Annotated in this window: 55 protein-coding genes and 1 riboswitch; of the genes, 30 read left to right on the forward strand and 25 right to left on the reverse strand. The window is 72.5% G+C overall.

From position 1 onward, the window contains the following. Nucleotides 1-2,374 (forward strand): dihydropteroate synthase (locus VFZ92_RS00565; RefSeq protein ID WP_330873631.1); only part of this gene is annotated, 2,374 nt, incomplete at its 5' end. Continuing rightward, nucleotides 2,367-3,029 (forward strand): HAD family phosphatase, encoded by a 663-nt coding sequence (locus tag VFZ92_RS00570; protein WP_330873632.1) that lies wholly within the window; start codon nt 2,367-2,369, stop codon nt 3,027-3,029. The genes VFZ92_RS00565 and VFZ92_RS00570, both read left to right, overlap by 8 nt. A gap of 54 nt (nt 3,030-3,083) precedes the next feature. On the opposite strand, the gene VFZ92_RS00575 is transcribed toward VFZ92_RS00570, so the two are convergent. From VFZ92_RS00575 to VFZ92_RS00595, 5 genes are all read right to left on the reverse strand, one after another. Further along, on the reverse strand, nt 3,084-3,839 hold the full coding sequence (locus VFZ92_RS00575; protein ID WP_330873633.1) for a CbtA family protein: 756 nt from the start codon (nt 3,837-3,839) through the stop codon (nt 3,084-3,086). Between the two features lie 11 nt (nt 3,840-3,850). Then, the gene (locus VFZ92_RS00580; RefSeq protein ID WP_330873634.1) at nt 3,851-4,036 is read right to left on the reverse strand and encodes a CbtB domain-containing protein; all 186 of its coding nucleotides are present in this window, start codon (nt 4,034-4,036) and stop codon (nt 3,851-3,853) included. 33 nt (nt 4,037-4,069) lie between these two features. Further along, nucleotides 4,070-4,244, reverse strand: a riboswitch (cobalamin riboswitch). An 86-nt stretch (nt 4,245-4,330) separates the two neighbouring features. Further along, nucleotides 4,331-4,999 (reverse strand): (2Fe-2S)-binding protein, encoded by a 669-nt coding sequence (locus tag VFZ92_RS00585; RefSeq protein WP_330873635.1) that lies wholly within the window; start codon nt 4,997-4,999, stop codon nt 4,331-4,333. Between the two features lie 53 nt (nt 5,000-5,052). Continuing rightward, nucleotides 5,053-5,814 (reverse strand): alpha/beta hydrolase, encoded by a 762-nt coding sequence (locus VFZ92_RS00590; protein ID WP_330873636.1) that lies wholly within the window; start codon nt 5,812-5,814, stop codon nt 5,053-5,055. Nucleotide 5,815: 1 nt separating this feature from the next. After that, nucleotides 5,816-6,778 carry a GlxA family transcriptional regulator gene (locus VFZ92_RS00595; protein WP_330873637.1) on the reverse strand — a complete coding sequence of 321 codons (963 nt, stop codon included), beginning with the start codon at nt 6,776-6,778 and terminating at the stop codon, nt 5,816-5,818. 86 nt (nt 6,779-6,864) lie between these two features. Here VFZ92_RS00595 and VFZ92_RS00600 point away from each other — a divergent pair, with 86 nt between their 5' ends. After that, the gene (locus VFZ92_RS00600; protein WP_330873638.1) at nt 6,865-7,098 is read left to right on the forward strand and encodes a hypothetical protein; all 234 of its coding nucleotides are present in this window, start codon (nt 6,865-6,867) and stop codon (nt 7,096-7,098) included. Between the two features lie 41 nt (nt 7,099-7,139). On the opposite strand, the gene VFZ92_RS00605 is transcribed toward VFZ92_RS00600, so the two are convergent. Continuing rightward, the gene (locus tag VFZ92_RS00605; protein WP_330873639.1) at nt 7,140-7,754 is read right to left on the reverse strand and encodes a TetR/AcrR family transcriptional regulator; all 615 of its coding nucleotides are present in this window, start codon (nt 7,752-7,754) and stop codon (nt 7,140-7,142) included. A 158-nt stretch (nt 7,755-7,912) separates the two neighbouring features. On the opposite strand from VFZ92_RS00605, the gene VFZ92_RS00610 reads away from it, so the two are divergent. From VFZ92_RS00610 to VFZ92_RS00620, 3 genes are all read left to right on the forward strand, one after another. Beyond that, the gene (locus VFZ92_RS00610) at nt 7,913-8,176 is read left to right on the forward strand and encodes a phosphoribosyl-ATP diphosphatase (protein WP_106191219.1); all 264 of its coding nucleotides are present in this window, start codon (nt 7,913-7,915) and stop codon (nt 8,174-8,176) included. A 12-nt stretch (nt 8,177-8,188) separates the two neighbouring features. Next, nucleotides 8,189-9,034 (forward strand): ATP phosphoribosyltransferase, encoded by an 846-nt coding sequence (gene hisG / locus VFZ92_RS00615; protein ID WP_330873640.1) that lies wholly within the window; start codon nt 8,189-8,191, stop codon nt 9,032-9,034. A gap of 280 nt (nt 9,035-9,314) precedes the next feature. After that, nucleotides 9,315-9,968, forward strand: coding sequence for a lytic polysaccharide monooxygenase (locus tag VFZ92_RS00620; RefSeq protein WP_330873641.1), 654 nt, complete (start codon nt 9,315-9,317; stop codon nt 9,966-9,968). A 45-nt stretch (nt 9,969-10,013) separates the two neighbouring features. On the opposite strand, the gene VFZ92_RS00625 is transcribed toward VFZ92_RS00620, so the two are convergent. From VFZ92_RS00625 to VFZ92_RS00635, 3 genes are all read right to left on the reverse strand, one after another. Further along, the gene (locus tag VFZ92_RS00625; RefSeq protein WP_330873642.1) at nt 10,014-10,853 is read right to left on the reverse strand and encodes a glycoside hydrolase family 16 protein; all 840 of its coding nucleotides are present in this window, start codon (nt 10,851-10,853) and stop codon (nt 10,014-10,016) included. Between the two features lie 106 nt (nt 10,854-10,959). Beyond that, nucleotides 10,960-11,733 carry a thioesterase family protein gene (locus VFZ92_RS00630; RefSeq protein WP_330873643.1) on the reverse strand — a complete coding sequence of 258 codons (774 nt, stop codon included), beginning with the start codon at nt 11,731-11,733 and terminating at the stop codon, nt 10,960-10,962. After that, a complete protein-coding gene (locus VFZ92_RS00635; RefSeq protein WP_330873644.1) occupies nt 11,733-12,620 on the reverse strand; it encodes a RecB family exonuclease in 888 nt (295 codons plus the stop codon). The genes VFZ92_RS00630 and VFZ92_RS00635 overlap by 1 nt, the downstream gene beginning before the upstream one ends. A 178-nt stretch (nt 12,621-12,798) precedes the next feature. Between VFZ92_RS00635 and VFZ92_RS00640 the strand changes: the two genes are divergently transcribed. Next, the gene (locus VFZ92_RS00640) at nt 12,799-13,929 is read left to right on the forward strand and encodes a site-2 protease family protein (protein WP_330873645.1); all 1,131 of its coding nucleotides are present in this window, start codon (nt 12,799-12,801) and stop codon (nt 13,927-13,929) included. On the opposite strand, the gene VFZ92_RS00645 is transcribed toward VFZ92_RS00640, so the two are convergent. Together VFZ92_RS00645 and VFZ92_RS00650 are read right to left on the reverse strand one after the other, a co-directional pair. Beyond that, nucleotides 13,904-14,566: a response regulator transcription factor gene (locus VFZ92_RS00645; protein ID WP_330873646.1), complete on the reverse strand. Its 663-nt coding sequence runs from the start codon at nt 14,564-14,566 to the stop codon at nt 13,904-13,906. The two genes, VFZ92_RS00640 and VFZ92_RS00645, sit on opposite strands and share 26 nt — an antisense overlap. After that, nucleotides 14,563-15,696 (reverse strand): sensor histidine kinase, encoded by a 1,134-nt coding sequence (locus VFZ92_RS00650; protein ID WP_330873647.1) that lies wholly within the window; start codon nt 15,694-15,696, stop codon nt 14,563-14,565. Before VFZ92_RS00650 ends, VFZ92_RS00645 begins: the two co-directional genes overlap by 4 nt. A gap of 146 nt (nt 15,697-15,842) precedes the next feature. Between VFZ92_RS00650 and VFZ92_RS00655 the strand changes: the two genes are divergently transcribed. Beyond that, nucleotides 15,843-16,058, forward strand: a complete 216-nt coding sequence (locus VFZ92_RS00655; protein WP_330873648.1) for a hypothetical protein — start codon at nt 15,843-15,845, stop codon at nt 16,056-16,058. A gap of 82 nt (nt 16,059-16,140) precedes the next feature. After that, entirely contained in the window at nt 16,141-16,968 is an 828-nt protein-coding gene (locus VFZ92_RS00660) for a tRNA (adenine-N1)-methyltransferase (protein WP_330873649.1), read from the forward strand. A gap of 42 nt (nt 16,969-17,010) precedes the next feature. Here VFZ92_RS00660 and VFZ92_RS00665 read toward each other — a convergent pair whose 3' ends face one another. Next, nucleotides 17,011-17,778, reverse strand: a complete 768-nt coding sequence (locus VFZ92_RS00665; RefSeq protein WP_330873650.1) for a hypothetical protein — start codon at nt 17,776-17,778, stop codon at nt 17,011-17,013. Between the two features lie 239 nt (nt 17,779-18,017). On the opposite strand from VFZ92_RS00665, the gene arc reads away from it, so the two are divergent. Continuing rightward, nucleotides 18,018-19,817 carry a proteasome ATPase gene (arc, locus tag VFZ92_RS00670; RefSeq protein WP_330873651.1) on the forward strand — a complete coding sequence of 600 codons (1,800 nt, stop codon included), beginning with the start codon at nt 18,018-18,020 and terminating at the stop codon, nt 19,815-19,817. 55 nt (nt 19,818-19,872) lie between these two features. Here arc and VFZ92_RS00675 read toward each other — a convergent pair whose 3' ends face one another. Together VFZ92_RS00675 and VFZ92_RS00680 are read right to left on the reverse strand one after the other, a co-directional pair. Next, nucleotides 19,873-20,514 carry a response regulator transcription factor gene (locus VFZ92_RS00675; protein WP_330873652.1) on the reverse strand — a complete coding sequence of 214 codons (642 nt, stop codon included), beginning with the start codon at nt 20,512-20,514 and terminating at the stop codon, nt 19,873-19,875. Then, nucleotides 20,511-21,623, reverse strand: coding sequence for a sensor histidine kinase (locus VFZ92_RS00680; protein ID WP_330873653.1), 1,113 nt, complete (start codon nt 21,621-21,623; stop codon nt 20,511-20,513). The genes VFZ92_RS00675 and VFZ92_RS00680 overlap by 4 nt, the downstream gene beginning before the upstream one ends. Nucleotides 21,624-21,733: 110 nt before the next feature. Here VFZ92_RS00680 and VFZ92_RS00685 point away from each other — a divergent pair, with 110 nt between their 5' ends. The 3 genes from VFZ92_RS00685 (at nt 21,734) to VFZ92_RS00695 (ending at nt 24,140) form a co-directional block, all read left to right on the forward strand. Continuing rightward, on the forward strand, nt 21,734-22,642 hold the full coding sequence (locus tag VFZ92_RS00685) for an ABC transporter ATP-binding protein (RefSeq protein ID WP_330873682.1): 909 nt from the start codon (nt 21,734-21,736) through the stop codon (nt 22,640-22,642). Further along, nucleotides 22,642-23,400 carry an ABC transporter permease gene (locus VFZ92_RS00690; protein WP_330873654.1) on the forward strand — a complete coding sequence of 253 codons (759 nt, stop codon included), beginning with the start codon at nt 22,642-22,644 and terminating at the stop codon, nt 23,398-23,400. The genes VFZ92_RS00685 and VFZ92_RS00690 overlap by 1 nt, the downstream gene beginning before the upstream one ends. A 71-nt stretch (nt 23,401-23,471) precedes the next feature. Further along, the gene (locus VFZ92_RS00695; RefSeq protein ID WP_330873655.1) at nt 23,472-24,140 is read left to right on the forward strand and encodes a hypothetical protein; all 669 of its coding nucleotides are present in this window, start codon (nt 23,472-23,474) and stop codon (nt 24,138-24,140) included. Here the strand turns inward: VFZ92_RS00695 and VFZ92_RS00700 are convergent. Beyond that, nucleotides 24,094-24,432, reverse strand: coding sequence for a DUF6191 domain-containing protein (locus tag VFZ92_RS00700; RefSeq protein WP_330873656.1), 339 nt, complete (start codon nt 24,430-24,432; stop codon nt 24,094-24,096). The two genes, VFZ92_RS00695 and VFZ92_RS00700, sit on opposite strands and share 47 nt — an antisense overlap. Then, nucleotides 24,408-24,923 (reverse strand): NUDIX hydrolase, encoded by a 516-nt coding sequence (locus VFZ92_RS00705; protein ID WP_330873657.1) that lies wholly within the window; start codon nt 24,921-24,923, stop codon nt 24,408-24,410. Before VFZ92_RS00705 ends, VFZ92_RS00700 begins: the two co-directional genes overlap by 25 nt. A gap of 105 nt (nt 24,924-25,028) precedes the next feature. On the opposite strand from VFZ92_RS00705, the gene VFZ92_RS00710 reads away from it, so the two are divergent. Then, the gene (locus VFZ92_RS00710; RefSeq protein ID WP_330873658.1) at nt 25,029-27,530 is read left to right on the forward strand and encodes an FtsX-like permease family protein; all 2,502 of its coding nucleotides are present in this window, start codon (nt 25,029-25,031) and stop codon (nt 27,528-27,530) included. Between the two features lie 55 nt (nt 27,531-27,585). Continuing rightward, entirely contained in the window at nt 27,586-30,699 is a 3,114-nt protein-coding gene (locus VFZ92_RS00715) for a S8 family serine peptidase (protein WP_330873659.1), read from the forward strand. Nucleotides 30,700-30,702: 3 nt separating this feature from the next. Here VFZ92_RS00715 and VFZ92_RS00720 read toward each other — a convergent pair whose 3' ends face one another. Continuing rightward, a complete protein-coding gene (locus VFZ92_RS00720; RefSeq protein ID WP_330873660.1) occupies nt 30,703-31,863 on the reverse strand; it encodes an FAD-dependent monooxygenase in 1,161 nt (386 codons plus the stop codon). A gap of 85 nt (nt 31,864-31,948) precedes the next feature. On the opposite strand from VFZ92_RS00720, the gene dop reads away from it, so the two are divergent. The 4 genes from dop to prcA all read left to right on the forward strand — a co-directional run bounded on the left by dop (nt 31,949) and on the right by prcA (nt 35,517). Continuing rightward, nucleotides 31,949-33,454 carry a depupylase/deamidase Dop gene (dop, locus tag VFZ92_RS00725; RefSeq protein WP_330873661.1) on the forward strand — a complete coding sequence of 502 codons (1,506 nt, stop codon included), beginning with the start codon at nt 31,949-31,951 and terminating at the stop codon, nt 33,452-33,454. Nucleotides 33,455-33,588: 134 nt separating this feature from the next. Then, entirely contained in the window at nt 33,589-33,780 is a 192-nt protein-coding gene (locus tag VFZ92_RS00730) for a ubiquitin-like protein Pup (RefSeq protein ID WP_330873662.1), read from the forward strand. 50 nt (nt 33,781-33,830) lie between these two features. Continuing rightward, nucleotides 33,831-34,670 (forward strand): proteasome subunit beta, encoded by an 840-nt coding sequence (gene prcB / locus VFZ92_RS00735; protein ID WP_330873663.1) that lies wholly within the window; start codon nt 33,831-33,833, stop codon nt 34,668-34,670. 40 nt (nt 34,671-34,710) lie between these two features. Further along, the gene (gene prcA, locus VFZ92_RS00740; protein WP_330873664.1) at nt 34,711-35,517 is read left to right on the forward strand and encodes a proteasome subunit alpha; all 807 of its coding nucleotides are present in this window, start codon (nt 34,711-34,713) and stop codon (nt 35,515-35,517) included. Between the two features lie 66 nt (nt 35,518-35,583). Here the strand turns inward: prcA and VFZ92_RS00745 are convergent, their stop codons facing one another. Next, the gene (locus VFZ92_RS00745) at nt 35,584-36,138 is read right to left on the reverse strand and encodes a hypothetical protein (RefSeq protein ID WP_330873665.1); all 555 of its coding nucleotides are present in this window, start codon (nt 36,136-36,138) and stop codon (nt 35,584-35,586) included. Between the two features lie 129 nt (nt 36,139-36,267). Here VFZ92_RS00745 and VFZ92_RS00750 point away from each other — a divergent pair, with 129 nt between their 5' ends. Beyond that, nucleotides 36,268-36,744 carry a GNAT family N-acetyltransferase gene (locus VFZ92_RS00750; RefSeq protein ID WP_330873666.1) on the forward strand — a complete coding sequence of 159 codons (477 nt, stop codon included), beginning with the start codon at nt 36,268-36,270 and terminating at the stop codon, nt 36,742-36,744. A 107-nt stretch (nt 36,745-36,851) separates the two neighbouring features. On the opposite strand, the gene VFZ92_RS00755 is transcribed toward VFZ92_RS00750, so the two are convergent. The 4 genes from VFZ92_RS00755 to VFZ92_RS00770 are packed head-to-tail and all read right to left on the reverse strand — an operon-like array spanning nt 36,852 to nt 40,929. Beyond that, complete coding sequence (locus VFZ92_RS00755) at nt 36,852-37,763, reverse strand: helix-turn-helix domain-containing GNAT family N-acetyltransferase (protein WP_330873667.1); 912 nt, start codon at nt 37,761-37,763, stop codon at nt 36,852-36,854. Nucleotides 37,764-37,822: 59 nt separating this feature from the next. Continuing rightward, nucleotides 37,823-38,680, reverse strand: coding sequence for a transglutaminase domain-containing protein (locus tag VFZ92_RS00760; RefSeq protein WP_330873668.1), 858 nt, complete (start codon nt 38,678-38,680; stop codon nt 37,823-37,825). After that, nucleotides 38,677-39,438, reverse strand: coding sequence for a MerR family transcriptional regulator (locus VFZ92_RS00765; protein WP_330873669.1), 762 nt, complete (start codon nt 39,436-39,438; stop codon nt 38,677-38,679). The genes VFZ92_RS00760 and VFZ92_RS00765 overlap by 4 nt, the downstream gene beginning before the upstream one ends. A gap of 42 nt (nt 39,439-39,480) precedes the next feature. Further along, complete coding sequence (locus VFZ92_RS00770; RefSeq protein WP_330873670.1) at nt 39,481-40,929, reverse strand: bifunctional phosphatase PAP2/diacylglycerol kinase family protein; 1,449 nt, start codon at nt 40,927-40,929, stop codon at nt 39,481-39,483. Nucleotides 40,930-41,008: 79 nt separating this feature from the next. Here VFZ92_RS00770 and pafA point away from each other — a divergent pair, with 79 nt between their 5' ends. From pafA to VFZ92_RS00815, 9 genes are all read left to right on the forward strand, one after another. Next, entirely contained in the window at nt 41,009-42,367 is a 1,359-nt protein-coding gene (gene pafA, locus VFZ92_RS00775) for a Pup--protein ligase (RefSeq protein WP_259629963.1), read from the forward strand. Between the two features lie 242 nt (nt 42,368-42,609). Beyond that, nucleotides 42,610-42,786: a hypothetical protein gene (locus VFZ92_RS00780; RefSeq protein ID WP_330873671.1), complete on the forward strand. Its 177-nt coding sequence runs from the start codon at nt 42,610-42,612 to the stop codon at nt 42,784-42,786. A gap of 72 nt (nt 42,787-42,858) precedes the next feature. Continuing rightward, a complete protein-coding gene (locus VFZ92_RS00785) occupies nt 42,859-43,851 on the forward strand; it encodes a helix-turn-helix transcriptional regulator (RefSeq protein ID WP_330873672.1) in 993 nt (330 codons plus the stop codon). After that, on the forward strand, nt 43,848-44,819 hold the full coding sequence (locus VFZ92_RS00790) for a YafY family protein (protein ID WP_330873673.1): 972 nt from the start codon (nt 43,848-43,850) through the stop codon (nt 44,817-44,819). The genes VFZ92_RS00785 and VFZ92_RS00790 overlap by 4 nt, the downstream gene beginning before the upstream one ends. A gap of 18 nt (nt 44,820-44,837) precedes the next feature. Further along, complete coding sequence (locus VFZ92_RS00795) at nt 44,838-45,089, forward strand: bacteriophage holin (RefSeq protein WP_330873674.1); 252 nt, start codon at nt 44,838-44,840, stop codon at nt 45,087-45,089. Beyond that, entirely contained in the window at nt 45,082-45,393 is a 312-nt protein-coding gene (tatA, locus tag VFZ92_RS00800; RefSeq protein WP_330873675.1) for a Sec-independent protein translocase subunit TatA, read from the forward strand. Before VFZ92_RS00795 ends, tatA begins: the two co-directional genes overlap by 8 nt. A 20-nt stretch (nt 45,394-45,413) precedes the next feature. Beyond that, a complete protein-coding gene (tatC, locus tag VFZ92_RS00805) occupies nt 45,414-46,391 on the forward strand; it encodes a twin-arginine translocase subunit TatC (RefSeq protein WP_414719773.1) in 978 nt (325 codons plus the stop codon). A gap of 129 nt (nt 46,392-46,520) precedes the next feature. Next, a complete protein-coding gene (locus VFZ92_RS00810) occupies nt 46,521-47,393 on the forward strand; it encodes a diacylglycerol/lipid kinase family protein (RefSeq protein WP_330873676.1) in 873 nt (290 codons plus the stop codon). Between the two features lie 81 nt (nt 47,394-47,474). Further along, nucleotides 47,475-48,617, forward strand: coding sequence for a cellulose-binding domain-containing protein (locus VFZ92_RS00815; protein WP_330873677.1), 1,143 nt, complete (start codon nt 47,475-47,477; stop codon nt 48,615-48,617). A gap of 6 nt (nt 48,618-48,623) precedes the next feature. On the opposite strand, the gene VFZ92_RS00820 is transcribed toward VFZ92_RS00815, so the two are convergent. Further along, a complete protein-coding gene (locus tag VFZ92_RS00820) occupies nt 48,624-49,187 on the reverse strand; it encodes a TetR/AcrR family transcriptional regulator (protein WP_330873678.1) in 564 nt (187 codons plus the stop codon). A 77-nt stretch (nt 49,188-49,264) separates the two neighbouring features. On the opposite strand from VFZ92_RS00820, the gene VFZ92_RS00825 reads away from it, so the two are divergent. Then, nucleotides 49,265-49,966 carry an alpha/beta fold hydrolase gene (locus tag VFZ92_RS00825; RefSeq protein ID WP_330873679.1) on the forward strand — a complete coding sequence of 234 codons (702 nt, stop codon included), beginning with the start codon at nt 49,265-49,267 and terminating at the stop codon, nt 49,964-49,966. Nucleotides 49,967-50,024: 58 nt separating this feature from the next. On the opposite strand, the gene VFZ92_RS00830 is transcribed toward VFZ92_RS00825, so the two are convergent. Together VFZ92_RS00830 and VFZ92_RS00835 are read right to left on the reverse strand one after the other, a co-directional pair. Then, on the reverse strand, nt 50,025-51,476 hold the full coding sequence (locus VFZ92_RS00830) for a glutamate synthase subunit beta (protein WP_330873680.1): 1,452 nt from the start codon (nt 51,474-51,476) through the stop codon (nt 50,025-50,027). Beyond that, nucleotides 51,469-52,933, reverse strand: a 1,465-nt coding sequence (locus VFZ92_RS00835) for a glutamate synthase-related protein (RefSeq protein ID WP_330873681.1), incomplete at its 5' end; no start/stop codon positions are given. The genes VFZ92_RS00830 and VFZ92_RS00835, both read right to left, overlap by 8 nt.

The raw sequence follows: 52,933 nt of genomic DNA on the forward strand, positions 1-52,933 counted from the left end.
CTTCCTCGACAAGATCACGCGCCTGGTCAAGGTGCCGCTGATGATCGACTCGACCGACGCCGCGGTGATGGAGCGCGCGCTCACCTGGTGCCAGGGCAAAGGCATCCTCAACTCGATCAACCTCGAGGACGGTCTCGAGCGCTTCGAGAAGGTGCTGCCGCTCGCCAAGCGCTACGGCGCCGCCCTGGTCGTCGGCCTGATCGACGAGCGCGGCATGGCGGTCACCGTCGAGCGCAAGATGGAGGTCGCGCACCGCAGCTACCGCATCTTGACGGAGGACTGGGGCATTCCGCCGGAAGACCTCTGGTTCGACCCGCTCGTGTTTCCGTGCGGTACGGGAGACGAGGCGTACCTGGGCTCCGCGAAGGCCACGATCGAGGCGGTGCGCCGCATCGACCAGGAGCTCCCGCTTTCGAAGACCATCCTCGGCATCTCCAACGTTTCGTTCGGGCTTCCGGGGGCTGGTCGTGAGGTCTTGAACTCGGTCTTCCTCTACCACAACACCAAGGCGGGGTTAGATGCCGCGATCGTCAACACCGAGAAGCTCGCCCGCTACGCCGAGATCCCGGCCGAGGAGCGCGCCCTCGCCGAGCGGCTGTTGGAGCTCGACCTGGGCGACGCCGAGGCCGGCCAGGCCGCGGTCGACGCCTTCGCCGCCCACTTCCGCGGCAAGAAGTCCGCGCTCGAGACCCGCCAGCCGCGCAGCGAGCTCGAGCTCGCCGAGCGCCTGGCGCGCGCCGTGGTCGAGGGCTCGAAGGAGGGCCTGATCGAGGATCTCGACCTGGCGCTCGCTGACGAGCGCTGGCCGCAGCCCCTCGACATCATCAACGGCCCCCTGATGGCGGGGATGGCCGAGGTCGGCCGGCTGTTCAACGACAACGAGCTGATCGTGGCCGAGGTCCTCCAGAGCGCCGAGGTGATGAAGGCGGCGGTGGGGTACCTCGAGCGCTTCATGGAGAAGGCGGAGGGCGCCGCGTCTTCGAGCCGCGGCAAGGTGATCCTGGCGACGGTCAAGGGCGACGTCCACGACATCGGCAAGAACCTGGTCGACATCATCCTGACCAACAACGGCTACGAGGTCGTGAACCTCGGGATCAAGCAGCCGATCACCACCATCCTGGACGCCGCCGCCGAGCACCGCGCGGACGCCATCGGCATGTCCGGTCTGCTGGTGAAGTCCACCGTGGTCATGAAGGAGAACCTCGCCGAGATGAACTCGCGCGGGGTCGCGGCCCGGTGGCCCGTCCTGCTCGGCGGTGCCGCGCTGACCAGGGCGTACGTCGAGAACGACCTCACCGAGATGTACCTCGGGGACGTCCGGTACGCCCGCGACGCCTTCGAGGGCCTGCGGCTCATGGACGCGATCATGGCGGCCAAGCGCGGCGAGCCCGCGGCCGTCGACCCGGAGGCCGGGGCGAAGGCCGCCGAGCGCAGGGCGCGGCGCGAGCGGTCGCTGCGGATCGCGGCCGAGCGCAGGGCGAAGGCCGAGGCGCAGGAGACCGCGCCCGTCCCCGCGCGCTCGTCCGTCGCGGTGGACGTGCCGATCCCGACCCCGCCGTTCTGGGGCAGCCGGGTCGTGAAGGGCATCCCGGTCGCCGACTACGCCGCGCTGCTCGACGAGCGGGCCACGTTCATGGGCCAGTGGGGTCTCAGGGGCGCCCGCGGCGGCGGCCCGACCTACGAGGAGCTGGTGGAGACCGAGGGCAGGCCGCGGCTGCGGTACTGGATGGACCGGTTGACCACCGAGGGCGTGCTCGCGCACGCCGCCGTGGTCTACGGCTACTTCCCGTGCGTCGCCGAGGGCGACGACCTGGTGGTGCTGCGGGAGCCGCGGCCCGACGCCGCCGAACGGCTCCGCTTCACCTTCCCGCGCCAGCGCCGCGACCGGCGGCTGTGCCTGGCCGACTTCTGGCGGCAGCGCGACGCGGCCGTCCGGGAGGGCGTGGTCGACGTGGTCGCGTTCCACCTCGTCACCATGGGGCAGCCGATCGCCGACTACGCCAACGAGCTGTTCGGCAAGGACGCCTACCGCGAGTACCTGGAGGTGCACGGCCTCGGCGTGCAGCTCACCGAGGCGCTCGCCGAGCACTGGCACCGGCGCGTCCGCGAGGAGCTGCGCTGGCCCGACGGCGGCCCGGTCTCCGCCGAGGACCCCGCCGACGTCGAGCAGTTCTTCAAGCTCGGCTACCGCGGCGCCCGCTACTCGTTCGGCTACGGCGCCTGCCCGGAGATGGAGGACCGCGCGAAGGTCGTCGAACTCCTGGAACCCGACCGGATCGGCGTCGTGCTGTCCGAGGAACTCCAGCTGCACCCCGAGCAGTCCACCGACGCGTTCGTCGCGCACCACCCGGAAGCGAAGTACTTCAATGTCTGATGGTCGACCCGCCGGTGTCCTCTGGGACATGGACGGCACCCTGCTCGACTCCGAGAAGCTGTGGGACATCCCGCTCTACGAGTACGCGGAGAAGCTGGGAGGCACGCTGTCGCTCGCGACGCGGCAGGCGATGGTGGGCTCGAACGTCCCCACCACGCTGGCGCTGCTCTACGGCGACGTCGGTGTCGAGCCGACGCGGGAGGACCTGACCGACGCCGCCGCGTGGATCGCCCGCCGCACCGAGGAGGTGTTCCGCGCGGGCCTGCCGTGGCGGCCGGGCGCGGTGGACGCGCTGCGCGCCGTGCGGGACTCGGGCGTGCCGATGGCGCTGGTGACGTCGACCGAGCGGGCGCTGACCGAGGTCGCGCTCGACACGATCGGCCGCGAGCTGTTCGACGTGACGGTGTGCGGGGACGAGGTCGACGGCCTCAACAAGCCGCTGCCCGAGCCCTACCTGAAGGCCGCCCGGCTGCTCGGCGTCGAGCCGACCGCGTGCGTCGCGATCGAGGACTCGCCGACCGGTGTGGCCTCCGCCGTCGCCGCGGGCTGCACGGTGCTCGTCGTGCCGTGCGACGTGGAGGTCGAGCCGGGGGAGCGGCGGGTGTTCCGCGAGTCGCTCGTGGGTGTGGACCTGGACGTGCTGTCCGCGCTGTGACGCCGGTGGTGGGAGGGGAGCCCTTCCTCGTGGGGCTCCCCTCCCACCCCGTGCTCAGACGGCCGTGACCGACCTGATCTTCGTGGTGCGGCGGACCGCCGGGTCGATCAGCAGTCCGAACGCCACGCCGAGCCCGATCCACAGGGTCGCCGTCTCGGCCAGCGAGGCGAGGCGGAAGTCCCAGAGGACGCTCGACGGCATGTCGGCGGGCACGGCGTCCGGCGGCGGCGGGAACACCAGCAGCAGGACCGTCACCGCGGCGACCGTCGCGAGCAGCACCGCCGTGGCGCGCACCGGCGCGGCCAGGTGGCCGAGCCGCGAGGCGAGGAAGCTCGCCCCGTACGCGACCGCGATGCCCGCGACGATGAGCCCGAGGTACAGGCCCGTCCGGTAGTCGACCGTCGACGGGTCGCCGACGGCGGGCGGGTTCGCCGGGTACTTGACCGCGGGCAGCAGCGCCGCGACCCCGAACGCCGCCAACCCCAGCGTCGCGCTGCGGAAGAACGGCTGCCCGTCGGTGAACCAGCGCCGCGTGCAGGCGAAGACCGTCGCGAACAGCGCGCCGACCGCGAGACCGACGACGACCGCGGCCAGCACGCCGCCGAAGACCTGGGTGCCCCGGCTGAACAGCTCGCCGTGCTCGTGCGCGTCACCCTCGACGTGCTCGGCCGCCGCGCGGGCCTCCTCGACCGCCAGCGCGGCGCGGATCGGCACCTCGACGACGAACAGGCCCACGAGTCCCGCCGCGAGCCCGGCGATGCCGCCCGCGGCCACACCGCGGGTCAGCAGTCCGGTGTAGGTGGTTGCCATGCGGGCGCCGCCTAGTGGCACGGGACGCCGAGGGCGTGGCGTCCGTCGTGGAAGAACTCGTGGACCGTCTCGGCGGTAGCGCCCAGCGCGACACCGTTCTCCTGGAGGACGACCCAGGCGACGATCAGGGCCACGAGTGCGACGGCGAACGCCCATTTGGGCACGGTGGTGGACGGTGTCAGTGCGGGGCTCGTCATGACGGGCTCCTCCATACCTCGTGGAAGGTCAACGGTGTACTCGGCGCCGCAGCCGGTCTCCTGACTCCCAGGTCACCGCTAGCCCGCGTCTTCCCAGCAGAACTCTTCTGCCAGTGACGTTCCCGGCGGGGTCGCTACCCGGTCACAGTGGCGAGGACCGCGCCGGATTCACACCGGCTTCCCGTCCACTGCGGCGGTGGAACCGTAAAGGTCCCACGTGCTCCGGCACAACCGACCAGACGAGTTGTCGTGTGCGCCACCTCGGCGAACGGACAGTCACCACCGCGACGGGCGCTACCTCGCGGGCAGCGGGCAGTCCCCGCACGTCCCGCCACCGTCCAACCGGTAGTAGAGGCAGCAGCTGCGCCGCCGGAACACCACCTCGCCGGGGAACGGCACGAACTCGCCCGCTCCCCGCAGCGGCGGCTCCGCGAACAGCGCGGCCCCCACCGCGAGGCACTCCTCGGCGCTCGCCGTCCCGGACCGGGCCAACGTCCGCAGCCCACCCGCCGCGGACGACACCGCGTTCCCCCACAGCAGCCCGGCCGCCACCCCGCTCTCCCGGCGGATCGCGTCGACCACGGGCGCCATCGCCTCGACCACCCCCGGCCGGGTGACCGGGTCGGCCAACCGCACCTGCACACCGCTTTCGGGGGAGTACCGCCACCACACGTTCGCGGGCCGGACGTCCGGCACCGCACCGCCGAGCACGTGCGCGGCCACCACCGGGCACAGCAGCCGAGCCGTGTAGCTCAGGAAGAACAGGGACGCGGCCACCCTCCGCTCCGCCGTCCGGTACCGCACGCCGATGGCGTCGAGCGCGTCCCCCAGAGCCGGCCCGCCGTCGAGCAGCGCCTCACCGGAGGCCCAGGTCGAGTCGGGCCTGCCGACGTCGAGCACGAAGAACGGACTGATGCCACGCGCCTGCCGCAGTGTGGCCAGCACCCTGGCGAATTCCGACACGCCCCGAAGCTACCCGGCCACCACCCGCGCCTTCAGCCGCCCGTCGGCGGGGGCTACCCCAGCGCGACCACCGCGTCGACCAGTGCCGTGCCGTCGAGCAGCACGCGGTCGTTGTGGTCGGCGTCGACCGCGACCACCGAGGCGCGCGCCGCCCGCGCGACGACCAGGCTCAACGGAGGCGGCACCACGGTGTCGGCGGTGCCGTACACGACCGTCGTCGGCACCCCCGCCCTGGCGACGTGCTCGGCCACCGGGAAGCGGTCGCGCAGCAGCAGGCCGACCGGCAGGTACGGGTGGTGCACGCGTCCGGCCGAGGCGAGGTCGACGAACGGTGAGCGCAGGAGCAGGCCCGCGGGCGGGTGTTCCACGGCCAGCTCGGCGACGACCGCGGCGCCCAGGCTCTCGCCGAAGTACAGCATCCGGTCGGGGGTGACGCCGGAGTCCAGCAGGTACCGGTGGGCCGCGCGCACGTCCAGCGCCAAGCCCTCCTCGGTGGGGCTGCCGGGGTTGCCGCCGTAGCCTCGGTAGTCGAACAGCAGGACCGCGAACCCCGCGTCCACCAGCGCCGCCGCCAGCGGGACGCGGTCCCCCCGGTCGCCCGCGTTGCCCTGCGCCACGAGGACCGTGCGACCGGGGCCGGGGAAGTGCCACGCGCCGAGGTCCAGGCCGTCGGACGTGCGCAGCACGACCGGCCGAGCACCGGGCGCGAGCGCCGGGGCGGTGTCGTCCGGGAAGTAGACCAGGTGGCGCTGGAACACCCAGAGCGCGCCGACGAGGACCACGGGCACCAGTGCGGCCACCGCGAGGCGCCACACGTCAGGCCTCCGCGGGGCGGTGGGCGAACGTGCGGCGGTAGTCGTTCGGCGTCACGCCGACCGCGCGGTTGAAGTGGTGGCGCAGCAGCGCGGCCGTGCCGAACCCGCTGTGCCTGGCGACGTCGTCGATGCCGAAGTCGGTGTCCTCCAGCAGTTGCCGGGCGCGCAGCACGCGCTGGGCGGTGAGCCAGCGGTGCGGGGTCGTGCCCGTCTCCGCGACGAAGCGGCGGGCGAACGTGCGCTCGGACAGCGTGGCGCGCCGCGCCAGGTCCGCCACCGCGTGCTCGGTGTCGAGGTGCTTGAGCATCCAGGTGAGCAGCGGGGAGAGGCTGTCGGCCGTGCAGTCCGGCACCGGGAGTTCGACGTACTGGCGCTGGCCGCCGTCGCGCTGCGGGGCGACGACCATGCGGCGGGCGATGGCGGTGGCGACGGCCGAGCCGTGTTCGCGGCGCACGAGGTGCAGGCAGGCGTCGATGCCGGACGCGGTGCCCGCGCTGGTGATGATGTTGCCGTCGTCGACGAACAGCACGTCGGGGTCGAGCCTGGCGAGCGGGAACCGCTCGGCGAAGTTCTCCTTCTCGCGCCAGTGGGCGGTGCAGCGCCGTCCGTCGAGCAGTCCCGCCGCGCCGAGCAGGAATCCGCCGCTGCACACCGAGAGGAGGGTCGCGCCCGCGTCGGCGGCGTCGCGGAGCGCCCGCAGGACGGCGGGCGGGTACTCGTCGCGGATGGTGAACGCGGGGACGGCGACCAGGTCGGCGCCGACGAGCGCGTCCAGGCCCAGCGAGGGGGTGATGGTGACGCCGACCTTCGTGCCCAGCGGCGCGCCCGGCTCCTCGCCGCACACCCGGAACTCGATCGGCGGAACGCCGTCCGCGGTGCGGTCGACGCCGAAGACCTCGCAGATGAGCCCGAACTCGAACGTCTCGACGCCGTCGATCAGGACGCACGCGACGGTGTTCAGCATCGCCCCAGCATAGTTGGCAGGATTTTGTCGCACAACGTCAGAGCTGCCACTGTTGGCGGGATGTTGTGCAGCGAACACTTAGTGCCATGACAAGCGCACTGATCGTCCTCGCAGTCCTGGCGCTGGTGGGCTACGGCCTGGAGCGCCGCACGAGCGGCCGGTCCGGGCCGCGTCCGCGGCTGGCGGGCAGCTCCGACGTCCTCGACCGGGACCTCCAGCGGGTGGCCGCCGACCTGCGGGTCGCGCCCCCCGCCGAGCGCGCCGCCACCGCGCGCGACCGCCGCGTGCTGGTCGTCCGCCGTGCCGGTCTCCCGGTCTGACCCGGTGCGCCGGGCCCGGTGACGGGGCTCGGCGCACCGCACTACTCCGCCGACGGGTCCGGCAGGCCCGCGGCCACCTGGCGCAGCGCGTTGCGCACGAGCTGGGTGATCGGCGCGGGCTTCGCGGTGGTGAGCCACTTGTCCGTCGCCACCTCGACCGCCGCCCACACCGTCGCCGCCACCAGTCGCGGGTACAGGTCGCGCCCGACCCTGGTGCCGGTCCGCTCCGCCACCACCTCGGCCAGCTCGCGCTCGGCGATCGCGTTCGTCTTGAGGAACTCCCCGAGCAGGCTCGGTTCGCTCGTCATCAGCCGGATGCTGGCCGTCCACTCCGGATCGGGGCTCTTGCGGTCCGCCCGGTACGGCGAGAGCGCCGCGTAGGTGATGGCGTCCCACAGCGGCTCGGACGCCGGACGGCCCCGCAGCACCTCGGCGACCCCGCGCGCCCGGTCGAGGTGCCTGGCGGCGATGGCCTCCGCCTTGCCGCCGAAGTAGTTGCTGAACGTGCGGTGCGACACCCCTGCCGCCGCGGTGATGTCCTCGATCAGGGCGTTCTCCACGCCGCGCTCCACCGCGAGCCGCACGGCCGCCCGGATCATCGCTTCTCGCCTGGCCGACTTCTTCTGGTCCCGCAGGCCGAGTGGTGGGGTCGTCATCGCGCCACGATAGTGCCGATCTTGCCCGCTGTGCAAGATTGCGCGGAGTGCAAGACGACCTCCCCCGGTCGCGCGGAGGTGTACCCCGTCAGTCCACTGGGTGGACATTCGTGCCCAGATGCACTGCGTCCGGGCGCGGGGTGGGAGGATTCCCGCTCGTGAAGACCTTCGACGAGCTGTTCGCGGAACTCAGCGAGCGCGCCCACACCAAGCCAGAGGGGTCCGGCACCGTCGCAGCACTGGAGGCCGGCGTCCATGCGCAGGGCAAGAAGGTGCTCGAGGAAGCCGGCGAGGTGTGGATCGCCGCCGAGCACGAATCCGACGAGCGCCTGTCCGAGGAGATCTCACAGCTCCTCTACCGGCTGCAGGTGTTGATGCTGGGCCGCGGGCTCACCTTGGACGACATCTACAAGTACCTGTAAGAGGGGATCCCCATGCTGCGCGTGGCTGTTCCGAACAAGGGCGCGCTCGCCGAGCGCGCCTCCGAGATGCTCAGGGAGGCGGGCTACCGCCAGCGCAACGAGCAGCGCGACCTCACCGTCATCGACTCCGCCAACGACGTCGAGTTCTTCTTCCTGCGCCCCAAGGACATCGCGATCTACGTCGGCTCCGGCAGGCTGGACCTCGGCATCACCGGGCTCGACCTGATGCGCGACTCCGGCGCCAGCGTGGAGCCGCGCCTGTCGCTCGGCTTCGGCGGGTCGACGTTCCGCTACGCGGGACCGAGGGGCACCGACTGGCAGCTGGCCGACATCAAGGGCAAGCGCCTCGCCACGGCGTACAAGACGCTCGTGCAGGCCGACCTGGAGAAGCACGGCATCGAGGCCGAGATCATCCGGCTCGACGGCGCCGTGGAGATCTCCATCCAGCTCGGCGTGGCCGACCTGATCGCGGACGTCGTCGGCTCCGGCCGCACGCTCCAGCAGCACGACCTGGTGCCGTTCGGGCACACGATCTGCGAGTCCGAAGCCGTGCTCATCCACTCCTCGTCCGTCGAGGACTCGGCGGCGAAGCAGCAGCTCACGGCCCGGTTGCAGGGTGTCGTGTTCGCCCAGCACTACCTGATGCTGGACTACGACTGCCCGCGTTCGCTGCTGGACGAGGCGCTGCGCGTCACGCCCGGCCTCGAATCGCCGACGGTGGCGCCGCTGGCCGACCCGGCCCAGGTGGCCGTGCGCGCCATGGTGCCGCGCAAGGACGCCAACCAGCTCATGGACGAGCTGTCGGCGCTGGGCGCGAAGGCGATCCTCGCGTCGGACATCCGGTTCTGCCGCCTGTGACGGCGGAGGGCGCCCACCACGGCGTCGCGCCGGGCCGTTCGGTCTAGCGCGACGCCGCGTCCGGCGGGGTCGAGGCCACCACCTCGGCCCCGCCGAACGCGGGCTCCCGGTTATTCCACGTCGGCGGAGCCGCCGAATCCGGACGTCCTGCCGCTGGTCACGGGTCGGGTGGCGGGTTCGGGTCCGCCATCCTCTGTTCACAGAGTGTCGTTCGTTCGCTACGGTGCGATCTGGGAGCGTTCCCAGACCCCTGCTTCGCAATCCTCACTGTGGAGGACGTGTGAACTTCCGAAAGGCACTACCCCAAGCGCTCGGCGTACTCGTGGCGGTGACCGCCCTGCTCACCTCGGTCGTCGTCGGCGTCGCGGGCGCACACGGATCGACCACCGACCCGCCGTCGCGCAACTACGGCTGCCACCAGCGGTGGGGCAGCAACTTCCAGGATCCGACGATGGCCACCAAGGATCCGATGTGCTGGCAGGCCTGGCAGGCCAACTCGAACGCGATGTGGAACTGGAACGGCCTCTACCGGGAGAACGTGGGCGGCAACCACCAGGCCGCCGTCCCGGACGGGCAGCTGTGCAGCGGCGGGCACGCCGAGGGTGGCCGCTACAACTCGCTCGACGCCGTCGGCGCGTGGCAGGCGGCGACGAAGAGCAGGCAGTTCACCCTGACGATCACCGACCAGGCGCGGCACGGTGCGGACTACCTGATCGTGTACATCACGAAGCAGGGCTTCGACCCCACGCGGCAGGCGCTCGGGTGGGGTGACCTGGAACAGGTCGTCAGGACGGGCCGCTACGCGCAGGCGGGCTCGTACGCGACGGCGGTCAACGCGGGCAACCGGACCGGACGCCACGTGGTGTACACGATCTGGCAGGCCAGCCACCTGGACCAGTCGTACTACTTCTGCAGCGACGTGATCTTCCAGTAGCGCGGCCAGGGGTGCGGCGGGCGAGGACCGCCGCACCCCGTCGCGCTAGCCCTGGTAGACCCGCACGTAGTCGATCCCGAGCTGCTGCGGGAACGTCGTCGACCCGTCCGGGTTGCCCGGCCACTGGCCGCCGACCGCCAGGTTCATGATCAGGTAGAACCTGTTGTTGAACACCCAGGTCCGGCCGCCGAGGTCCGCGGGGGTCCTGGTCTGGTAGACCACGCCGTCGACGAGCCACTGGATCCGGTTGGCGCTCCAGTCGATCGCGTAGGTGTGGTAGGCGGCGGACCACGGCTGCCCGTTCGGCGACTGCCGCGCGGCGCCGATCCCGCCCGCGCCCGAGTAGCCGGGGCCGTGCAGCGTGCCGTGGACGGTCGTCGGCTCGCGACCGATGTTCTCCATGATGTCGATCTCACCGCAGTTGGGCCAGCCGACCTGCCCGATGTTGGAGCCGAGCATCCAGAACGCGGGCCAGATGCCCTGCCCGTACGGCAGCTTCATCCGGGTCTCGATGCGGCCGTAGGTCCAGTTGATCCGGTTGTTCGTGGTGAGCTTGCCGGACGTGTACTGGCAGTTGCCGCCGTTCCAGCAGGGTGCGCCGGAGTTCTCGCGGCGGGCGGTGATCACCAGTTGGCCGCCGCCGTTCAGCGCGACGTTCGAGGTCTTGTCGGTGTAGGCCTGGAGTTCGTTGTTGCCCCAGCCGTTCGAGCCGTTGCCGATGTCGTAGGCCCACTTGGCGCTGTTGGGCTTCGACCCCGACGGTCCGTCGAACTCGTCGGACCACACCAGCGCGGGCGCGGCACCGGCCGGTGGGGTGAGCGGGGCGAGGGGTAGGGCCAGCAGCGAGCCGGCCACGACGAGCAGAACACGACGCAGGGTGGACACTGTGCCTCCTCGTGACATGCAGGGGGCGTCAGTGGGAGCGCTCTCACCTCAGCTTGTTCACGCAGTGTCGCGCTGTGACTCCACCAGGTCAAGCGAGCGACCGGTATTAGCGCTCCCGGACGTACAGCGACTGCGCCGTTCTCCCCACGGGCCCCAGCAGGTCGTGCACGACGCTCGTCGCCACCCCCACACCGGTGGGCCCGACGACCGTCGCCGCCTCCAGCGCGAACCACGACCCCCGCGGCTCCCGGTGGAGGTGCACGGAGAGGTCGGTGTTGATCGCGAACCACTTCCGGATGTCCAGCCTGCTCGACACGCCGCTCGCCGAGTCCGCGATCGTGAACAGCCGCTGCACCGCGGTCGTCTCCTCGCCGTCGACGGTCGGCAGCAGCGGCTTCCCCCACACGATCGCGTCGCCCGGCGTCACCATGTCGCCGTCCACCGTGCGCCAGTCGACCGCGTCGAGGTAGCCGCACGACCAGTCCGCGGGCATGACGATCCTCGGGCAGGCGGGCGGTTCCGGCAGCATCCCGGAGAACCCGGACGCGACGGCGGCCGTGTCGCCGCTCGTGATCCGCCAGGCCTGCGCCCGGAGCACGACCCGGCCCTCGTGGCTCAGCTCGGCGCCGAGCAGCTCGACCGAGCGGCCGGGGCGCAGGACCGACGCGCTGACCTCCAGGTCGGCCACCGGGACCGGGCCGAGCACGTCCAGGACGACCCGCGAGAGGAGCGCGTCCTCACGCGGAGCGGTCTTCTCCAGCTCGCGCACCAGCAGCGCGGACGGCGGGCCGAGGTGCTGGCTCTCGGTGCTCCACGGGCCCGCGGTGTGCTCGGTGGACCGGTACCGCGAGGCGGTGAGGCGCTCGTAGAAGCCCGCCACTAGTCGACCCTGTCCAGGGGCGTCTCCACGCTGCCGTCCGGCTCCGGCCAGCCGGGGTACGGGGGCGGTGTCCCGTCGAACGCCGGGCAGAAGGCCTTGTGGTCGCAGTAGTCGCACAGCTTGCTCGGGTTCGGGCGGAAGTCGCCGGTCTTGCCCGCCTTGAGGATCGCCACCCAGATGGCCTCCAGGGTGCGCTCGAAGCGGCTCAGCTCCGCCTCGTCCGGGGTGTAGGCGAGTGCCTGGCGGTCGCTCAGGTACATCAGGCGCAGCTGCCGGGGGACCTCGCCCCGCAGCTTCCACAGCATCAGCGCGTAGAACTTCATCTGGAACATCGCCTTGGCCTCGCCGATCAGCCTGGGCGCGGCGCCGGTCTTGTAGTCGACCACGCGGATCTCCCCGGTGGGGGCCACGTCGACCCGGTCGATGTACCCGCGCAGCAGCACCCCCGACGGGAGTTCGGACTCGACCAGCAGCTCGCGGGCGTCCGGTTCGAAGCGGGTGGGGTCCTCCAGCTCGAAGTAGCCGTCCAGGAGGCCGTCGGCCTCGCGCAGCCACTTCTCCAGGGCCGGGTCGTCGGTGCCGGAGAAGAGGTTGGCGAACTCCGGACGCTCGTTCCTCACCCGCTCCCAGGCCGGGGCCAGGAGGGCCTTCGCGGTGCTCGGGGTGCGCTCACGGGCGGGCAGCGCGAACAGGTCCTCCAGCACCGCGTGGACGACCGTGCCTCTCACCTGGGCTTTCGTGGGGACCTCGGGGAGGCGGTCGACGGCCCGGAAGCGGTAGAGCAGCGGGCACTGCTTGAAGTCGCCCGCTCGTGACGGGGACAACGCCGGTCGACGGGGTGGGCGGGAACTCGTCGCGACCGCACTCGTCGCCGCTGGATCGGACATGGGACGAACGATAGGGGAGGGGTCCGACAGTGCTGGACCGCGCTGGTCGTCGGTCGTGGACGACGGGGTGGGGCGGTGCGGGCGGACCGGGTGGCCGCCGGTTCGTCGGTGGTCGTGGTTCCCGCTGGTCCTGCCGCGTGTCACGGCAGTCGTACACCGTTCGTCCTAGGCTTGCGCGATGGCCACTACGGGGAGTTGGCGGCGGCAGGTGGAGCGGGACGGCGGGGTGCTGCTGTTTCGCGCCGCGGGCGTTCCCGTGTTGTTGGCGCCGTCCTGGTGGCTCGGGTCCGCCGCGATCGTGTTGATCTACACGCCGCTGGTGGGGCGGATACTGCCCGAGGTCACCGCTCTCACCGCGTTCTTGATCGCCGGTACCTTCACGCTCTTCCTGGGGCTGTCCGTGCTCGCCCACGAGCTGGGGCACACGTTGACCGCTCTTCGGCTCGGGTTGCCCGTTCGGCGGTTGCGGTTGTTCCTGCTGGGTGGGGTGTCGGAGATGATGCGGACGCCTGCTCGGCCGGGGCACGAAGGGCTGGTCGCCGTGGCCGGGCCCGCCGTGTCCGTGGGGTTGGCCGGGGCCTTCGGGCTCGCCGCCGCGGTGATGGAGCCCGGCACGCCGTTGTGGTTGGTCGTCGCCCAGACCGCGTTCGCCAACGCCGCCGTGGCGGTGTTCAACCTGCTGCCGGGGCTGCCGTTGGACGGTGGGCGGATCCTGCGCGCGGGGATCTGGGCCGCTACCGGGCGGCGGGCCTCCGGGACCAGGGCCGCTGTGCTCGGGGGTGGTGTCGTCGCGGCGCTGCTGGTCCTGTGGGCGCTGTGGGGGATCCTCCAGGGCGACGAGGACGCGTGGGTCCGGTTCGGTGTCTGCGTGCTCACCGCCTGGTTCGTCGTGGCAGGCGCCAAGGGGGAGATGTCGGCCGAGCGGCGGCGCAGCTGGCCCGACGGGCTGACCTTGGCCGAGCTGGTGCAGCCGGTGTTGCAGCTGCCCGCCGAGAGCCCGGTGTCCGGTGCGCTGACCGCGTCCGCCGGTCGCGGGGTCGTGCTGGTCAGGGCCGACGGGGTGGCGGTCGGGCTGTTGGACCAGGACCTGGCGCGGCGGCTGAGCTCCCGCACGCCGCACGCCCCCGCCGAGCAGGCCGCCGAGCCGATCCGGCCCGAGACGGTCCTGCTCGCCGACGAACCCGGTGAGGAGATCGTCGACCGGGTGCGGGGGACGGCCGCCTGGCAGTTCCTCGTCGTCGACCTCGAGGGGCGGCCCGCGGGGGTGCTGAGGCGGGAAGACCTCAGTGCCGCGCTGGACCGTCGCTGACCAGGCCCGCCTCCTGGGCCAGGATCGCCGCCTGCACGCGCGAGCGCAGGTCGAGCTTGGTCAGCACGCGCGACACGTGGGTCTTCACCGTCGTCTCGCCGATGTGCAGCCGCTTGCCGATCTGCTGGTTCGACAGGCCCTCGCCCAGGCACGCGAGCACCTCGGTCTCGCGCTCCGTCAGCAGGTCGAGGCTCTTCGGGCGGTCGACCTGCCTCGGCGCCACCGCGGCGAAGTCGCGCATCAGCCGCCTGGTCACCGACGGGGCCAGCACGCCGTCGCCCGCCGCGACCAGGCGGACCGCCTCGACCAGCGCGGCGGCCTCCACCGACTTCAGCAGGAAACCGGCCGCGCCCGCGCGCAGCGACGCGTGCACGTACTCGTCCATGTCGAACGTCGTCAGCACCAGCACCTGGCAGACGCCGTCGGCGACCAGTTCGCGCGTGGCGGCGATGCCGTCCATGCCGGGCATCCTGATGTCCATCAGCACGACGTCCGGCTTCAGCGCGCGGGCCATCCGGACGGCGGTGGCGCCGTCGGCCGCCTCGCCGACGACCTCGATGCCCTCACCGCCGCCGAGGATCATCACGAGCCCGGCCCTGATCGCCGAGTGGTCGTCCGCGACCAGCACCGTCGTCACAGCGACCCCGCCAGGGGCAGCTCGGCGCGGACGCGCCACAGGTCGTCGACCCGGCCCGCGTCGAACGTCCCGCCGACGGCCTGCGCCCGTTCCGCCATCCCCACCAGCCCGCTCCCGGTCCCCGGCGTCGAAGGTCCGCGCCACTGGTTGGTCACGGTAACGGCCAGCCGCCTGCCCGCGCCGTCCAGCGCCACCTCCACGCGCGCGCCCGGCGCGTGCTTGAGCGCGTTCGTGAGCGACTCCTGGACGATCCGGTACGCCGCCAGGTCGACCGCCACGGGCAGCTCGGCCGGGGCCTCGCCGGTCAGCTCGACCGTCAGCCCGCCCGCGCGCGCGGAGTCGACCAGCCTGCCCACCTCGCTCAACCGCGCCGACGCGGGCTCGTCCGGCTCCTCGTCGTCCGCGCGCAGCACGTCGATCATGGTCCGCATCTCGGCCAACGACTGGATGCTGTTCTCCCGCACCGACTTCAGCACGGTCTTCACCGTCTCCGGGTCGCGTTCGGCCATCGACAGGACGGCCTCCGACTGGATGGCGATGGCCGACAGGTGGCCCGCGATCACGTCGTGCAGGTCGCGCGCCATGCGGGACCGCTCGGCCGTCACGGCGGCGCGGCGGTCGAGCTGCGCGATCCGCGCCACCTGCTCGGTGTAGGAGCGGTGCTGGCGCAGGTTGACCGCCCACCACACCGGCATGACCAGCACGGAGAAGATCTGGAGCCCCGAGCCGACGGCGGTCCGCCAGCCGTCCACGGTCAGCGCTATGCCGATCGCTATGCCGATCGCGGTGGTCACCACCAGCCCGGTGATGAGCTGGCCGGTCCGCTTCGACCCGCGCAGCGTGGCCATGTGCAGCAGGTCCATCAGCACGATGACCACCGGCGCGCTCAGCCCGAGCGCCACGTCCACCGACGCCGCCGACAGGGCGATGAACGCCCCCGCGAGCGGAGCGCGGGTCCGCAGGAGCTGCCCGGTGCAGGCGATGCACAGCACGAGCAGCCGCCAGCCCAGCGGCACGTCGGAGGGCCCGGCCCACAGCTCGTAGAGGTCGAACCGGTAGAGCAGGGCACCGACGGCGAAGCACGCCGTCGCGACGATCGCGTCGCGGGCGGGGTCGGGGAGTCGGCGCACGGAGCCATCACAGCACACGGTCCCGGCGGGGCGAGTCCTACGAAGTGATGACACCCCATCGGTACGACCGGCGGACTACAGGACGCCCCCCGGCCAGCAGGCTGGTGGCAACACACCGAACGACTACGACAGCCCAGGAGGCAGTCATGCTCGCGATCGTCGCCCAGGTCCTCGGGTTCGTCATGCTGATCCCGCAGGGCATCCTGCCCATCATCTTCCTCGCCGCGGACGTCCAGTCGAAGAGCTGGTTCCTCGCCCTGTACGTGCCGGAGCCGCTGAGCCTCCCGGTCGCCATCGCCTTCGTGGTCGTCGGCGGGCTGCTCGCGTTCTTCGGTACCAGGAGCGTCATCCGCTGGACGTGACCTCCCGGTGTCGGTGCTCATCGCGGCCCCTGAGACCATCGTGCGCTGTCCAGTCCCCGCACGTAGCAGGAGGTTTCCCGCGGTGAGCACCGCCAGTGGCCCGTTCCGCCCCGGTGACCGGGTGCAGTTGACCGACCCGAAGGGACGGCACTACACGATCGTGCTCGAACCGGGCAAGGAGTACCACACCCACCGCGGCGCCCTGCCGCACGACAAGCTGATCGGCGAGCCCGAGGGCTCCGTCATCCAGTCCGTCGGTGGTACGTCCTTCCTGGCCCTGCGGCCGCTGCTGGCGGACTACGTCCTGTCCATGCCGCGCGGCGCGCAGGTGATCTACCCGAAGGACGCCGCGCAGATCGTCATGTACGGGGACGTCTTCCCCGGCGCGCGCGTCCTGGAGGCGGGCGCGGGCTCCGGCGCGCTCACCTGCTCGCTGCTGCGGGCGGTGGGGGAGAAGGGCAGCGTCATCTCCTACGAGGTGCGCCAGGACCACGCCGACCACGCGATCCGCAACGTCGAGCAGTTCTTCGGCGAGCGCCCCGGCAACTGGTCGCTGACCGTCGCCGACCTGGCCACGCACACCGGTGAGGTCGACCGGGTCGTGCTGGACATGCTCTCCCCGTGGGAGCAGCTGGAGACGGTGTCGAAGAACCTGATCCCCGGCGGCGTGCTGGTCGTCTACGTGGCGACCACGACGCAGCTCTCCAAGGTGTGCGAGGCGCTGCGCGAGCAGCAGCACTGGACCGAGCCGCAGTCGTGGGAGACGCTCGTGCGCCCGTGGCACACCGTGGGCCTGGCCGTGCGGCCCGAGCACCGGATGATCGCGCACACGGCGTTCCTGCTCACCACCCGCCGCCTCGCCGACGGCGTGACGCCGCCGCGTCCGCAGCGCAGGCCCTCGAAGGGGTGAACCGACCGCCGTGCGGGCCTCGTGCCCGCACGGCGGTCCGGCCTACTTCTCGGCGTCGGGGTTGAAGGTCCCGCAGACCTTCCAGTCGCCGTCTTCCTTGATCATCTTCATCGTGGTCGTGTCGTCCTTGATGAAGTCCTTGAACTCCTCGGGGACGTTCTCGAACGTCACCTTGAGCGTGCCGGTCGCGGTGTCGCCCGACTCCGTGACGTCGGTGACCGCGAACTTCGCCCTGATGTCCTTGAACTCCTCGCCCGCCGAGCTGGGGACGGACTGCGGCAGCTTCGCGATCTTGTCGGCGTCGGCCTTGCAGTTGAGCGTCTTCAGGACGGCGACGTCCATGTCCTTGCCCTTGTTGAGCTCGGTCACCAGCGTGTCCGCTGTGGCCTGCGCGGAACCCCCGGACAGCAGGAAGAACGCCGCGCCGCCGCCGACCAGCGCCAGGACGACGACACCGATGATGATGAAGAGGGCCGGATTTGTCCTCTTCGGAGGCCCGTAGGGCTGGCCGGGAGCCCCCGGCTGGCCGAAACCACCCGGTTGGCCGTACGGGGGCTGGCCGTACTGGCCCTGCGTGGCGTAGGGCTGCTGGCCGTAACCGGGCTGGCCCTGCGGGGGTTGTGGCGCGAAACCGCCGGGAGGAGGGCCGTAGCCGGGTGGCTGTCCACCCTGTGGGAAACCCTGGGGCTGCGCAGGATACCCGCCCGGCTGCTGGCCGAAACCGGGCTGCTGGCCGAATTGCCCTGGTTGCCGGCCCTGCGGATCCGGTTGCTGACCGTGGGGACCAGGCTGTTGCGGCGGGACGGACATCACGTTCTCCTAGAACTTGCCGCTGGTGGCGTGGACACTGCCCGGTAACACGCCGGTGGACGAGTACAGGACGCACGGTAGCGGGTAGGCCGATCCCCCTGACACCGAGATGGAGCAGTCCATCCCCTCGGGAGTGTCGTTCGCGACGCCACACGACTCCCGACCACGTCGGGGATAGCCGCTTTTGTCGGTGATCGCCGGTACCGTTGCTGATACGAACACGGGAGGAGGGTGCCGACATGCAGCACGGTCATCCCGGCAGCCAACCCGATGAGGGTGGCGAGCTGAACACGGGCAACAACTCAGATGAGCTGACAGCGCAGGTCAGGTTCCTGGAGGACGAGATCGCGCTGCTGCGCCGCAAGCTGACGGAGTCCCCGCGACACGTCCGCCTGCTGGAGCAGCGATTGGCCGAGGCATCCGAGCGCGTCAGCCAATTGACCGAGCGCAACACGAAGCTCATTGACACCCTCCGAGAGGCGCGCGGCCAACTGCTGGCCCTGCGCGAGGAGGTCGACCGCCTGGCGCAACCACCCAGCGGCTACGGCGTTTTCCTCGAGCAGTTCGAAGACGGCACGGTGGACGTGTTCACCTCAGGCCGTCGCATGCGGGTGTCCGTCTCACCCGCCGTCGAGTCCCCGACGCTGGTGCGCGGTCAGTCGGTGCGCCTGAACGAGGCGCTCACGGTGGTCGAGGGCGGCAGCTTCGAGCAGACCGGCGAGGTCTGCACGTTGCGGGAGATCCTGGAGGGCGTCGAGCCGGAGAACTCGGTCCAGCGCGCGCTCGTCGTCGGCCACGCCGACGAGGAGCGGGTCGTGTGGCTGGCACAGCCGCTGATCGACTCGCCGCTCAAGATCGGCGACTCGCTGCTGGTCGACTCGAAGGCGGGCTTCGCCTACGAGCGGGTCCCGAAGGCCGAGGTCGAGGACCTCGTGCTGGAGGAGGTGCCGGACGTCCTGTACACCGACATCGGTGGACTGGGCAGGCAGATCGAGCAGATCCGCGACGCCGTGGAGATGCCGTTCCTGCACGCCGACCTGTTCCGGGAGTACAAGCTCAGGCCGCCGAAGGGCGTCCTGCTGTACGGGCCCCCCGGCTGCGGCAAGACGCTGATCGCGAAGGCCGTCGCCAACTCGTTGGCGAAGAAGGTGCTGGAAGCCAGGGGTGAGACCGGGAAGCAGGCCAAGTCCTACTTCCTGAACATCAAGGGCCCGGAGCTGTTGAACAAGTTCGTCGGCGAGACCGAGCGGAGCATCCGCCTGATCTTCCAGCGGGCTCGGGAGAAGGCCTCCGAGGGCACCCCGGTCATCGTGTTCTTCGACGAGATGGACTCGATCTTCCGCACCCGCGGCTCCGGTGTGTCGTCCGACGTCGAGACGACCATCGTGCCGCAGCTGCTGTCGGAGATCGACGGCGTCGAGGGCCTGGAGAACGTCATCGTGATCGGCGCCTCCAACCGCGAGGACATGATCGACCCGGCCATCCTCCGGCCGGGCAGGCTCGACGTGAAGATCAAGATCGAGCGTCCGGACGCCGAGGGCGCCATGGACATCTTCAACAAGTACCTGACGCCCGACCTGCCGATCCACGCCGACGACCTCGCCGAGTTCGGCGGCGACCCGAAGGCCTGCATCGAGGGCATGGTGCAGCACACGGTCGAGCGCATGTACGAGGAGACCGAGGAGAACCGGTTCCTGGAGGTCACCTACGCCAACGGTGACAAGGAGGTCCTGTACTTCCGGGACTTCAACTCCGGCGCCATGATCCAGAACATCGTCGACCGGGCGAAGAAGGCGGCCATCAAGGCGCTGCTCGACACCAAGCAGCCCGGTCTGTCGGTGCGGCACCTCCTCGCCGCGATCGTCGACGAGTTCGCGGAGAACGAGGACCTCCCGAACACGACGAACCCGGACGACTGGGCTCGCATCTCCGGCAAGAAGGGGGAGCGGATCGTCTACATCCGCACCCTCGTCACCGGCAAGACCGCCGACTCGGGCCGTGCCATCGACACGGCCACGAACACCGGCCAGTACCTGTAGGTCCACAGCGACCGGTGAAGCCCGTCCGCCGCACGGCGGGCGGGCTTCACCGCGTTCAGGGCGCGGTCCCGACCAGGCCCGACTCGTAGGCGATGATCACGAGCTGGGCGCGGTCGCGGGCCTGGAGCTTGCCCAGCAGCCTGCCGATGTGGGTCTTCACGGTGCCGACGCTCAGGTGCAGGGTCTGGGTGATCTCGGTGTTCGACAGGCCACGGGCGATCAGCAGCAGCACGTCCCGCTCGCGCTCGGTGATGCCCTCCAGCGAGCGGGTCGGCCTGCGCTCCGGCCGCTTGCCGAACTCGGCGATGAGCCGCCGGGTCACGGAGGGCGCCAGCAGGCCCTCACCAGCGGCGATCGTCCTGATCGCGGCCAGCAGCTCGGTCGGGGGCGTGTCCTTGAGCAGGAAGCCGCTGGCCCCGGCCCGCAGCGCGGCGTACACGTAGGCGTCCAGGTCGAACGTGGTCAGGATCAGCACCTTCGCGGTCGAGGAGATCCGGCCGGTGGCGTCGATGCCGTCCATCTCCGGCATCCGGATGTCCATCAGCACCACGTCCGGCTCGGTCTCGCGGGCCAGGTCGACGGCCTCGCGGCCGTTCGCGGCCTCGCCGACGACCCGCAGGTCCGGCGCCGAGTCCACCAGCAGCCGGAAGCTGCCCCGCAGCAGGGCCTGGTCGTCCACCACCAGCACCTTGATCATCCGAACGGCACCTCGGCCAGCACCCGGAAGCCGCCCTCGCGGCGCGGACCGGCCCGGAAGTCGCCGCCGTACACGGCCACCCGCTCCCGCATCCCGGCCAGGCCGTGCCCGCCACCGCCCGCGAGCGCCCGTTCCCCCGGCCCGTTGTCGGTCACCTCGACCGTCGCGGCGGTGTCCGTGACGGTGATCGACACCGTGCAGTCCGCGGGAGCGGCGTGCTTCACCACGTTCGTCACCGACTCCTGCACGATCCGGTACACGGTCAGGCCGACGCCCTCCGGCAGCGCCGCCCCGCCGGTCGTCGTCAGGGTCACCGGCACGCCCGCCATCGCCGCGCGGTCCACCAGCGCGGGGAGGTCGGCCAGGCTGGGCGCGGGGGCCAGGTCCGGCGTCTCCGACGACCGCAGCACCCCCAGCAGGTGCCGCATCTCCGTCAGGGCCGCCCGGCCGGTCCTCTCGATCACGCCCAGCGCCTCCTTCGCCTCCGCGGGCTGCTCGTCCGCCACGTGGTTCGCGATGCCCGCCTTGACGGTGATCATGGTGAGGCTGTGGGCGACGATGTCGTGCAGCTCCCTGGCGATGCGCAGGCGCTCCTCGGTGAGCGCGTGCTCCGCCTGCTCCGCCGTCGTCCTGGCCACGAACCGCCTCCTGAGCCTCGTCGTCCAGCCGAGCGCCCAGGTGGCGGCCATGAGGAACCACACCGTCACGGTGATGCCCAGGTCGTCGGGCCACGGCTCGGAGATCGCCAGGCACACCGCCGTCAGCGCCGCGCCGCCCGCCAGCACCGGGGCGGACCGGCGCCGGGGCAGCGCCACCGCGACCATGTACAGGGCGAACAGGGTCGGTGTGTAGACCTCCAGGGTGATGTGGAGCAGGGTCGCGGTGTTCTGGGCGACCACCACCACCGCGAACGCGGCCAGCGGCCACCGGCGGCGCACCGCCAGGGGAGCGCCCACCAGCACGGCCAGCGCGTAGCCGAACGGCACCGGCCCGTGGGTGATCTCCACGAAGGTGAAGTAGAGCAGCGTCGCGACGACGGCCGCCACCACGTCCGTACCGACCGTGTAGGCCACCGGCAGCCACTTGACCAGGCGGGGAGGTGCAGTCACCGGTCGACCGTAGCGACGACCGCGCGACCGGGGCATCGGACCGTGGTCCGATCCCGGCCGTGGTCGCTGGTCCGATCCGCCGCGACCGCCCCCGCGCCAGGCTCGTCGGCATGATCGAGGTACGCGAACTCACGAAGCGCTACGGCGCGGTCCGGGCTGTCGACGGACTCTCCTTCGAGGTGAAACCCGGCTACGTGGCCGGGTTCCTGGGGCCCAACGGCGCGGGCAAGTCGACCACCATGAGGGCCGTGCTGGGGCTCGACGCGCCCACGTCCGGCGCGGCGCTGGTCAACGGCAGGCGGTACGCGGAGATCAGGCGGCCGATGTTCGAGGTCGGCGCCCTGCTCGACGCCAACGCCGTGCACGGCGGGCGCACCGCCGTGAACCACCTGCGGTGCCTGGCCCGCAGCAACGGCATCGGCGTCAAGCGGGTGGCGGAGGTGCTGGAGCAGGTCGGCCTGGCCGGTGCCGCCCACCGCAGGGTGGGGGCGCTGTCGCTGGGCATGAAGCAGCGGCTCGGCGTCGCCGCGGCCCTGCTCGGCGATCCGGGCGTGCTGCTGTTCGACGAGCCGGTCAACGGGCTCGACCCCGAGGGCATCCGCTGGATCAGGGGGCTGATGCGCGGACTGGCCGCCGAGGGCAGGACGGTCCTGGTGTCCAGCCACCTGATGAGCGAGATGGCCGTCACCGCCGATCGGATCGTCGTGATCGGGCGCGGGCGGCTGATCCTGGAGTCGTCCATGCGCGAGCTGGCCGACCGGTTCAAGCGCGACGTGCTGGTGCGCACGCCGGACGTCGCCGGGCTGCGGCGGGTGCTGGAGGCGGCGGGCGCGGCGGTCGTCGTGGACGACGGCGCGCTGGTCGTGCGGGCGCTGGAGGCGGGCGACATCGCTGACCTGGCCGCCCGGCACGGCATCGCGGTGCACGAGCTGACGCCGCGCAGCGCGACCCTGGAGGACGCCTACCTCGAACTGACCGAGGACAGCGTGGAGTTCCGCACCTCGGAGGTGGCCCGGTGATGGACGTGGTGGCGTCGGAGTGGCTCAAGGTCCGCACCGTGCGGTCCACCTGGTACCTGCTGCTGGGCGTGGTGGGGGTGCTCGCCGTCGGCACGGTCGTCTCGATCCTGATGACCGCCGAGTGGGACCGGTCGACACCCGAGATCCGGGCGGCCTTCGCCTCGGCCGACCCCACCGTCTTCGTCGTGCCGTTCGCGCAGTTCGCGTTCGGCGTGCTCGGCGCGCTCGTGGCGACGTCGGAGTACACCAACGGGATGATCCGCACCGTCCTCGCCGGGGTACCGAGGCGGCTGGTGGTGATGGCCTCCAAGACGGTCGTCGTCGGGGTGGGAAGCCTGGTGCTCGGCACGGTGGTGTCGCTGCTCTCCTACGGCGTCGGCGCGGTCGTCACCGGCGACCGGCCCGCGCCGATCGCGGTCGAGCCGTTCGCCGAGGCGCTGCCGTCGCTGCTCGCCAACGGGGTCGGGTCGGCGGTCATCGCGCTGGTGGGGCTGGGCTTCGGGCTGCTCACGAGGTCGACGGCCGGGGCGCTGGTCACGCTGTGCGTCCTGATGTTCGTCATCCCGATCGTGGCCGTCCTGCTGCCTGCCCCGTGGAACAACCGGGTGGTCTCGGTGACGCTGCTCTACCTGCCGTCGCAGTTCTCCGGGGCGCTCACCGGGCAGCTGTCGCAGGCGGAGGCGTTCACGGTCATGCTCGTCTACCTGGTCGTGGCGCTCGGGGCGGGCGCGGTGGTCCTGGTGCGCCGCGACGCCTGAGCGACCCCCTGCGACCCGCGCGCGACGCGAGCCGCTAGGTTCTCGGAGATCGTCGAGCCTGGAGGACACCCTTGCGTCGCGCGCACGTCGCGGTCGTGGTCGCGACCACCCTCGTCCTGACCTCGTGCTCCCTGGACCAGCGCCCGCTGCGCCGCGGGTTCGCCCAGGACGGCACCCCCGCCGCCACCACCACGACGACCGCGTCGCCGACGGCGAACGCCGCGCCCGCGTCGTCGTCCGCCGCGCCGAGCGCGAAGTCCCGTCCCGCGGCGGAGTTCGCGGCACTGGTGCTCCCGCGGGCCGCGCTCACCGAGGACGGGTTGGACGTGCGGGAGTCGGCCGCCGCCGCGCCCTCGGAGCCGGAGTCGGTGTGCGGCGAGCAGGTCGGCGCTCCGGGGCGGCTGGAGGACGGGTACCGGGTCACCACGCGCAGCCAGAGCGGCGCCAGCACGCTGGAGCAGCGGATCGCGGCCTACCCGCCGGGCGCGGCCGAGACCGTTGTGGAGCGGGCGCGCGAAGCGTTGTCGTGCACCGAGGTCGAGCTGGGCGCGCTGTCCGGAGTGGACGACGCGGCGGGCTGGTGCGAGGAGCTGGCGGGCGGTCGTGGCGCGTGCACGGCGGTGCTGGCCAAGGACGACCTGGCGATCACGCTGCGGCTGGAGACGATCAGCGTCGCCAGGGCGCGGGACGTCGTCACCCGGCTGGCGGGCGCGGGCGCGGGGCTGCTGGCGAAAGCCTGACGACACCGCCGTCGAGGTCCACCGGGCCGCGCGGGGGAGCGGCGTCGCCCTCCTCGTCGCGCAGCAGCGCCTCGGTCCGGCGCTGGTCGAGTTCGGCCTGCTTGGTGGCGTAGAAGAGCAGCGTCACCTGGTCGAAGGCCGCTCCGCTGAGCACGGGCGCCCCACCCCGGCGGCGCCTCGCCCAGCGCACGAGGTGCTCGCCGACGGCCAGCAGGAACAGCAGGCAGGCCAGGCCGGGGATCGACAGGGCGAAGAACACCCCCACGGTCAGTCCCCCCGTCTCGCGATCCACTGGTGGAACAGGGCGCGCCCGTCCGGCACCACCGGCCAGTCCGGGTCGTCGACGGCGGTCCGCAGGTCGTCCAGGTCCATCCACCAGCCCTCGGCCACCTCCTCCGGCTGGTGCGTGAACGGGCCGTCCGTGCGGACCTCGTAGACGTGGGCGGTGTACCGGACGGGCGGGTCGACGAACCTCGACACGAACGAGCGGGTCAGCGGCGCGCCGCGCACGCCCAGCTCCTCGGCCAGTTCGCGTTCCGCGCACGCGTCCGGGGTCTCGCCGTCCGCGAGCACCCCGCCCGCCCAGCAGTCGTACAGGCCGGGGTAGACGTCCTTGGTGTCGGTGCGCCGGTGCACGTACACCCGCCGCCCGTCGAGCGAGCGCACCAGGATCGTGGCGCACGCGTGCCACAGGCCCTCCCCGCGCACCCGGCCGCGCGGCGCGCCGGGCCGGGGGAGGCCCTCCTCGTCGAAGACCGCGACCAGTTCCCGTGCCGATGTCACCCGGTTGTCCTCCCGTGGTCGTACACACCATTGCTACCACGGTCCGACGCCCGGCGACGCGCTCGATTCCTACGGTCGTGACGCACACCGTCACGAGGAGGAGCTTTGCCCACAACGATCGGACTCGGCCTCGCCGAGTTCCGCCACCGCCCCGGCCGCGCGCTGCTGCCCGGTGTCGCCCTGGTCGTCGGCGTGGCGTGCCTGACCGCCTCGCTGGTGCTGAGCGACGTGATCGTCGACTCCGCGGAAGCGGGCACCCCGGTCGTGCCCTCGGCGGTCACCCTCCAGGTCGGCGTGGTCCACGACCCCGACCTGGCCTTCGACGCCCAGCCGAAGCTCGACCAGGCCACCGCCGACCGGATCGCGGCCGTGCCCGGTGTGGAGCGCGTGGTGCCGGTGCGCCGGGTCGAGGTCGACCTGCTGCTGAACGACGGCCGCGCGGGCACCCGGCGCGCGAGCGGTGACGTCGAGGTGGACCGCGACGGGCTGCGGCGCGTCCCGATCGGCGAGGGGCGTTCCCCCGCCGCGGACGGTGAGATCGCCGTCGACAAGGTCACCGCGGCGAAGCACGACCTGCGGCCGGGATCGACCGTGCGGGTCGCCGACGCGCGGGGCAGGACGCTCGACGTGGTGGTCGGGGGGATCACCAAGCGCGGCGGGCTGGCCGACGAGGCGTCGGTCGTGGTCGGCGAGCAACTGGCGCTGAAGCTGGACGGGAAGCCGACCGTGACGGACCTCCAGGTCGTCGGCGGCGACCGGGCCGCCGTCGCGGCGGCCGTCGGGCCCGCGTTCCGGGTCTCGCAGGTGTACGACGAGGACCGGAGGGAGGGGAGCACCGGCGACAGCGGCTCGCTGGCCGCGATCCTGATCCTGTTCGCCATCCTCGCGCTCGCCACGGCGTCGTTCGTCGCCGCGGCCACCTTCCGCGCCGTGTACCTCCAGCGCCAGCGCCAGACCGCGCTGCTGCGCTGCCTCGGAGCGAACCGCAAGCCCCTCGTCGTGGCGAACCTGGTCGAGGCGCTGTTCACCGGCGCGGTGGCGGGCGTGCTCGGAGCGCTGGCCGGTGGGCCGGTGGCGGTGGGGCTGTCCAAGGTCTTCGACGCCACGGGCATCTCGGAGCTGTTCGGCACGGTCGCGCTGAACCCGTCCCCGCTGCCGCAGGGCCTCCACGTGGGCATCGGCGCGGCCGTGGCCGGGTTCCTCAGCGTGTTCGCCGCCCTCCGGCCGTCGCTGGCCGCGTCGCGGGTGTCGCCGCTGGCCGCGCTGCGCACGTCCGAGGGCGCCACCCCGGACAGGTCGGTGGCGCGCCGCCGCACGGTGTTCGGGATCCTCCTGGTGGTCGTGGCGGTGGCGATGGGGCTCATGGCCGTCGCGGCGCAGCGCTCGGTCGCGGCGATGTTCCTGGTGCTGTTCTCCGGGATCATCGGCGTCTTCGGGCTCTTCGGCGTGCTCGGACCGGTCGTCGTGCCGCGGCTCAGCATCCTGTTCGGCGGGATCGCCGCCAGGGTCGGCGGCGCGCACTGGAAGCTCGCGGCGGCCGAGGTGCGCCGGGAGCCGCAGCGGTCCGCGTCGGTCGCGATGCCGCTCGTGCTGGCCGCCGCGATGGTCACGTTCTTCGCCGTCACCGTGGGCACGGCCCGCGACATCGAGGCGTCGCTGTCGACCAGCCCCCGGCCGGACGTGGTCGTGTCCGACGTCGGCGAACGGCCGCTGCCGGGTGACGTGGCCGAGGTGACCGACCGCCCCGAGGTGGCGGGCAGGGCCGTGCTGCACAGCGCCGACGGCAAGCGCGCCGACGGTGATCCGTTCACGGCCGTGGGCGCGGACCCGACGCAGCTCGCGGCGTGGCTGAACGCGGAGAACAGCGGGGCCACCGGGGTCGCGGACCTCCGCGGGGGCACGGCGCTGGTCTCGGAGTGGTCGCTCGACTCGTGGAACACGGCGGTCGGGCAGCAGGTGGCGCTGGACGGCCTCGCCTCGGGACCGCGCACGGTCACCGTCGTGGGCACCATCCCCGGCGAGCTGATCGGCTACGCGAGCATCGTGGTCGCCGACCCCACCATCGGCCCCGCCACCAGCGTCGTCGTCGCGCTCAAGCCGGGCGCGGACGCGTCGGCCTACCAGGCCGCGGTGCGGGCGGCCCTGCCGGACGCGCCCACGGTCGAGGCGGAGACGGCCGTCGACGAGGCCGCGCGGAACCAGCGCTACCTGGACCTGGCCACCGTGATGCTGATGGTGCTGCTGGGCCTGTCCGTGGCCGTGGCGGTCACCGGGATCGGCACCACGCTCACCATCTCGGTGCAGGAGCGGCGCAAGGAACTGGCGCTGCGCCGGGCGCTCGGCGTCACCAAGGGCGGGCTCCAGGCCGGGATCGTGGCCGAGGCCGTGCTGCTGTCGCTGGTCGGTGTGCTCGGCGGCGGTGTGGTCGGGCTCGTCTACGCGCAGCTGACGATCACCGCGGCCGGGGTGTCCACCTTCCCCAGCGCGGACTGGCTCTCGCTGGCGCTCGGAGGGCTCGTGGTGGTGGCGCTCGCGGTGCTGTCGGCCTTCGGCCCGGCGCGCGGGGCGTCGAGGATCCGGCCGGCGGCCGGGCTCGCGTCGGGGTGATGTTCGACCGAATGCCCGTCGCCGCGCCCCACTTGTCCAGACCATTCTGGATCACGTGGACCGAGTGGTGGGGTTTGGCGGGCTGGTCGTCGCCGGAGTGGTCGCGCTCGCCGTGGTGCAGGTCGCCGCGGCGAGCGCGGACCCGGTGGGGGACAAGGGGCTCGTGCTGCTCACCGGCGACCGGGTGGTCGTCGGCGACGGCGGTGCGGTGAGCGCGGTGGAGCCGGGGCCGGGGCGGGAGGCGCTGGTGTTCTCCACCTACGAGAGAGCCGGGCACCGGTACGTGGTGCCGGAGGACGCGCTCGCGCCGATCCGCGGGGGACGGCTGGACGAGCGGATCTTCGACGTCACGGCCCTGCGGGACGCCGGGTACGGCACCGACGGGCGACCGGTGCCGCTCATCGTGAGCCACCCGCCGGGATCCCCGCGCACCGCGGACCTCGCGGCGATCGGGGCGAGCACGGTCGAGGCGGCGGCGGACGGGTCCGCGTGGCGGGAGCTGCTGGAGGGCGGCGCGCGGAAGGTGTGGCTGGACGGGAGGGTCACGGCGTCGCTCGACCGCAGCACCCGCCAGATCGGCGCGCCCGCCGCCTGGGAGGCCGGGCACACCGGCGAGGGCGTGGTGGTCGCGGTGCTGGACACCGGCGTCGACCAGACGCACCCGGACCTCGCGGGCCAGGAGGTCGCCGAGCGGAACTTCAGCACGGCCGCCGACACCGTCGACAGGTACGGCCACGGCACCCACGTCGCCGCCACCATCGCGAGCAGGGGCGCCGGGTACCGGGGCGTCGCGCCGGGGGCGCGGCTGCTCGACGGCAAGGTGCTCGACGACTCGGGCGGCGGGTCGGAGTCCGACGTGCTGCGGGGCATGCAGTGGGCCGCGGAACAGGGCGCGCGGGTGGTCAACATGAGCCTCGGCACCGCCGACTCGGACACCCTCGACCCGGTCGAGGACGCCGTGAACACCCTGTCCGCCCGGTACGGGACGCTGTTCGTCGTCGCGGCGGGCAACTCGGGGCCGGACGCCACGACGGTCGGCTCGCCGGGCAGCGCGGACGCCGCCCTCACCGTCGGCGCCGTCGACCGCGACGACGCGCCTGCACCCTTCTCCAGCCGCGGACCGAGGGTCGGCGACGGGGCGATCAAGCCCGACATCACCGCGCCGGGCGTCGGGATCGTCGCCGCGAAGGCCATCCACGGCCGGATCGGCACCCCCGTCGACCCCGGCCACGTGTCCGCGTCCGGCACGTCGATGGCCACCCCGCACGTCGCGGGCGCCGCGGCGGTCCTGGCCGGGCAGCACCCGGACTGGACCGGGGAGCGGCTCAAGTCGGCGCTCACCGCGTCCGCGAGGCCCACCCCCGGACTCACGCCGTTCGAGCAGGGCGCGGGCCGGGTGGACGTGGCCCGCGCGATCACCCAGGAGGTCGGCACCGTGCCGTCGTCGGTGTCGCTGGGCACGCACGTCCACCCGCACGACGACGACCAGCCGGTGACGAAGTCCATCTCCTACCGCAACTCCGGGACGGCGGACGTCGTGCTGGACCTCGCCGTGGAGGCCGCCGCGCCCGCGGGGATGTTCACCCTCACACCCGCGCGGCTCACCGTGCCCGCCGGGGGCGGGGCGACCGCGTCGGTCACCGGCTTCACCGGCGTGGACACCGCCGACGGCACCTACCACGGCGCCGTCGTCGCGACCGGCGGCGGCACGACCGCGCGCACGCCGATCGTGATCGTCCGCGAGGCCGAGAGCTACGACCTGACCCTGAACCACGTCCAGCGGCCGGGAGCGCCGTCGGGCAACTACAGCACCACCGTGCGCAACCTCGCGACCGGCGAGGAGGTCCGGCCCCACGAGCCGGACGGCAGCGTCACGGTCCGGCTGCCGAAGGGCCGCTACCTGGTCGACAGCACCGCGGGCGGGCCGACGTTCGACTGGCTCGTCCAGCCCTTCCTGGTGCTCGACCGGGACACCGCGGTGGAACTGGACTTCCGGACCGCCCAGCCGATCCGGATCACCGCCCCCGACCCCGTCGCGTTCGTGCGCGGCGCCGCCGTCTTCCACGACCACAGGCTCGGCACCGGGGCCGTGGTCGCCAAGGGCTCGCTGTCCGGCGGCGACGCGAGCCTGAACCGGATGCGCGTCGCGCACGTCGGTCCGCCCGCCCCGGCGGACGAGGCGTTCCGGACGCTGATCAGCACCCAGTGGGCCGGGGAGGGCGACGACTTCTACGGCCTCGCCTACCACGGGACCGGCACGTGGCCGACCGGGTTCACCCGCGCGCCCGCCAAGGCCGACTTGGCGCACGTGCGGGCCGAGGTCGCGTCGGGCAGGCGCCTGGTGAAGCCGTACCCGAGGACCGGCGCCGCGGTGGCCGACCACGGGCTCGCGCTGCCCGTGTCCGGGCCGCGCGACGAGTACCTGAGCACGGAGAGCAGCGCCTGGCGGATCGACGGCCGCGACCTCGCCGAGGACGGCTCCACCACGGCGTTCGAGTGGCGCGGGCCGGTCAGGGAGCACCGGCCCGGTCGGACCTCCGTGCAGCGCCCCGGCGGCGGGGTGCTCGGCCCGGCGTTCCCGCCGACCCGCGACGCGGGGCGCTGGGTGAGCCGGACCGGTGACGTGCTGCACGTCGACGTGCCGCTGTTCGGCGACCGGGAGGGCAACGCGGGCTTCTCGGCCGTGGACCCCCGCACCACGGTCGTCCACCGCGACGGCCGCGAGGTCGCCAAGACCTCCGGCACGGGGGCCGCCGACCTCACCCTGCCCGCCGAGCCGGGGACCTACCGGCTCAGCACGTCGGCGACCCACGCGGGCTCCGCGGTGTCGGCGGCCTGGACGTTCCGCTCGGGCCGCACCGACCGCACCACCCCGCTGCCGCTGTCGGCCGTGCGGTTCGACCCCGACCCGGCCGACGCGGTGGCCGGGAGGACGGTGACCGTGCCGGTGTCGGTGACCTCGCAGACCGGCGTCGCGCCGAGGTCGCTGACCGTGCGGGTGTCCTACGACAGCGGGAGGACCTGGCGGCCCGCGCCGCTGCTGGGCCGCGCGCTGGTCGTGCTGCACCACCCCCGGACCGCGACGTCGGTGTCCCTGCGGGCCACGGCGGTCGACCGGGACGGCGGCACCGTCGAGCAGACGATCCTCGACGCCTACCGGCTGGGCTGACGGCTACGCGGGGCCGGGACCGCCCGGCCCCGCGTACAGCCAGTCCAGCTCGGAGTGGTCGTCGTCGGCCCGCAGCGCGAACATCCGGTCGCGCACGGCGGTCAGCAGCGGGTCGGCGGTGTGCCACAGCTCGCCCCACGGCCGCGCGGAGGTCTGGCACCGCACCGCCTTGGGCAGGCGGGCGCGCTGGAACGCCTCCAGGTCGCCGCTCGGCAGCACCCGGCCCAGCTCGACGGCGTCCTCCAGGGCCTGGCAGGCGCCCTGGCCGAGGTACTGGAGCATCGGGTGGGCCGCGTCGCCCAGCAGCGCGAGCCGCCCGGTGACCCACGTGTCCAGCGGCTCGCGGTCGTACATCGCCCAGAACCGGTCGCGGCCCACCCGCGCCACCGCGTCCCGCACCGGCTCGCACGTCCCGGCGAACGCCGCGTCCAGCTCGTCCACCCCGCCCCACCCGGCCTCACCCGCGTGGAAGCGGGGACTGCGGAACACCGCGACCTGGTTGACCAGCGCACCCGCCCGGACGGGGTACCGCACCAGGTGCACGCCGGGCCCGATCCACAGCACCACGTCGTCGCCCGCGTCCTCGCCGCGCGGGGCCGTGCCGCGGTAGGCGGCGTACCCGCCGCACACCGGCTCGTCGTCGCTCAGGTGCCGCCGCAGCCCCGAACGGAGCCCGTCGGCGGCGAGCAGCGTGCGGGTCCGGTAGGTGGTGCCGTCGGCGCACGTGACGTCCGCGCCGTCGGACCGGACCCGCGACGACACGACCTCCCGACCGGCTTCGAGGGTGATCCCGTCGGCGGCCCGGCAGTGCGCGAGCAGCACGTCGAGCAGGTCGCCCCGGTGCATGACCAGGTACGGGTAGCCGTACCGGTCGCGGAAGGCCCGACCCAGGTCGAGCCGGGTCAGCAGCCGTCCGCTCACCGCGTCGCGCAGCACGCCCGCGCCCGGTCGCACGGCCAGCGGGAGGACGTCGTCCAGCACGCCCAGCGCGTCCAGCGCGCGGCTCGCGTTCGGGCCCAGCTGGAGCCCGGCGCCGATCTCGCCGAACTCGGGGGACTGCTCCAGCACGTGCGCGGGCAGGCCGCGGCGGGCGGCGGCCAGGGCCGTCGCGAGTCCGCCGATCCCCCCGCCGACGATGAGCAGCGGCACCTCGACAGGGCTCAACGCGGGTCCTTCCGTCCGTGGCGAACGCAGACTATTGGCAACGCCGTATAGCCCCGAGCAGGGGCGGACGCCGTAGGCTGGGCCCATGAGGCGGATCATGGGAACCGAAGTCGAGTACGGCATCTCGGTGCCGGGGGATGCGACGGCGAACCCGGTGCTGACCTCGACACAAGTGGTGCTGGCCTACGCGGCGGCCGCCGACATCCCGCGCGCCCGCCGGGCCCGCTGGGACTACGAGGTGGAATCACCGCTGCGCGACGCGCGCGGGTTCGACCTCGGCGTGCCGGGCAACCACCCGATCGACACCGACGTCGAGGACCTCGGCGCGGCCAACGTCATCCTCACCAACGGCGCCAGGCTCTACGTCGACCACGCGCACCCCGAGTACTCCGCGCCCGAGGTCACGAACGCCCGCGACGCCGTGATCTGGGACAAGGCGGGTGAGCGGATCATGGAGCAGGCGGCGATCAAGGCCGCCAGCGTCCCCGGCCAGCCCCGGCTCCAGCTCTACAAGAACAACGTCGACGGCAAGGGCGCCAGCTACGGCACCCACGAGAACTACCTGATGTCCCGCAGCACGCCGTTCACCGCGGTGATCGCCGGGCTCACCCCCTTCTTCGCGTCGCGGCAGGTCATCACCGGCTCCGGCCGCGTCGGCATCGGCCCGACCGGCGACGACGAGGGCTTCCAGCTCTCGCAGCGGTCGGACTACATCGAGGTCGAGGTCGGCCTGGAGACCACGCTCAAGCGCGGCATCATCAACACCCGCGACGAGCCCCACGCCGACGCGGACAAGTACCGCAGGCTGCACGTCATCATCGGCGACGCGAACCTCGCCGAGTACTCCACGTTCCTCAAGGTCGGCACCACCTCGGTCGTGCTGGACATGATCGAGGCGGGCAGGCGCTTCGACGACCTGCGGCTGCTCGACCCGGTCCGCGCGGTGCACCAGATCAGCCACGACCCGACCCTCAAGGTCAAGGTCGAGCTGACCGGCGGACGCAAGATGACCGGCCTGGAGCTCCAGTACGCCTACCACGAGCGCGCGGTGAGGTTCGTCGAGGAGGACACGGCGGGCGACCACGCCGCCGACCGCGACGTGCTGCGCGTCTGGGGCGAGGTGCTCGACGCGCTGTCCCGCGACCCGCAGGAGTGCGCGGACCGCCTCGACTGGGTGGCGAAGCTGCGGCTGCTGGAGGGCTACCGGTCCCGCGACAACCTGGCCTGGGGCGCGCCCCGGCTCAAGCTGGTCGACCTCCAGTACTCCGACGTGCGGCTGGACAAGGGCCTGTACAACCGGCTGGTCGCGCGCGGCTCGATGAAGCGCCTGGTCAGCGAGGACGAGGTGCTCGCGGCCGTGAAGTCGCCGCCGGAGGACACCCGCGCGTACTTCCGCGGCCGGTGCCTGGAGCGCTACCCCCAGTCGGTCGCCGCCGCGTCGTGGGACTCGGTGATCTTCGACCTCGGTCGGGAATCACTCGTCCGGATTCCCACCCTTGAGCCCCTTCGGGGCACGAAAGCCCACGTCGGAGCCCTCCTGGAGGCCGCGGAGACGGCCGAGCAGCTGGTGGACGCCCTGACGAGGGGCTGATCATCGAACCCGTGTGGCAGGCACTGATTGTCGGTCCTGCTGGGTAATGTTGTCGGTGGGCCCGGTCAGCCGGGTTCACCGCCGACGGAGTTGGCGGTAGCTGACAGTCGGCCTGGCCGACGCGGGAGGCTGAGATGGCACAGGAACAGGTTCAGCGCCAAGGCGGCGGTGACGGGGACGACGGCGACGGCGCGGCCGCCGCCGGTCAGGAACGACGCGAGAAGCTCGGCGAGGACGTCGACGCGATCCTGGACGAGATCGACGACGTCCTGGAGGAGAACGCCGAAGACTTCGTGCGGGCCTACGTGCAAAAGGGCGGCGAGTAGCGGCACCGGCCGCCAACCAGCCGACTCGGGGACAGGAGACGAAGCCACACATGGAAAACAGCTCGTCCGGGCGGTACCCGTCCGCGTCGTTGCCCCCGGCGTACCTGACGCCGGGGTCATCGTCGTTCACCGACTTCCTGCGCGCCCAAGCGCCCGAGTTGCTGCCGTCGGGGCGGAAGCTGCCCGAGGGCAGCCACGTCCAGGCCCCGCACGGGACGACGATCGTCGCCGTCACCTTCAAGGGCGGCGTGCTGATCGCGGGCGACCGGCGGGCGACCATGGGCAACGTGATCGCCCAGCGCGACATGAAGAAGGTGTTCGTCACCGACGACTACTCCGCCGTCGGCATCGCGGGCACCGCGGGCATCGCGATCGAGATCGTGCGCCTCTTCGCGGTCGAGCTCCGCCACTACGAGAAGATCGAGGGCGTCTCGCTCTCGCTCGACGGCAAGGCCAACCGCCTGTCCGCGATGATCCGGGGCAACCTGGACGCCGCGATGGCGGGCCTCGCCGTCGTGCCCCTGTTCGCGGGCTTCGACACCGAGGCCGCCGACCCCGAGCGCGCGGGCCGGATCGTGTCCTACGACGTCACCGGCGGCCGCTACGAGGAGACCCAGGGCTACCAGGCCGTCGGCTCCGGCTCGCTGTTCGCCAAGTCGTCGCTGAAGAAGCTCTACGACCCGGACGCGGACGCCGACGGCGCCGCGCGCGCCGCCGTCGAGGCGCTCTACGACGCGGCGGACGACGACACGGCCACCGGCGGACCGGACACCGTGCGGCGCATCTACCCGGTGATCGTCACGATCACCGCGGCCGAGGGCGCCGTCCCGCTGTCCGACGAGCGGACGGCCGCGGTCGCCGAGGCCGTCGTCGAAGGCCGCAGGGTCTAGCCGTGCCCACCACCATCCGTCGAGGTCAGGAGCCGCGCCAGTGACGATGCCGTTGTACGCCTCCCCCGAGCAGATCCTGCGCGACCGCTCGGAGTACGCCAGGAAGGGTATTGCGCGGGGCCGCAGCGTCGTCGTGCTCAGGTACGCCGACGGGATCCTGTTCGTCGCCGAGAACCCGTCGAGCACGCTGCACAAGGTCTCCGAGATCTACGACCGCATCGGCTTCGCCGCCGTCGGCCGGTACAGCGAGTTCGAGAACCTCCGCCAGGCGGGCATCCGGTTCGCCGACATCCGCGGGTACCAGAACGACCCGCGCGACGTGACCGGCCGCTCCCTGGCCAACGTGTACGCGCAGACGCTCGGCTCGATCTTCACCGAGCAGATCAAGCCCCTGGAGGTCGAGATCTGCGTCGCGGAGGTCGGCCACCTGCCCGAGCAGGACACGATGTACCGGCTCACCTACGACGGCTCGATCGTCGACGAGCCGCAGTACGTCGTGATGGGCGGCCAGGCCGAGGCCACGACCACCGCGCTGAAGGACCTCTTCAGCGACGGTCTGGCACTGGCGGACGCCGTCGGTGTGGCGGTGCGCGGCCTCAGCGCCGGGTCCACGTCCACCGGCAACGGCAAGCCCGACCTGCTGGACCGGGGGAAGCTCGAAGTGGCGGTCCTGGAACGGGACCGGCCGCGCCGGGCGTTCCGCCGGATCGTCGGGGCGGCGCTGGACGCGATGCTGCCGGGCGAGGAGCCCGAGGAGCCCGTCTCCGAGGCGCCCACGTCCGACAAGGGCGGGCCCGCCAAGCCCACCAAGGACGTGAACCTGCCGCCGAACGACGACAAGGCGTAGTCCTTCCAGGGCGAGCGGGGCATCTCCGGGTCGGAGGTGCCCCGCTCCGCCGCGCGGACCGTCCTGCTAGGACACCGAGGCCAGCACCTTGTCGAACGCGCGGGTGAGCGTCACGGCCGTGCCCGCGGTGGCGTTGACGAAGTAGACCTCCACGGTCCGGTCACCCGCGGCGATGTCGCCCTCGACGGTGTTCCCGCCACGGGTGCAGGTCTTGGCGCCGGTGACGGTCGAGTCGGCGAGGGTGCCACCGCCGTCCGCGCAACCGCTCTCGAACCCGGCCCGCACCACCGCCGCGTCGGCGCCGGTGACGGTGTCGACCCGCAGGACCAGCGGGTCGCCCGCCTCCTGCGGGGTGGCCGCGGAGGTGTAGACGCAGGTCAGTGCCTTCACCTCGGGCCGGGTCTCCAGTTCGTGGTCCTCGCGCACGTCGGCCAGGTCGAAGACCAGACCGGTCGCCGTGGACAGGTCCGACGCGTCCAGCGGGCAGCGGGGACCGGCCGTGGCCGACACCTCGGTGGCCGTGGCGCTGGTCGCCGCCGTGGGCGTCCCGGACGTGGAGCACGCCGCGGTGGCCAGGCAGAGGGCGGCCGCGATCAGCAGAGGGCCCGTGGTGCGTCGCATCGTTCTCCTCATGTCCGTGGTGGACGGGAGCATCGTCCTCGGGGATCCGTCCGGGCCGCACCGTGACGCGATCGTGTCCGCGCGGTAAGGGCGTTGCGGCGCCTCCGCCGCCTCGTCCACGATGGTCCGGTGGTCGTGGTGCGCGAACTGGGGACCGAGGACTGGGCCGACTGGCGGGAACTCCGCCTGGCGGCGCTGCGCGACGCTCCCGAGGCCTTCGGCGCGACGCTCGCCGACTGGCAGGGCGAGGGCGACTCGGAGCGGCGCTGGCGCGCCCGCCTCGACAGCGGCCACAACGTGCTCGCGCACCTGGACGGCGTCCCCGCGGGCATGGTGAGCGGGATGCCGCGCGGGCACCGGGTCGTGCTGGCCTCGATGTGGGTCGCCCCGTTCGCCCGAGGCCGCGGGGTCGGTGACGCGCTGGTGGCGGCGGTGGTCGAGCGGGCGGAGGGCACGGTGTTCCTGGACGTCGTGAGGACCAACACGGTCGCCGCGGCGCTGTACCGCAGGCACGGCTTCGTCGACGACGGACCGGGCGACGGCGACCTGCGCCGGATGGTCCGCCACCCGTCCCGCTCCCGGCTCGCGCCGCGCGCCCACCCCTGACGCTGGACCACGCCACCCGGCGCCGACCGGAGGACCGCCCGCACCCGGTTGCGAGCCGATCAGTCCGCGGTGGACTGATCGGCTCAGCTCGTTGTGCCCCAGGGGTTTCACCGCCCGGCGGGGAACCGGCACTCCCAGTCCTGCCCGACCACGTCCCGGCCGAACAGCCGCTGGGGCCGCTCGGCCACCAGCGCGAACCCCTGCCGCTGGTAGATCCGCCGGGCCTGGTCGAGCCCCTCGACGGTCCACAGCACCATCCGCCGGTAGCCCGACCGCCGGGCGAAGCGCACGCACTCGTCCACCAGCCGCGCGCCGATGCCCAGGCCGCGCGCGGACGGCTCCACCAGCAGCAGCCGCAGCTTCGCCGTCTCGTCGTCCTCCCGCACGCACAGCACCGAGCCGACCGGTTCGCCGTCGACCTCCGCGATCCAGGCCGCCTCGCGCTCCGGGTCGTGACCGCCGCCGAAGTCCGCCACGACACCCGCGACGAGCGCCTCGAACGTCGTGTCGAACCCGCACTCCTCGGAGTAGCGGGCGCCGTGCCGCTGCACGATCCACCCGAGGTCGCCGGGGCGCGGGGGCCGCAGCGCGTAGGCGGGCGGGGGAGCGTCGCCCAGCGTGCGGCGGATCGTCGTCATGGCGGTGACCAGCCTGCGCCGGTCCGACTCCGGCACCTCCGCCAGCAGCGCGGCGACCTCGTTCGACGACCGCTCGTCCAGCGCCGCGAACACCGCGCGGCCGTGCTCGGTCGGCCGGACCAGTTGGCGGCGGCCGTCGGTGGGCGACGGCTCGCGCACGGCGAGCCCGTCGGCCTCGAAGCGGTTCAGGATCCGGCTGAGGTACCCGGCGTCCAGGCCGAGGTCGCCGCGCAGGGCGGCGACCTCGCACCGGTCGCGGTGGGCCAGCTCGAACAGGACCCTGACCTCCGTCGCCGAGTACGGCGAGTCCAGGTACCGGTCCAGCAGACCGATCACGCGGGTGTAGAAGCGGGTGAACGCGCGCACGTCGGCGACCGTCATCGTTGACCACCTCAACAAAGTCGTTGACCAGGTCAACCATAGCGCCGGGTGCGCGTCCGTCACACCGGTTCGTCGACGCCGCGCACCGCGTTGCGCACCACGGCGGGCAGCCGCAGCCGCTCGTCGCGGCACAGCGCGCGCAGCTCGGCGGCACGGGCGTCCGGGTCGAGCGTCAACTCGGCCAGCCGGTCGAACAGCGCGAGCGCGTCCTCGCCGATCTCGTCCTCAGGCTCCGGCATCGCGCCCCAGGTGTCCCACGGCAGCACTTCCACGCCCAGCAGCGCCGTCGCGTCCCGCACCAGGTTCGCCGCGATCCACCACAGCCCGGACTCGCCGAGCACCGAGAGCCCGAACAGCGCCGGATCCGCCTCACCCGCCCGGCAGCGCCGCCACGCCTCGCCCGCGACCAGGAAGCGGTCGCGGGGCACGTCGGTGACGTCGAAGTCGATCGGGAACAGCGCCCGCTGCACGTCGTCGACCTGGCCGTCCACGAGGACCCAGCGGTCGCCGTTCCAGTGCTCGGCGACCCAGTGGTCCTCGAAGGTGCCGCCGCCGAAGTACCCGCCGAACCCGCACCGGGCCCGCGCGGGCACGTCCAGGGCGCGCAGCGCGGTCACCAGCAGCACGGTGAAGTGCCTGCAGTTACCGGGAACGCGGTCCTTCGGCTCCCTGGACTCGGTCAGCGGTCGCCCGTCCCGCTCGGTGATCCGCCCCAGCAGGTCCTCGACGCGCCGCAGGTGCACCGTGGCGCGGTCCTCCTCCGACAGCACCACGTCGTAGGACGGCGCGAGGTGCTCGTGGATCAGCAGGCCGTGGCCGACGGCCGCGAGTCCCGCGACGTCGTGCGGCAGCCGGGCCAACAGCCCCGCGTGCGCACCGGCCGACGTCATCGGGCCGGGGCGGGTGCAGTCGGTCACGAGCGCACCTCGCGCGCCCGCTTCACGTAGTCCACCAGGTCGGAGCCCTCGGGCCAGCCGAGCTGCCGGTCGACCGCCCCCTTCGACCCCTCGTACGCGGCGTCCGCCGCCGCCACGATCGCCGGGTCGCCGCCGTGGAACGCCGACCCGATCTCGTCCCAGCGGCCGGTCAGCTCCTGCACGCGCGGGTCGTCGACCGGCACGCCGTCCTCCTGGAGCTGCCGAATCCGCTGCGCGAGGCCGAACCACTCCAGCTTCATCGACTCGATCGCCTCGGGCCCCAGCGCGGCCCTGCGCCCGGCCATCAGCTCCTGCTGCTCGCGGGTGTAGTGCTCGTCCAACATCGAGATCATCTCCAGAGTCGTCGTCAACTGCTCCGGATCGGGCGTCCCCGAGGTGTCGAGCCTGCTCAGCAGCCCGCTGATCCGCGTGCGCAGCCGCGCGACGCGGGTGGCCCGCTCGTCCAGGTGCGCCAGCTGGCCCACCAGCACCGCACGCAGCGCCGACACGTCGTCGACGGGCCGGGCGAGCACGCTCCCGATCTCCTCCAGCGACAACCCGAGCCCGCGCAACGCGCACACCCGGTACAGCCGCCGCAGGTCGCCCTCGGTGTAGCGGCGGTGGCCCGCCCCGGTCCGCTCGCTCGCCGGCACCAACCCGATCTCGTCGTAGTGGTGCAGCGCGCGCACGGTCAGGCCGGTGGCGCGGGCCAGCTCACCCACGCCCCACCGCCGCTCGACACCCTCGTCCCCGGTCATGACGACGACGCTACGAACCTCACACGACGTGAGGTCAAGCCCTCAGGGCCGGTAGATCGCGAGCGCGGCCGGGTGGGAGCGGAAGCGGAACCTGTCGCCCGTCGGACCCACCTCGCCGTCGGTCGCGATGGCCACGTCGGAGCCGAACACGCGGACGTCGAGCGTGCGCGTCTCCATGTGCCGGTAGGTGCGGCTGCGGTGCAGCGAGCCGAGCACCGCGCCGATGAAGAACCTGGTCCGCGAGTAGCGGGCGTCCGCGCGGATGTACCGGACGTCCATCAGGCCCGCGTCGAGCTTCGGGCGGGTGGTGGGGGCGAAGCCCTTCGGCAGGTACGGGCCGTTGCCGACGAACAGCATCCACACGCGGTGCGGCTCGCCGTTCAGCTCCATGTTCAGCGGCTGCGACGAGCGCAGGACCTTGAACATGGCGATGCCCGCGGCGGGCCACTTGCCCCAGCGCTTCTCCAGCTTCTCCCGCAGCCGCACCATGTCCGGGTACCCGCCGAGGCTCGCGGTGTTGACGAACCAGATGCGGTCGCCGCCGTCGACCTCCACCGCGGCCAGGTCGACGCGCACGCCGTCGCCCGCGCGGACGGCCGTCTCCGCGTCGGCGAGGCCCTCGACGCCGACGTCGCGGGCGAAGTGGTTGAGCGTGCCCGCGGGCACCAGGACCAGCGGCAGCTCGTTCTCGGCCGCGACGGCGGCGACCGCCGCGACGGACCCGTCGCCGCCCGCGACGCCGAGCGCGGCGGGGTGGTGGTCGTCGATCACGGTGTCGAGCTGGTCGATCGGGATGACGGTCGCCTTCGGCCAGGCCTGCTGGATCTGCTCGGACGGGTCGGCCGTGGTGGGGCCGGAGCCGGGGTTGACGACCACCACGAGGCCCTCGCCGTCGACCAGTTCGTCCAGCGTCGTGTGCTCGTACGCCGACGCGGGCTCCTCGCGGCCCAGCGGCCACCAGCGCTTGGTCAGCAGACCCGTGCCGACGCCGATCGCCGCGCCCGCCGCCACGTCCGACGGCCAGTGCACGCCGGTGTGGACCCGCGAGTACGCCACGGCCGCGGCGATCGGGGCGATCACCGCCGCCGCCCTCGGCGAGTCCATCGCGATGGCCGTGGTGAACGCCGCCGCCGACGCCGCGTGACCCGACGGGAACGACGACGACGTGGGCCGCTTGGTCAGCCTGCGCGCCATCGGCACCAGGTCGGCGGCGGGCCTGCGGCGGGGGAACAGGGTCTTGCCGACCGCGTTCGCGCTGAAGCTGGCGCCCGCGATGGCCACCACGCCACGCAGCGCCGCCTTCCGGGTTATTCCTTTCCTCGTGGCCAGCACCGCCGCGATCACGAACCACAGCACCCCGTGGTTGGCCGTCTTCGTCAGCCTCTTCAATCCCGCATCAGCCGAGGTCAGAGGCAGGTTCGCGCTCCGACGCACCAGCTTCTGGTCGATCAGCCCGACCCGCATACCCGACTTGCGCACTCGTCTCAGCACACCGCGACGTTAGCCCGAATCGGGCACGCCGCCCGTTTGGATCACTGATGGTGGAGCGTTTTGCGCCTACTGTTGAGGGATGCAGCGGCGGATCTTCGGCATTGAGACTGAGTTCGGGGTGACCTGCACCTTCCACGGGCAGCGCAGGTTGTCCCCGGATGAGGTCGCGCGGTATCTGTTCCGCCGGGTCGTGTCGTGGGGGCGTTCCTCGAACGTGTTCCTGCGCAACGGCTCCCGGCTGTACCTCGACGTGGGCTCCCACCCGGAGTACGCGACGGCCGAGTGCGACGACCTGGCCCAGCTCGTCACCCACGACAAGGCGGGGGAGCGGATCCTCGAAGACCTGCTCGTCGACGCCGAACGCAGGCTCGCCGACGAGGGCATCGGCGGGGACATCTTCCTGTTCAAGAACAACACCGACTCCGCGGGCAACTCCTACGGCTGCCACGAGAACTACCTGGTCGCCCGCGCGGGGGAGTTCTCCCGCATCGCGGACGTCCTGCTGCCGTTCCTGGTGACCCGCCAGCTCATCTGCGGAGCGGGGAAGGTCCTCCAGACCCCCCGCGGCGCGGTGTTCTGCCTCTCGCAGCGCGCCGAGCACATCTGGGAGGGCGTCTCCAGCGCCACGACCCGGTCCCGCCCGATCATCAACACCCGCGACGAGCCGCACGCCGACGCCGAGCGCTACCGCAGGCTCCACGTGATCGTCGGCGACTCCAACATGTCCGAGGTGACGACGCTGCTCAAGGTGGGCAGCGCGAACCTCGTGCTGGAGATGATCGAGCAGGGGGTGCAGTTCCGGGACTTCTCCCTGGACAACCCGATAAGGGCCATCCGCGAGATCAGCCACGACCTCACCGGCCGTCGCACCGTCCGGCTCGCGGGCGGCAAGGAGGCGTCGGCGCTGGACATCCAGCGCGAGTACTACGAGCGGGCCGTCGAACACGTCGCCAAGCGCTCCCCGGACCCGATGGCCGAGCGCGTGCTCGAACTGTGGGGCCGGACGCTCGACGCGATCGAGGCCGAGGACCTGTCCAAGATCGACCGCGAGATCGACTGGGCCATCAAGCACCGGCTGATGCAGCGCTACCAGCTCAAGCACGACATGGACCTGTCCAACCCGCGCATCGCGCAGATCGACCTGGCCTACCACGACATCCGCCGCGGCCGGGGCATCTTCGACCTGCTCCAGCGCAAGGGCCAGGTCGAGCGGGTCACCGACGACGGCGAGATCGAGGCCGCCAAGGACACCCCGCCGCAGACGACGAGGGCGAAGCTGCGCGGCGACTTCATCGCCGCCGCCCAGGCCGCCGGTCGCGACTTCACCGTCGACTGGGTGCACCTGAAGCTGAACGACCAGGCGCAGCGCACCGTGCTGTGCAAGGACCCGTTCCGGGCGGTCGACGAACGCGTCGAACGGCTGATCGCCTCCCTGTAGTCCCGCTCCACCACGAGGGGATCCCCACTTCGGTGGGGATCCCCTCGTGGCACGCGGTGGGGCAGCACGGCCGCAACCGGGAGGGGCGGGCACGCGGGTGTCGGGTGCGGTGGTCGCGGTCGTGCAGGCGTCGGCGGTCCCGGCGGTGGCCTCGACCGCCGACGGCCCCTCGTGGGTGCCCACGCCGACCGGGACGGACGCGCAGCTCCGCGGTCGCGCGGGTCAGCGGCAGCCGGGGGACCGTGCCGCCGGCGGTCGACGGCGGCGCCACCTGGACGTCGGTCGGGCCGCCGGACACCGCCGCCCTGGAGTTTCGCGACGTCGAGGCCTTCGACGCGCGGTTCGCCACCGGCGGCGGGGCCTCGGCGCGGGTGCTGCGCTCCTCGGACGGCGGGGGTGGTCGGGCGGCCTCGCCGTGAACGGGCCGTTCATCGGGGTTCCCGGTGGGGACGGGGGTCGTCCGGTCGTCCGACGGGGTTAGGGTTGGCGCCGTGTCCACCACCCGTGCCGAACGGCTCGTCAACCTGGTCTTGTGCCTGCTGTCGACCCGCCAGTTCCTGAGCGCCGAGCGGATCCGGGGCATCGTGCCCGGGTACGCCGACGCGCTCAGCGACGAGGCGTTCTACCGGATGTTCGAGCGGGACAAGACGGAGCTGCGCGACCTCGGCGTGCCGCTGGAGGTCGGGCGCACCGGGTCGTTCGAGACGACGGACGGGTACCGGATCGCGCGGCGCGACTACGAGCTCGGCGACATCGACCTGGAGCCGGACGAGGCCGCCGCCGTGGCGCTCGCCGCGCGGCTCTGGGACTCGCCGCAGTTCACCGGGGCCGCGCACGGGGCGCTGATCAAGCTGCGCGCGGCGGGCGTGGACGTCGACCAGGACGTGCGGGCCGCCGTGGAGCCGAAGGTGCGCACGAGCGAGCCCGCGTTCCCGTCGCTGCTGGCGGCCGTGCAGGCGGGCCAGGTCGTGGAGTTCGACTACCGGCGGCTGCCCGCCACCGACGTGTCGACGCGGACGATCGAGCCGTGGGGCGTGGTGGCGCGGCGCGGGCGCTGGTACCTGGTGGGGCACGACCGCGACCGCGACGCGGCGCGCTGCTTCCGGCTGTCGCGGGTGGTCGGCGACGTGCGCACGGTCGGCAAGCCCGGCGTGGTGGAGCGGCCCGTCGACGTCGACCTGCTGAGCTTCGTCGCGACGACCCAGAACGACCCGCAGCCCGCCTCCCCGACCCGCCTGTGGGTGGCCAAGGGCCGGGCGCAGGGGCTGCGGCGGCGGGCTGACGTCGTCGGCGAGCAGCTCGTGGACGGCAGGCCGGGTGACCTGGTGGAGATCGAACTCCGGTTCCCCGACTCGGCGGCCCGGTGGATCGCGGGCTTCGGGCCGGACGTGCTGGTGCTCGAACCCGAGGTGCTGGCCAAGGCGGTGCGGGAACGGCTGCTGGGCGCGCTGCGCTCGCAGCGCGGTGCGGAGGTGGGGTCGTGAGCGCGTCGTCCGAGCGGGTGCCGCGCCTGCTGGCGCTGGTGCCGTACCTGCTGGCCAGGCCGGGCATCCCGCTGCGCGAGGTCGCCGAGGACTTCGAGGTGCCGGAGAAGCAGCTCCGCAAGGACCTCGAACTGCTGTGGATGTGCGGGCTGCCGGGCTACGGGCCCGGCGACCTGATCGACCTGTCGTTCGAGGGCGACACGGTCACCGTCGGCTTCGACGCGGGCATGAGCCGCCCGCTGCGGCTGACCGCGGCCGAGGCGACGTCGCTGCTGGTGGCCCTGCGCGCGCTCAGCGACACGCCGGGGATGCTGGACGCCGAGGCGGTCCAGCGGGCCGTCGCGAAGATCGAGGCCGCCGTCGGCCAGGCGCAGCCCGCGGGCGTGACCGTCGGGCTCGCGATCCGCGAGGCGCCGGAGACCGCGCAGGTCAGGGACTCGCTCCAGGACGGCGTCCGCCGGGAGCGGGCACTGCGGCTGCGGTACTACACGCCGTCGCGCGACGAGATCACCGACCGGGTCGTCGACCCGCTGCGGATGCTGCTCGTGGAGGGCTACAGCTACCTGGAGGCCTGGTGCAGGCAGGCCGACGGCGTGCGGCTGTTCCGGCTCGACCGGATCGACGAGGTCGAGGTGCTGGACGAGCGCGCGGCCCCGCCGCCGCACGTGCGGCTGACCGACACCTCGGAGGGGCTGTTCCAGCCCGACCCGTCGCAGCGCATCGCCGTGCTGGTGCTCGAACCGGACGCCCGGTGGGTCAGCGAGTACTACCCGGTCGAGGACGTGATCGAACTCGGCCGCGGCCGGGCGCGGGTGATGATGCGCTACACCGACCTGTCGTGGATGGTCAGGCTGACCCTCGGGCTCGGCGGGGACGTGCGCGTCGAGCACCCCGCCGAACTGGCCGACGAGGTCGTCCGCCAGGCGACCGAGGCACTGCGCAAGGTGGAGCACCTGCCGGCCACCTGAGACCAGTACGGTGAGGGGGTGCCGTACTTGCCGAGCCTCGTGCTCGTGGTCGTAGGAGTGGTCGCGCTCGTCGCGGTCGTGATCCGGGTGGTCGGTTCCCTTCGTGACTTCACGAAGGTCAGCTCGCGAGTGAGTGACAATGTTGGCGACGGTGTGGGGTTGCTGAAGGCGCGGTCGGCCGCGCTCGGGGTGGCCTTCGCCGAACGGCGCAAGCACCAGCCCCGCGTACGATCGACGGACCGGGGGAGACAGGAGGACCACCGTGGGTAACCTCGGAGCTACAGAGCTGATCATCATCGCTGTGGTGATCATCCTGCTGTTCGGCGCGAAGAAGCTGCCCGACATGGCGCGCTCGCTCGGCAAGTCGGCGAAGATCCTCAAGGCGGAGACCAAGGGTCTGCGCGAGGACGACGACCAGCAGCAGCAGGCGCCGCAGCAGCAGTACGCGCAGCAGCCGCCGGTTCAGCAGCTGCCGCCCGCGCAGCCGCCCGTCGCGCAGCCGCCCGTCGCCCAGCCCACCGTGCAACCGGTTGTGCAGCAGCAGCCCGTTGACCAGAAGAACACCAACAACTGAGCTGAAGGACGGACCAGACGGTGGGCGCAAGTCCCGTCCGGTGGCTGGTGCAGCTCCGGGACCGCAGGAAGAACTCCGGCCGTCGGGGCAATCCCGACGGCACCATGTCCCTCAAGGACCACCTGTACGACCTCCGGAGCCGACTGGCCTGGGGGCTGCTGTTCATCGCCATCGGCGCCGTCTTCGGCTTCATCTGGTGGGGGTGGCGGATCTTCGGGCTGCCGAGCCTCGGTGACGTCGTCATCAGCCCGTACTGCGGGATCCCGTTGCAGGACCGGCTGCACCAGGGCTCCGACAGCTGCCAGCTCCTCCAGACCGAGCCCTTCGAAGCCTTCATGATCCAGTTGAAGGTCGGTGCGGCTGCGGGCATGGCGCTGACCGCGCCGCTGTGGCTCCACCAGGTCTGGAAGTTCATCGCGCCGGGCCTGTACTCGAAGGAGCGCAAGTTCGCGCTGACCTTCGTGTTCGTGGCGTCGCTGCTGTTCATCCTGGGCGCGGTGCTGGCGTTCTACGTCGTGCCGCAGGGCTTGAGCGTCCTGGTCGGGTTCGGCGACAACAAGTTCCTGACCGCGCTGTCGGGTGGCGCGTACATCAACTTCGTCCTGGCCCTGCTGCTGATCTTCGGGGTGAGCTTCGAACTGCCCCTGGTCGTGGTGATGCTCAACCAGGTCGGCATCGTGAGCTACGAGAAGCTGAGCAAGTGGCGTCGGGGCATCATCTTCGGCCTGTTCATCTTCGCCGCCATCGCCACACCGGGGACGGACCCGATCTCGATGGTGGCACTGGCGGTGGCGTTGACGCTGCTGTTCGAACTCGCGATCCAGATAGCCCGCGTGCACGACCGGCGGGCGGCGAAGAAGCTGGCGGCCGAGGGCCTGGCCGAGTTGGACGACAACGAGCCCGCGCCGTTCGACTACACGCCCACCTCGATCGAGGAGGAGCCGGTTCCGCCGCCCAAGGCGGAGGCGAGGCGCGTCGACTACGACGACGCGACCTGAGGCCGGGCCCCGCCACCACCGGCGGGGCCCGCTCGCGTTTCCGGGGCGGCGGAACGAAGTCCTCGCCGTGATCGCCGTGACCGGTATGCTCCCCCGACCGCCTCGACCGACCGGATGGGATCACGCACCATGACGCACGCGGCCCTCCTGGTGTGCCCGACGTCCGGCAAGGGCCGGGCCGCGCGGATGGCGGGCACGGTCGCCGCGAGCCTGCGCGAGGCCGTGGACCGGCTGGACCTCCACGTCGGCTACAGCGCCGCGGACACCGCCCGGCTGGCCCGCAAGGCCGTGGCCGACGGCGTCGACGTGCTGGTGGTGCTGGGCGGCGACGGCGGGGCGCACCTGGGCGTGCAGGCGTGCGCCGAGAGCGGCACGGCGCTGGCCGTGGTCCCTGCGGGCACCGGCAACGACCTCGCGGCGGTCCTCGGCACGACCGGGGTCGCCGACGTGGTCTCCCGGCTGCGGTCGGGGGAGCGCAGGCGACTGGACCTCGGCCTCGCCTCGAACGGCACGTGGTTCGCGACGGTGCTGTGCGCCGGGTTCGACTCGGCGGTCAACGAGCGCGCGAACGCCATGCGCTGGCCAGCCGGTCCCCGGCGCTACGACCTGGCGATCCTCGCCGAACTGGCGGCGCTGCGGGCGCTGCCGCTGGTCGTGGAGACCGAGCACGGCGTGGAGGAGGTGGACGCCACGCTCGTCGCGGTCGGCAACACGCCCAACTACGGCGGGGGCATCCCGATCTGCCCCGGTGCCGACCCGGCGGACGGCCTGTTCGACGTCACCGTGGTCACCGGGGTGAGCCGCACGGCCCTGGTGCGGATGCTGCCGACCCTGCGGACCGGCGGCCACGTGGAGCACGTGGCCGTGCGGACGCTCCGCGCTAGATCGGTCCGCCTCGCGGGTGACAACGGCTGGGTCGGGTACGCCGACGGCGAACGCGTCGAGGCCCTGCCGCTGACCGTCGAGTGCCGTCCGGGTGCGCTGTCCGTGGTGTCCGCCTAGGCCTGTCGGCCGATTTCCTTCTCGTGCGGTCTCCGTTACGGTCTGTGTCTGGGAACGCTCCCAGAACTCTAAGGAGTCACCGTGCCAAGGTTGTCGCGCGTGCTCGCCGCCCTGCTCGCCGGGGTGTCCGTCGGAGCGCTGGTGCTGGTGGGCGGCAACTCGGCCGCCGCGGCGCCCGCGTGCGTCGTCACCTACGAGCCGAACCAGTGGCAGGGCGGGTTCACCGCGAACGTCGGCGTCACCAACAACGGTGCCCCGGTCACGTCGTGGACGGTGACCTGGACCTACGCCGGCAGCCAGCAGGTCACCTCCGGCTGGAACGCCGACGTCCGCCAGACCGGCAAGCAGGTCACGGCGAAGAACGTCGCCCACAACGGCGCGCTCGCCACGGGTGGCAGCACGCAGTTCGGTTTCCAGGCCACGTTCTCGGGGACCAACGACGCGCCGGTCGACTTCGCGCTCAACGGCGTCGCCTGCAACGACCGGCCGCCGACGACCACCACCACGACGACCACGACGACGACCACCACCCCGCCCCAGCCCGGCACCTGCCCGACGGGCGCGGTGTGCGACGACTTCGAGCGGCAGACCGGCACGTCGCCCGGCGGGCTGTGGACCGTGGGCGCGGCCAACTGCACCGGCACGGGCACGGTCTCGGTGGACACCGCGGTGGCGCACGGCGGGTCCCGCTCGGTCCGCGTGGACGGCAAGGCGGGCTACTGCAACCACGTGTTCTTCGGCACCTCCGTCACCACCTCCGGGGTCCTGCGCGTCCGCTACTACCTGCGGCACACCACGGCGCTGCCCATGAGCCACGTGACGACGGCCGCGCTGAAGGACTCCGCCGACAACGGGCGCGACCTCCGGTTCGGCGGGCAGAACCAGGCGCTCCAGTGGAACCGCGAGTCCGACGACGCCACCCTGCCCGCGCAGAGCCCCGCCGGGGTGGCGCAGAGCGCGCCGCTGCCCGTGGACCGGTGGAACTGCGTGGAGTTCGAGGTCGACCGCGCGGGCGGGCTCCGCACGTGGCTCGACTCGCGCGAGATCGCGGGTCTGGTGGTGGACGGCGTGCCCACGCCCGACGTCGACCAGCAGTGGCTCGCCCGCTCCGGCTGGCGTCCGGCGCCGGTCGACCTGCGGCTGGGCTGGGAGAGCTACGGCGAGGGCGCCGACACCCTCTGGTTCGACGACGTGGTGATCAGCGGGTCCCCGATCGGCTGCTGAGCACGGTCACCCGGACGGCGTGGGGCGCAGCCCCGCGACGAGGGTCGCGACCATCCGCCGCGCGTCGTAGCGGGAGCTCTTGCCCGACCCCGCGCACAGGCTGCCGATCCCGAGCATCAGCTCGTGGGCGTCCTGCCCGGAGCGGACCTCGCCCGACGCCGCCGCCGCGTCGAGCAGCCTGCCGCACACGGGCACGAGCCGGTCGAGGAAGTACGAGTGCAGGGGGTCGAAGCAGGGGTCGTCGGACTGGAGCACGACGGCGAGCCCCTGCTTGGTCACCACGAAGTCGACGAACAGGTCGGCCCACCGCTCCAGCGCGGCGTACGGGCTCGGGCCCTCCGCCAGCAGCGCGGGTTCGGCCTCCACCAGTGATTCGACCTGGTGCCGGTAGACCGCGACGATGAGGTCCGCCCGCGTGGGGAAGTGGCGGTAGATCGTCGCCGTCCCCACGCCCGCCTCCGCCGCGATGGCCCTGATGGGCGCCTCCACGCCGGAGGTCACGAAGACCGCCGCCGCGGCGGCGAGCAGGTTCTCCTCGTTGCGCCGCGCGTCCGCGCGCTTGGTCGTCACACCCGTCCTCCTTGCTAACCGGGACAGTGTCCCATATCTTAAGCGGGACAGTGTCCCGTTTATGGCTGGAGAGAACCTTGACAACATACGTGCTGGTACACGGCGCCTGGCACAGCGGACGGGCCTGGGACAGGGTGGTCCCGCTGCTCGAATCGGCAGGCCACCGGGTGTACGCGCCCTCGCTGACCGGCTACGGCGACAAGGCCCACCTGCTCGGCCCCGAGGTGGGGCTCGACACCCACGTCGACGACGTCGTCGGGCTCATCACCGGCGAGGACCTCACCGACGTGGTGCTCGTGGGCCACAGCTACGCCGGGCTGGTCGTCTCCTCCGCCGCCAACCGGGTCCCGGACCGGATCGGACGCCTGGTGTACCTCGACGCGATGGTCCCCGAGCACGGCGAGACCGCCGCCGACGTCATGCCGATGAGCCGGTTCCTGATCGACCTGGCGCTGGGGTCCGAGAGCGGCTGGCGGGTCCCGCCGCTCCCCGAGACGCCCGATGGCCTGTTCGGGGTCACCGACCCGGACGACCTCGCCTGGCTGCGCTCGATGCTCTCGGACCAGCCGGTGCTCTGCCTCCAGCAGCCCGTCCACCTGGACGACCCGGCCGTGGCGGCGATCCCGCGCGCGCACGTCCACTGCACGGTCGGCAGGCCGGAGGGCTTCGAACACCGCCCCGTTCCGGCGGGGGAGGAGGTGTACGAGCTGGCCACCGGCCACGACTGCATGATCACCACGCCGGGCGAGCTGGCCGGACTGCTGCTCAAACTGGCCTGAGACGCCGAAGGGCCCTCGGGGACGCCGTTGTCCCCGAGGGCCCTCCAGGCACCGATCGTCAGGCGATCGGGCGGTCGGTCGGCTCGATGGGGCGGGGGAGCAGGTCGCGGCCGGTCAGGTACGCGTCGACGCCCGCGGCGGCCGAGCGGCCCTCCGCGATGGCCCACACGATCAGCGACTGGCCACGGCCCATGTCACCCGCGACGAACACGCCGTCGACGGTCGTGGCGAAGGAGCGGTCGCGGACGACGTTGCCGCGCGCGTCCAGCTCGACGCCCAGGTCCTCGACCAGACCCGCCTTCTCCGGTCCGAGGAAGCCCATGGCCAGGGTCACGAGCTGGGCCGGGATGACCCGCTCGGTGCCCTCGACCGGGACGAACTTCCCGGCCTCGAAGGCGACCTCGACCAGCTTGAGCGACTGGACGGCACCGTCCTCGTCGCCCTGGAACTCCACCGTGGACACCGCGTAGACCCGCTCGCCGCCCTCCTCGTGGGCGGAGGACACCCGGTAGACCATCGAGTACGTGGGCCACGGGTTGTTCGCGGCCCGCACCTCCGGCGGCCTCGGCATGATCTCCAGCTGGGTCACCGACGCCGCGCCCTGCCGGTGCGCGGTGCCGACGCAGTCCGCGCCGGTGTCACCGCCGCCGATCACGACGACGTGCTTGCCCTCGGCGTGGATCGGCGACCGGTCCAGGTCGCCGCGCGCCACCCGGTTCGCGGGCGGCAGGTACTCCATCGCCTGGTGCACGCCCTTGAGCGAACGGCCGGGGATCGGCAGGTCGCGCCACGCCGTGGCGCCGCCCGCCAGCACGACGGCGTCGTAGGAGGCCCGCAGCTCCTCGACTGTGACGTCTACCCCGACGTTGACCGACACCCGGAACTCGGTGCCCTCGGCCCGCATCTGGTCCAGCCGCCGGTCCAGCCGCCACTTCTCCATCTTGAACTCGGGGATGCCGTAGCGCAGCAGCCCGCCGATCGCGTCGGCCCGCTCCAGCACCACGACGTCGTGGCCCGCGCGGGTCAACTGCTGCGCGGCGGCCAGCCCCGCGGGCCCGGAACCCACCACGGCGACCTTCTTGCCGGTGCGGACCTCCGGCACCTGCGGGGTGACCCACCCCTCGTCCCACGCCCTGTCGATGATCGAGATCTCGACGCGCTTGATGGTCACCGGATCGTCGTTGATGCCGAGGACGCACGCGGTCTCGCAGGGGGCGGGGCACAGCGTCCCGGTGAACTCCGGGAAGTTGTTCGTGGCGTGCAGGCGCTCACTGGCGTCGCGCCAGTCCTGCCGCCACACCAGCGTGTTCCACTCCGGGATGAGGTTGCCCAGCGGGCAGCCCTGGTGGCAGAACGGGACGCCGCAGTCCATGCAGCGCCCGGCCTGCTTCTCCAGCCGCTGCCCCTCGAACTCCTCGTAGACCTCGCGCCAGTCCTTCAGGCGCAGGAACACCGGCCGGGTGGTCGGCACCTCGCGCTCGGTGGTGAGAAAACCCCTCGGGTCAGCCATGAGCGGCCTCCATGATCGCCTCGTTGACGTCGCGGCCGTCGCGCTCGGCCTGAGCCTGCGCCGCCAACACCCGCTTGAAGTCCTTCGGCATGACCTTCGTGAACCGCTCCGCGGCCACGTCCCAGTCCGCCAGCACACCGCGCGCCACGGCGGAGTCCGTCTCCGCGTAGTGGCGCTCGACGACGTCGTGCAGGAACTCGCGCTCGTCGTCGGTGAGCGGGTCGAGGTCGACCATCTCCGGGTTGACCCGCTGCGGTTGCAGGTCGAGCACGTAGGCGATGCCGCCGGACATGCCCGCCGCGAAGTTGCGGCCGGTCTGCCCGAGCACGACCACCCGGCCGCCGGTCATGTACTCGCAGCCGTGGTCGCCCACGCCCTCCACGACGGCCAGCGCCCCGGAGTTGCGGACGCAGAAGCGCTCGCCGACCCGGCCGCGCAGGAAGATCTCGCCGCCGGTCGCGCCGTAGCCGATCACGTTGCCCGCGATGGTGTTGTGCTCCGCGACGAACTGCGCGTCGGCCACCGGCCGGATGGTGATCCGGCCGCCGGACAGGCCCTTGCCGACGTAGTCGTTCGCGTCGCCGACCATCTCGAGCGTGATGCCGCGCGGCAGGAACGCGCCGAGCGACTGGCCGGCCGACCCACCGAAGGTGAGGTCGATCGTGCCGTCGGGCAGCCCCTCGCCGCCGAAGCGGCGGGTGACCATCGAGCCCAGCATCGTGCCGACGGTCCGGTTGACGTTGCGCACCGGCAGCTCGAGGTTGACCGGCCGCGCGTCGAGCAGTGCCCCCTCGCACAGCTGGATCAGCGTCTGGTCCAGCGCGACGTCGAGTCCGTGGTCCTGGTCCCGGATGCGCCGCCGTGCCGCGCCCTCCGGCAGCTGCGGCACGTGCAGCACCGGTCCGAGGTCGAGGCCGCGCGCCTTCCAGTGGTGCACCGCGGGCACGACGTCGAGCATCTCGGCGTGGCCGATCGCGTCGTCGAGCGAGCGGAAGCCCAGCTCGGCGAGGTAGCCGCGGACCTCCTCGGCGAGAAAGACGAAGAAGTTCTCCACGAACTCGGGCTTGCCCGTGTACCGCTCGCGCAGCGCCGGGTTTTGCGTCGCGATGCCGACCGGACACGTGTCGAGGTGGCAGACCCGCATCATGATGCAGCCGGAGACGATGAGCGGGGCGGTGGCGAAGCCGTACTCCTCGGCGCCGAGCAGGGCCGCGATGACGACGTCCCGGCCGGTCTTCATCTGGCCGTCGGCCTGCACGACGATGCGGTCACGCAGCCCGTTGACGAGCAGCGTCTGCTGCGTCTCGGCCAGCCCCAGCTCCCACGGCCCGCCGGCGTGCTTGATCGAGCTCAGTGGCGAGGCGCCGGTGCCGCCGTCGTGCCCGGAGATGAGCACCACGTCGGAGTGCGCCTTGGCCACCCCCGCGGCCACCGTCCCGACGCCGACCTCGCTCACC

The organism is Umezawaea sp. (genome assembly GCF_036375055.1).
In the GTDB taxonomy this organism is placed as follows: domain Bacteria; phylum Actinomycetota; class Actinomycetes; order Mycobacteriales; family Pseudonocardiaceae; genus Umezawaea.

Excerpts from the sequence above, each read along its gene's own strand:
- VFZ92_RS00570 (WP_330873632.1), top strand. The coding sequence starts at position 2,367 with ATGTCTGATGGTCGACCCGCCGGTGTCCTCTGGGACATGGACGGCACC.
- VFZ92_RS00575 (WP_330873633.1), bottom strand. The coding sequence starts at position 3,839 with ATGGCAACCACCTACACCGGACTGCTGACCCGCGGTGTGGCCGCGGGC.
- VFZ92_RS00580 (WP_330873634.1), bottom strand. The coding sequence starts at position 4,036 with ATGACGAGCCCCGCACTGACACCGTCCACCACCGTGCCCAAATGGGCG.
- VFZ92_RS00595 (WP_330873637.1), bottom strand. The coding sequence starts at position 6,778 with ATGCTGAACACCGTCGCGTGCGTCCTGATCGACGGCGTCGAGACGTTC.
- VFZ92_RS00600 (WP_330873638.1), top strand. The coding sequence starts at position 6,865 with ATGACAAGCGCACTGATCGTCCTCGCAGTCCTGGCGCTGGTGGGCTAC.
- VFZ92_RS00605 (WP_330873639.1), bottom strand. The coding sequence starts at position 7,754 with ATGACGACCCCACCACTCGGCCTGCGGGACCAGAAGAAGTCGGCCAGG.
- hisG (WP_330873640.1), top strand. The coding sequence starts at position 8,189 with ATGCTGCGCGTGGCTGTTCCGAACAAGGGCGCGCTCGCCGAGCGCGCC.
- VFZ92_RS00635 (WP_330873644.1), bottom strand. The coding sequence starts at position 12,620 with ATGTCCGATCCAGCGGCGACGAGTGCGGTCGCGACGAGTTCCCGCCCA.
- VFZ92_RS00640 (WP_330873645.1), top strand. The coding sequence starts at position 12,799 with ATGGCCACTACGGGGAGTTGGCGGCGGCAGGTGGAGCGGGACGGCGGG.
- VFZ92_RS00655 (WP_330873648.1), top strand. The coding sequence starts at position 15,843 with ATGCTCGCGATCGTCGCCCAGGTCCTCGGGTTCGTCATGCTGATCCCG.
- VFZ92_RS00665 (WP_330873650.1), bottom strand. The coding sequence starts at position 17,778 with ATGTCCGTCCCGCCGCAACAGCCTGGTCCCCACGGTCAGCAACCGGAT.
- arc (WP_330873651.1), top strand. The coding sequence starts at position 18,018 with ATGCAGCACGGTCATCCCGGCAGCCAACCCGATGAGGGTGGCGAGCTG.
- VFZ92_RS00675 (WP_330873652.1), bottom strand. The coding sequence starts at position 20,514 with ATGATCAAGGTGCTGGTGGTGGACGACCAGGCCCTGCTGCGGGGCAGC.
- VFZ92_RS00685 (WP_330873682.1), top strand. The coding sequence starts at position 21,734 with ATGATCGAGGTACGCGAACTCACGAAGCGCTACGGCGCGGTCCGGGCT.
- VFZ92_RS00690 (WP_330873654.1), top strand. The coding sequence starts at position 22,642 with ATGGACGTGGTGGCGTCGGAGTGGCTCAAGGTCCGCACCGTGCGGTCC.
- dop (WP_330873661.1), top strand. The coding sequence starts at position 31,949 with ATGAGGCGGATCATGGGAACCGAAGTCGAGTACGGCATCTCGGTGCCG.
- VFZ92_RS00730 (WP_330873662.1), top strand. The coding sequence starts at position 33,589 with ATGGCACAGGAACAGGTTCAGCGCCAAGGCGGCGGTGACGGGGACGAC.
- prcB (WP_330873663.1), top strand. The coding sequence starts at position 33,831 with ATGGAAAACAGCTCGTCCGGGCGGTACCCGTCCGCGTCGTTGCCCCCG.
- VFZ92_RS00745 (WP_330873665.1), bottom strand. The coding sequence starts at position 36,138 with ATGCGACGCACCACGGGCCCTCTGCTGATCGCGGCCGCCCTCTGCCTG.
- VFZ92_RS00755 (WP_330873667.1), bottom strand. The coding sequence starts at position 37,763 with ATGACGGTCGCCGACGTGCGCGCGTTCACCCGCTTCTACACCCGCGTG.
- VFZ92_RS00765 (WP_330873669.1), bottom strand. The coding sequence starts at position 39,438 with ATGACCGGGGACGAGGGTGTCGAGCGGCGGTGGGGCGTGGGTGAGCTG.
- pafA (WP_259629963.1), top strand. The coding sequence starts at position 41,009 with ATGCAGCGGCGGATCTTCGGCATTGAGACTGAGTTCGGGGTGACCTGC.
- VFZ92_RS00810 (WP_330873676.1), top strand. The coding sequence starts at position 46,521 with ATGACGCACGCGGCCCTCCTGGTGTGCCCGACGTCCGGCAAGGGCCGG.
- VFZ92_RS00830 (WP_330873680.1), bottom strand. The coding sequence starts at position 51,476 with ATGGCTGACCCGAGGGGTTTTCTCACCACCGAGCGCGAGGTGCCGACC.